A 56,334-nucleotide genomic window follows, 5' to 3' on the forward strand; every position below is an offset into this window, starting at 1 on the left:
ACCCCCTACGACTTCACCCGCCGCCACGGCCGCGGCCCGCTGCCGGAACCGAACGACGCCCTGGCCGCCAACCGCTGGATCTTCGCGGCGGCGTCGAGAAACGCGGCGGGACCGGTCCCGGCACCGCGAACGGCCCGACGGGAAGGGGGCGCGGGCTGACACCGGGTGTTCCAGGGGAGATCCCGTGTCGTCATTCCGCCTCGGCCGCCAGGCGGGCCTCCGCCGCCGCCAGGATCTCCGTCACCCGCAGGCCGAAGGCCGCGTCGCAGGGGTGGCGGCGGCCGGTCTCGACGCAGGTCAGCAGGGCGTCGATGGCCTGGCCGAGGGCGTTGTCGTCGGAGGCGGCTGGCATGGCGGTGACACCGGACTCGCCGCGCAGCTCGAATTCGACCCCGGCGGCCTCCTGCGGGGCCGTCAGGCTGAGGGTGACGGTGCTGGAGGCTCCGGCCGCGTGGTCGAGGACCAGGTGCACGGTGTCCCCCGGACCGCGGGCCGCCACCACACGGGTGACATCGCCGAGGATCGGCAGCAGCACGGACAGCGCGTGCGGGCCCACGTCCCACAGTGCCCCCTTCTCCTGGCGCCACGGAGAGGTCGCATAGGGGCTGTCGGTGGTGAACACCGCCCCCAGCCACTGCGCCCGCGCCGTGAACCAGCCCTTCACCGCGGCCTGTTCCTCGATCCAGTTCCGCGGTTCCTTCTGGAAGCGTGGGGTGAAGAAGACGACCGACGCCACCTGGGCCCGCTCCGCCGCCTCGGCCACGGCACGCGCGTCCTCGACCGACAGCGCGAGCGGCTTGTCCAGGAGCAGATGCCGCCCGGCCCGCGCCGCCCGCACCGCCAGCGGTGCCTGTACGGACGGCGGCAGGGCGATGGCGACCGCGTCCACGTCGGCCAGCAGCGCGTCCACGTCGGCGTACGGCCTGCTGTCGTACCGCTGCGCGAGCGCGGCGGCCGCCTCGGGGCGGCGGCCCCACACCCCGGCGAACTCCACACCGGGGTGCCCGGCGAGAGCGGGGGCGTACACCGCCCGCGCCCAGGGGCCCGTACCCAGCAGTCCGATGCGCATATGACGTTCCTCTCGTCGAACCGGTCCCCGCGTCCTCAACGGGCCGCGCCCGGAGCGGCATCGGCACAGCCGTCCTCCGAGAGCCCGTCCCCCGCGAGCCACTGCGCGATGGTGGCGGCGATCGGCTGCCCGGTGTCCATCTCCACAAAACCGAACTGACCGGACTGATTGCACTCCAGGAACCACCAGACGCCGTCCGCGTCCTCCGCGAAGTCGAAGGCACCGTACGCCAGTCCGGCGCCCCGGAGGTAGCGCAGGACCCCCTCGGCGGCCCATGCGGGCACCGCGACGGGCCGCCACGGTGACACGGACGGGGCGAACCGGACGTCCACGTCGTCGGGATGGGCGTCCGGATCGACCGGTTTGCGGGCCGCCAGCAGGGTGCCGCCGACGGCGGTGAGCCGGATGTCGGCCTGCTTCGGCACGCGTTGCTGGAGCAGCGTCGGCCCGTAGGCGACCGCCGTGAAGTCCGCGTCCGGCGCGACCCTGCTGGTCGGTACCGCCCGCGGCGGCTCCTGCGGATGCGCTCCGGAGACCGGCTTGACCACCAGGTCCGGGTGGCGTCCGGCGAACTCCCGCGCCGCTTGCGGGAACGTGGTGATCAGCGTGGCCGGCACGGTGAGGCCGCTGCGCTGGGCGTGCCGCAACTGCCAGGGCTTGTACCGGGCGCGGCGGGCCGCGTCCGGATGGTTCATCCAGCGTGCGTCGGTGCAGCGGAGCATGCCGTACAGCGCCTGCGCGGACTCCTCGGTCAGCCAGGCGGAGGGCTGGGCGGCGCGCGCGGCCGCCGCGCCGGGCCTGCGCACCCAGACGGAGCGCAGCCCGTCCAGGTCCACCAGGCGCCCGCCGACGGACAGTTGCCCGTGGCAGGCGCCGTGTGCGTACTCGCCCGACAGCGCGACCCCGTCGGTCAGATCGGCGGGGTCGAACCGGACGACGGGCACCTGGGCCTCGCGGAGGCGGAGGACCACCATGTCCGCCGTCACGTCTTCATCACTGGTCAGGATGAGCACGGTCATCGTCTGCGGATCCGTGGCTCAGTCGTCGAAGTGCGTCTTGGAACCGGCGGTCGAGGTCGTGGTTCCCAGCGCGCGCAGGGTCGCGTGGTCCGTCGCGGCGATCCGCCCGTCCGGGAGGACGTTCAACTGCAGTCCGGAGTCGTACGCGTACGGAACGGTTACTTCCAACTGCACAGCCGGGCGCGCGTAGTTGAGCGTGAACGGTTGCATGGTCTCTCCCTGGTTCGGCTTTCACGTCCTTATACGAATCGAACGGGTGATTGGTTTCCTTACGCTGCGTGACCACGGCGCGGAGGGGGGCGTTCCACCGCGCCGCCGGGCGCCGCGCTCACACAGCGAGTGCCCCGCGCGCCACGGACAGTGCCTGCTCCGCGTAGCCGCGTCCGAACAGCACCGCGTGCACGAGCAGCGGAAAGAGCTGGTGCACGCCGACGCGCCCGCGCCAGCCGTCGGCGAGCGGCGCCGACTCCTCGTACCCCGCGAGGACGCGTTCGAGATGGGGGCAGCCGAACAGCTGAAGCATCGCCAGATCGGTCTCCCGGTGCCCGCCGTGCGCGGCCGGGTCGATGAGCCGCACCTCACCGTCGGCACCCCAGAGCACATTGCCGCTCCACAGGTCGCCGTGCAGCCGCGCGGGCGGCTCCGCGGGCCCCGCCAGCTCCGGCAGCCGCGCGCAGACCCGCTCGAACACCGCCGCCTCGCCCGGCCGCAGCACCCCGCGCTCCACTGCCCCGCGCACATACGGCAGCACCCGGTGCTCGGCGTACCAGCCGGACCACTTGGCGCCCTCGGCGTTGCGCATGGGCGCCAGGCCGATGTACGCGTCCTGCGGCCCGCCGGGCGGCGCCGAACCGAACCGGGGCGCGCCGGACGCGTGCAGGGCGGCCAGGGCCTGACCGAAACGGAACGCCGCCTTCGCGTCGGGGTGCCCGGCCGCCACCCGCTCGGTGACCAGCCAGTGCTCGTCGTGCCCGAGCACCGCCGGCACCCGTACGGCGCCCGCCGCGGCCAGCCAGCGCAGCCCCGCCACCTCGGCGCGCACCGCACCGGGGCCGTCGCCGCGCTTGACCATCACCGGTGTGCCGTCGTCCAGCAGTACCTCCGCGGGCGAGCCGGACGCCCCCCGCGCCGCACCGGCCGGGCGCCCGGTGAGCCGGGACGCCGCCTGCCCAGGATCCTCGTCTCGCGTGACCACGGCTTCAGAGTACGGCGCACGACATCTGGTCAGGAGGGGTTACTTCGAGCGTTGCTACGACGCTTTTCGGCCGTTCGGCGGGGCCTCGCGCGCGGGCCGGCACCGCGCGGGCGGCGGGAGTGCGCGAAGGGGCCACACGAGGCGCCTGCCGTACCGTCAGCCGCCGTACCGTCAGCCGCCGACCGGGATCGCCCGCGCGGGCAGGCCCACCGGATTGCCGGGCGGCAGGAGATCCGAGTCCCGCACCGCGCGGGCCAGCGGATCCAGCAGGGCGGCGAGGCGGGCGGTGCGCTCCGGGCCGAGGGCCCGCCAGGGGCTCTCGGCCGCCGCGTCGGTCAGTGCCTCCACCTCCGCGCGCACCGCCGCCCCGGCCGGGGTGAGCGAGCCGTCCTCGGCGAGCAGCCCGCGCTGCGTCAGCCGGCCACCGGCCGCCGTCCAGTCGCCCTGCTCCCACTGGCGGGTCTCGCGCAGGAACCCGGCGTCCGACTCGCCGGCCGCCGCCTTGAGCACCATCGCCTCGACCGGCCCGAGCCCCTGGCCCACCAGCACCGCGACATGCCCGTCGCCCCGGTGCTCGCGCAGGGTGGTCAGCGCCTGCCACAGCCGGGCCGTGGCCCGCCGCGGGCGCTCCAGCGCCTGATTTGCGGCGGCCAGCACCCGGCCCGCGGTGTCCGCGGCAGCCGCGGCCTCCCAGGCGAGGTCGGCGGCCTCGGTGAAGTCGGCCGAGCCGGTGACCTCCGGTCCGTACAGCGCGGTCATCGCCGCGTCCATGGCGTCCTCGCGGGCCGCGAGGACCCGCTCGGGTGCCGCGTACCCCCAGGCGTCCGGCAGCGCCCTGGCGACACGGGCGGGGTGGAAGACGTAGAAGCAGCTCGTCACGACGGCGGGGGAGACCGCGCCGAGCGGGGCGGCGCGCAGCGCGAAGTAGCCCATCCAGTAGCCGCGCAGGCCGAGCGCCCGCGCCGCGTCGTGCGCCTGCGGCGCGAAGTACACCAGGTCGTGCACCGGTTCGTAGCGCTCCCACAGGGCCCGCGCCATCCCGTCCGCCACTGCTGCCTCCCACCGCCTCGGCCGCCGTCGGCCGTGTGCTGTCGTACCGTCCGGCACCAGACTGCGCTATGACGACTGTCATAACAAGGGTGGGTGACGAACCTTTCCCGGCCGTACCCATTGACCCGGACGAGGGGTCCGGGGCGGGGCGCACTGGGGCAGACGGGTGGGCCGGTGACACGGCTGGGCGGCCCGGATGGTGGGATCCGGGGGCCTCACTGACGGTGGTTCATGTCGGGACCGGGTCCATCCAGCTGATGAGGCGTCCGCTGCCCGGTCACGGCGGAAGGACAACACGATGCGTTCTGCCCGTACCCTCCTGGCCACGGCAGCCGCCGCGGCCGCCCTGGCCTTCGCCACGCCCGGCGCCGCGTTCGCGGTCCCGGCCGGGCACGACTCGGGCCGTGGGGACTCCTCGCACAGCAGTGACTCCGGCGGTGACCACGACAAGGGTTCCGACCGGGACCAAGACAACGGCAGCGGAGGCGACAACGACCGCGGACACGACCGGCCCCGCGGCGGAATGCACACGGGTGGCGGAGCGCTCGCCACCGTGCTGCGCACCGACAGCGGCGGTGACGTCCGGTTCGACCCCGAGACGTACAAGGACGACGGCGGCGGCAAGGGCGGCAGCGACGAGGGCGGTGGCGGCGGCCGGGGCAAGGGCGGGGACGACTACAGCGGCGGCGGTGGTCGCGGCAAGGGCGGTGACGACGAGGGCGGTGGCGGCGGCCGGAGCAAGGGCGGCGACGACGACAGTGGTGGCGGCGGTCGCGGCAAGGGCGGCGACGACAGCGGCAGCGACTGGGGCGGCGGCTCGGACGGCGGCGGCAAGCCGCGCGGCGGTATGCACACCGGTGGCGGCGCGCTCGCCGGCCCCGGTGTCACCGCGGGCGGCCTCGCGGTCCTCGGCGTCGGCGCGGCGGGCATGTACGCCCTGCGCCGCAAGAAGGCCGCGCAGCCGGCTGCCTGACCCGGCTGCGGACGCCGCCGGCGCACCGACGGCGCCGGCGGCGTGTGCCCCTCACGGGGCGGGCGGAACCACCGCCGTCACGACCGATCCCCGTACCGCCGTGTCCCAGTGAGGTGATGTCCGATGGCAGCGGATCCGTCCTCCGCGCAGCCCCCCGAACCGGAGCCGGACGCGCCAGGTGCCGCTCGCGGCGGGCGGCTGATGCTCTGGGGGGTGGCGCTCCTCTTCCTCGCCGTCAGCATGTTCGGCGGGCACCACGGGTCGCTCCCGGCGCCGCGGGCGACCCCGGCCTCCGGGGCCAGCTCCACCGGGCGGCCGTCGGAAACTGCCGGGCTGCCCCCGGCGGCCGTCGGGCTGCCCCGGTCGGAGCCGACCCGGCTGGTCATCCCGAAGATCGGCGTCGACGCCCCCTTCACCCAGCTGACGCTCGCCCCCACGGGGCAGCTGGAGCCGCCGCCCGCGGCGGACACCAATCTCGTCGGCTGGTACGCCAAGGGCGCCGCGCCCGGCGAGAAGGGCACCGCCATCATCGCCGGGCACGTGGACACGAAGGTCTCCGCGGCCGTCTTCGTCAACCTCGACCAGCTGGACACCGGTGACCGCTTCTCCGTGGAGCGGGCCGACGGACGGACCGCGAACTTCGTGGTGGACAGCGCCGAGACCTTCGCCAAGGACGACTTCCCGAGCGACCGCGTCTACGCCGACACACCGCGCCCCGAGGCCCGCCTCATCACGTGCGCGGGCGACTACGACCACACGGCGAAGGACTACACCGACAACCTGGTGGTCTTCGCCCACCTCGTCCCGTAGCCCTGCGCGGGCGACGGTGCCCCGCGCCCGACGGTGGGGCGGTTCCCCTGCGGGACACGGGGGACCGCCCCACCGGCCGCGAGGCACCGTCGGCCCGTCATTCCCCGCCCGCGAACGCACCCCCCGCGCCGAAGGCCAGCCCAGCGAACCGCTCACCGATCCTGCGGTGCGCCGCGGTGTCCGGGTGGAGCCCGTCCGGCAGCGGCAGCTCGGCGAAGTCCGCCTCGCCGTACAGCTCGCGCCCGTCGAGGTGGAACAGCCGGTCGTCCTCGGCCGACCGCTCCCGCACGATGCGCGCCAGCTCCGCCCGGATCACCCCGAGCGTGAGCTTGCCGGCCGCCGTCTCCGCCGGGTCCCCGGCCGCCCGGAAGGCGAGCCGGCCCTCGCCGAGCGCGGCGAGATCCCAGGCGGTCGGCCCCGGCGTGTCCTCGTGCATCGGGCACAGCACCGGCGAGACGACGAGCAGCGGGGTGTCCGGGTGCCCCTCCCGGATCGTGTCCAGGAACCCGTGCACCGCGGGCCCGAAGGCACGCAGCCGCATCAGGTCGCTGTTGACGACGTTGATGCCGAGCTTGACGCTGATCAGGTCGGCCGGCGTGTCCCGCAGCGCGCGTGCGGTGAACGGGTCGAGCAGCGCGCTGCCCCCGAGGCCGAGGTTGACCAGCTCGACCCCGCCCAGCGCGGCGGCCAGCGCCGGCCAGGTGGTCGTGGGGCTCGCGGCGTCGGAACCGTGGCTGATCGAACTGCCGTGGTGCAGCCACACCCTGCGGCCCCGGTCCGGCACGGCCGTCACCGGGGCGTCGGTGCGCAGCGCCACCAGCTCGGTCCGCTCGTTGTGCGGCAGCCAGATCTCCACGTCCTTCGGCGTGTCCGGCAGCCCGGTGAACCGTACGGTCGCGACCGGGCCCGGCGTGTGCTCCGTGCTCCCGGTGGCCATGTCGATGGTGAGGGTGTCGCCCCCGGCCGCGGTGGCGCTGCCCGCCGGACGCCCGTCCAGCAGCAGGTCGTACACCCCGTCGGGGCGCGGGGGAGCGCCGAGGTAGACCCGTTTGGTCGGCAGGGTGTCCAGCTCGACGGTGGTGGCGCGGGTGCGGAACACCAGCCGTACGCCCGCGGGCTGGGACTCGGCCAGGGCGAGCTGGGGGTCGGCGCACTGGGCGCGGGCCCGCGCGGGCAGCCGGTGCGGCAGCAGTCCCCGCTCGGTGCGCTCCAGGTCGAGGGCGCCGCGTATGAGGTCGGAGGTGAGGGCGGTGGTGTACGTCATGTCGGCCTGTGTTTCGTAGGAGGAAGTCGGCTCAGCGGGCGGGCCAGTTGCGCAGCAGGGAGTCCAGGGCGTCCACGATCCGCGTCCAGGACTCCTGGGAGCCGGGGGCGCTGTGCGCGAAACCGCCGGCCGTCTCCAGGCTGACGTAGCCGTGGAACACGCTGCCCAGCAGGCGCACCGCGTGGGTCTGCTCGGGCTCGGGCAGGTCGTAGCCGCGCAGGATCGCGCGGGTCAGCTGGGCGTGCCGGGGGCCCGCGCTCGCGGCGGCGGTCTCGGGGTCCAGCGGGTACCGGGCCGCGGTGTAGCGGCCGGGGTGGGCGAGGGCGTAGTCGCGGTAGACGTCCGCGAAGGCGCCGAGCGCGTCCTTGCCGGACCGTCCGGCGAGCGCCTCGGCGGCGCGGTCGGCCAGCTCCGCGAGGGCGAGCAGCGCGATCCGGGTCTTGAGGTCCCGCGAACTCTCCAGGTGTGAGTACAGGCTCGCCGCCTTGACGTCGAACCGCCGGGCCAGTGCCGACACGGTCACCTGCTCGAAGCCCACCTCGTCGGCGAGCTCCGCGCCCGCTCGGACCAGCCGCTCCGTGGTCAGTCCCGCACGCACCATCAGCTTCCTTCCTCTTGCCGATGATGATTATGCAGTTTCCTATAGGTCATAGGCAAATCCTTGGACCGCGAAGGCATCCTGAGGAGGGGTACACGAACGGCCGCCGACCGGAGGACTCCGGTCGGCGGCCGCGGAGGCGCCGGGCGCCAGACGTCGGGCGCCAGAAGCTGGGGCTGGTGCGGTCAGACCGCCGTCGCCGGGTACGTCGGGTACTCCACGCCCGACACGTACTGCACGACCCGGACGACCTGGCAGGAGTAGCCGAACTCGTTGTCGTACCAGAGGTAGAGGATCGCGTTGTCGCCGTCGACCTTCAGCGCGCCGGCGTCCACGATCGAGGCGTGGCGCGAGCCGATGAAGTCGCTGGAGACCGCGTCGGGCGCCGTGGTGAAGTCGATCTGGCGCTTGAGCGGGGAGGTCAGCGAGACGTCGCGCAGGTAGTCGTGGACCTCCTCGCGGCTGGTCGCGCGGGCCAGCTGGAGGTTGAGGATCGCGATCGAGACGTCCGGCACCGGGACGCGGATCGAGCTGCCGGAGATCGGCGCCTTGAGGTCGGGCAGCGCCTTCGCCACCGCGGAGGCGGCACCGGTCTCGGTGATCACCATGTTCAGCGGCGCGGAGCGGCCGCGGCGCTCGGCCTTGTGGTAATTGTCCAGCAGGTTCTGGTCGTTGGTGAACGAGTGGACCGTCTCCACGTGGCCGCGCAGCACGCCGTACTCGTCGTCCATGGCCTTCAGCGGCGGGACGATCGCGTTGGTGGTGCAGGAGGCGCAGGACAGGATCTGCTCGTCCGGCTTGATGGTGTCGTGGTTGACGCCGTGCACGATGTTCGGGACGTCGCCCTTGCCGGGCGCGGTCAGCACGACCTTGTCGATGCCGGGGCGCAGGTGCTTGGACAGGCCCTCGCGGTCACGCCACTTGCCGGTGTTGTCGATGAGGATGGCGTCGCGGATGCCGTACTCGGTGTAGTCCACGTGCGACGGGTCGTCGGCGTAGATCACCTTGATGGCGTTGCCGTTGGCGACGATCGTGCTGTTGTCCTCGTCCACCGTGATGGTGCCCTGGAACTGGCCGTGGATCGAGTCGCGCCGCAGCAGCGAGGCGCGCTTGACGATGTCCTGGGCGCCGCCGCCGCGCACCACGATGGCCCGCAGGCGCAGCCCGTTGCCGGAGCCGGCCTTCTCGATCAGCAGCCGGGCCACGAGCCGGCCGATGCGGCCGAAGCCGTACAGCACCACATCGCGCGGCTCGCGCCGCTCGATCTTGTTGGCGCCGGTGGCACCGGCGACCGCCTCGGCGGTGAACTCCTCGACGCTGAGGCCGCGTTCGTCGGCCTGGTGGAGGGTGGCGAGCATGCCCAGGTCGATCTGGGAGGGGCCGAGGTCCAGGGCGGTCAGGGCCTTCAGGAAGGGCATCGTCTCGGTGACGGACAGCTCCTGGCCGGCGATCTGCCGGGCGAAACGGTGCGTCTTGAGGATGCTGACCACCGACTTGTTCACCAGGGAGCGGCTGTGCAGCAGGACGGTCACGTCCCGCTCGCGGTGCAGCTTCCCGATGAGCGGGATCATCGACTCCGCGATCTCCTCGCGGTTCTTCCAGTTGGTGAACGAGTCGTCGTTGACAGTCACAGGTCCGATCCATCTTTCGAGCTAGGCAGCGCTCATATGATAACCACACCCTACGGGGCCTTTTTGGGGGCCCGTACGGGGGTCCCCGAAGACGAGTTCGAGCCGCCGCGGAAGGGACTGTAAGGGAATTACACCCATTCCTTGACCAATTCCTGATTCAGGGTGGAAGTACGTAAGAAACCCGAGTCGTGGTTTGCACGTCTTACCCGGCGTGCCCAAGGTCAAAAGCGTGAGCACCTCCTCCGTTCCCCGGCCCGAACCGGCCGCCCCGTCCCGCCCCGCAGGCCGCTTCGACCTGCCCCGGATCGCCCGCCGCGGCATCCCCGAAGGGGCGGTCCCGGCCCTCGTGTTGTTCGCCTGCGTCCGGCTCGCCGGGATCCTCGCGGTGATCCTCACCAACGCCCTGCGCGGGCACCCGCTGGTCAGGACCCTCGCCCACTCCTGGGACTCCCGCTGGTACCTGCACATCGCCGCCCAGGGCTACGGCCACAAGATGTGGATCACCCCGCAGGGCGCCGTCCAGACCGACTGGGCGTTCTTCCCGCTCTACCCGGCGCTTATCCGAGCGCTCACCACCGTGCTGCCGCTCACTCCGGGCCAGGCCGCGCTGCTCATCTCCTGGCTCGCCGCGGGCGTGGCCGCCTACGGCGTCTACGTCATCGGGCATCTGCTCCACGGCCGGGGCGTGGCCACCGCGCTGGTCGGCCTGTGGGCGGTCATGCCGCACGCCGTCGAGCTGACCATCGCCTACACCGAGTCGCTGTTCGCCGCCCTCGCCATCTGGTCCCTGTACTGCGTGCTCAAGCGCCGCTGGCTCTGGGCCGGGGCGCTGGCCGCGCTCGCGGGCCTCGCCCGGCCCAGCGGCTTCGCGGTGGCCGGCGCGGTCGCCCTCGCCGCGGTGTACGAGGTGTGGCGCGCCCGCGGCCGGGTCTCCTGGCGGGTATGGGCCGGTGCCGCCCTCGCCCCGCTGGGCTTCCTCGGCTATGTGCTGTGGGTCGGCACCCAGGTCGGCAATCTGTTCGGCGGCTACTTCAAGGTGCAGAGCGCCTGGGACTCCCGCTTCGACTTCGGCGTCGGCGCGGCCCGCTTCGTCAAGGCCCTGCTGCTGCACGGCGGCGGTGTCGTCTACACCGTCGCGCTGCTGGTCGTGGCCGCCGGAGTGCTGCTGTTCGCGCTGCTGTGCCTGGAGCGCGCCCCGCTGGTCCTGGTCGTCTTCGCCGGGGTGCTGATCCTGCTCGTGCTCGGCGGCTCGGGGTCCTTCTCCTCCAAGCCCCGCTTCCTGCTCCCGGCCTTCCCGCTGCTCATCCCCATGGCCCGCGCCCTCGCCCGGTCCTGGCGGGCGCGACCGGTCCAGGCGGCCCTCGTCTACGGCGCGCTCACCCTGGTGTCCCTGTTCTTCGGCGCCTACGTCACGGCGGTGGCCCACTCCCCGCTGTGAGCGCCCGGACCCGGTGAGGAGTCCGTAAGAAGCCGATCACCCTTCCCGGCCGTGCGAAGGCCGGGAAACGGGGTAGTCGAGGGGACGCCCGAGGAAAGGACCGTCATGACGACCTACCTGATCAGCGTCCCCGGCACCTTCACCACCGGGGTCGGCGCGGACACCCGGACCCAACTGACCCGAGCGCTGCGCCCCGTGGACCCGCACGGCACCCGGATGGGCAGCAGCGAGGACCTGGACGTGCTCAACGTCAACGACGACAACACCTTCACCCTCCGTCTGACCGTCGAGGCCGACACCGGTCCGCACGCCGAGGAGGAGGCCCGGCGGCTCGCGGACTCCGCGCTGCGCGACGCGGGCCTGGACGAACGCAGCGCGCCGCTGGGGCCCGCGGTGATCACCGGAATCGACTCCGACGCCCACTGAGCGGTCTGCCCGCCGTGCCTGTGCGGCCTGCCCACTGGCCTGAGGGGTCCGCCCACCGGGCCTGTGGGGTCCGCCCACCGGGCCGCGCCGAGTTGGGGCAATCCAGGTAAAATCGAGGCGTTTGCCAATAGTCCGGGCAGCCGTGGTTCGGGCAGCCGTCCTCCCCGGGGGCGGCCGTCCGGGTGGGCACCCTCCGCCGGAAGTGAGCCGATGCCCCGCAAGCGTTCCACCGACGACGGCGACGCACTGCTGGCCAGACTCGGTTCGCTCACCGCCCAGGCGCGCGAGCGGGCGGAACTCCAGCGCACCCAGGTCGAGCTGGCCATCGCCTTGCAGCGCGGCATGCTGCCGCGGGACCTGCCCGGCGCCCCCGGACTGCACCTGGCGGTCCGCTACGCGCCCGCCTGCTACGGCCTCAACGTGGGCGGCGACTGGTACGACGCCTTTCCGCTGCCCGACGGCCGGATCGGGCTGGCCATCGGGGACGTGCAGGGGCACAACATCGAGGCCGCCGCGTTCATGGGCCAGGTCCGGGCCGGGCTGCGCGCCCTCGCCTTCGCCACCGGCGAGCCCGGCGAACTGCTCGCCCGCACCAACGACCTGCTGCTCTCCCTCGGCAGCGAGCTCTTCGCCACCTGCACCTTCATGCGGCTCGACCCGGCCAGCGGCGCGATGGAGAGCGCCCGCGCCGGCCACATCCCCTTCGTGTGGGCCACCGCGGACGGCAGATCCGGGGTCGCCGACGACGAGTGCGGGCCGCCGCTCGGCATCCAGCGAGGCGTCGAATACCCGGTGACCCGGCACCGGCTGACCACCGGCGGGCTGTTCGTGCTGCTCACCGACGGCGTGGTGGAGGGCCCCTCGCTCGACGTCGAGGACGGCCTGGAGCAGGTGACCCGGCTGGCGGGCATAGCCGCCGTCGCGGGCCTGGAGAGCCATGCGCTGGCCGCCGCCGTGATCAAGGGCGCCGAGAGCGTCGGACACGAGGACGACGCCGCCGTACTCGTCGTCGGACTCGACGGGCCCTTGCGGCCGTAGCGGCCCTCATGTCAGCCAGAGGGCCGGACCCGGGCGCTCTCGCCTCGCCGGGTCGCGCCGGGCGGTGTGAGATGGCTGCTGTGGTGGGTATCGCGGAACTGCGCCGGCCGGGCGGCTATGCCGTCCAGGTGCTCGCCGTCGCGGCCCTCTACTACGGCTCCGCCCGCCTCGGTCTGCTGCGCGAGCTGACCGTGGGGAGCGCCGTCTTCACCCCGATCTACCCGCCGACCGGCGTCGCCGTCGCCGCCCTGCTGATCCTCGGCATCGGCTGCTGGCCCGGCATCACCCTCGGCGCCCTCGCCCTCATCCTGACCATCTCGCCGCCCGGCCCCGATCTGGTCGGCATCCTCTTCGGCAACACCGCCGCCCCCGTGTGCGCGGCGATCCTGCTGCACCTGGCGCGCTTCCGCCCCGACCTCAGCCGGTTCCGGGACGGCCTCGCCCTGGTGTTCCTCGGCGCGCTCGCCGCCATGACGGTCAGCGCGACCGTCGGCGTGGGCATGCTCGTGCTCGCCGACAAGCTGGCCGCGGGCGCCTTCTGGCCGGTGTGGCTCGCCTGGTGGGTCGGCGACGCGATGGGCGTCCTGCTGGTCACCCCGCTGCTGCTGATGCTGCGCGGGCTGCGCCGGCCGCTGTCCCTGGGCCGGTGGCGGGAGGCGACCGCGCTCGCCGTCATCACCTGTGTACTCGTCCCGGTGGCCGCCTACAGCTCGATCAGCCTGCTCTTCCTGGTCTACCCGCTGATCATCTGGGCCGCCCTGCGCTTCCAGCTCGCGGGCGCCGTGCTGTGCGCGCTGTTCACGTCCGTGATCGCCACCATCGCCGCCACGGACGCGAGCGGCGCGTTCCGGGGGCTGACCCCGGTCGAGAACATGGCCAAGCTCCAGGCGTTCAACGGGACGATGGCGCTCACCGCGCTGCTGATGGCCGCGCTGATCACCGAACAGCGCAACACGCGCCGCTCGGTGGAGCAGGCGTGCCAGGAACTGGTGCAGGTCCTCGAACACCTGACCGCTGGCGACCTGCCGCTGCCCCGGCCGCAGACGGACGCCGATGGTGCGGAAGGCGGGGACGGCGGCGACGGCTCCTGAGGCGGGCCCTCGTCGAACCGGTGAAGGCACGCCACGCAGGCATGCCACCCGGGTGCGTCAGCCGGTCAGTGCGGCTTCCGCTCGCCGCCCCGCTCTTCGGAGCCCCTGCTCCTGGAGCTGCGTTCGGCGATGTCGCGGGGTGTGGGCGTCGGCGTCGGCGAGTTACCGGCCGACTCGGCGGCACGTCGGCGCTCCGTCTCGTTGCGGCGGTTCGCGGCCCGCTGTTCCTGTCGGCCCTGAGGCTGGTCATCACGTGCGTTCATACGGCGCCGGGTACCCCTGCCCCGGCCACCGCAACGTGCCCCCGGCGTGTCGGACGGTCGCGCCGGGGCACTGGGAGACGATGGACGGACCCCGCCAGGGGCGGCGCGGGCCGGACCGTTGCAGGGGAAGGGCGGCAAGGGCGGCATGGAACAGCGGGTGACCCCGCCGTCGGCGGGCACGGGCGGCGATCCGGCCGGCTCGGGACAGGGGGCGGGCGTGGCCGAGGGGACGACGGACAGGGTTGGTACGGCTGGTACGTCCGACACGGCCGGTACGACGCCCCCTGCCGCCCGGCACCCCGGCCCCCGGAGCCCCGGCGACCGCACCCCCGACCCCCGCCGCCGTATCCCCCGTACCGACGCCCTGCTGCGCGACCCCCGGCTGGCCGAGGCCGTGGACCGGCTCGGGGCCGGGGCCGTCAAGGACGCCGTACGGCAGGCGCAGCAGCGGGCCAGGGACGGGGAGGTGGCACCCGAGCAGGTGCCGGAGACGGTCCTGGGCCTGCTCCCCGACGCCGCGAGCGGACTGCGCCCGGTGCTCAACGCCACCGGCGTGCTGCTCCACACCAACCTCGGCCGCGCCCCCCTGTCGGACGCCGCCCGGCGGGCCGTGACCGAGGCCGCGGGGCCCACCGATGTGGAGCTGGACCTGGTGACCGGGGCTCGGGCCCGCCGGGGCCGCTCCGCCCTCGCCGCGCTGCGCGCGCGGGTGCCCGCCGCCGGGGGCGTCCATGTCGTCAACAACGGCGCCGCCGCCCTGGTCCTCGCCGCCACCGCGCTCGCGACGGGCAAGGAGATCGTCGTCAGCCGGGGCGAGATGGTGGAGATCGGCGACGGCTTCCGGCTGCCCGACCTGCTCGTCTCCACCGGCGCGCGGCTGCGCGAGGTGGGCACGACGAACCGGACCACCGCCGCCGACTACGCCGAGGTGATCGGACCGGAGACCGGGTTCGTGCTGAAGGTGCACCCGTCCAACTTCCGCGTCACCGGCTTCACCCGTGCGGCCCAGGCCGGGGAACTCGCCGCGCTGGGCGTCCCGCTCGTCGTGGACATCGGCTCCGGACTGCTCGCCCCGCGGCCGGGCCTGCCCGAGGAGCCCGACGCCGACACCCAGCTGCGCGCGGGCGCCGCCCTCGTCACCGCGAGCGGCGACAAGCTGCTCGGCGGACCCCAGTGCGGGCTGCTGCTCGGCGACCGCGACCTGGTGCGCGCCCTCGCCCGGCATCCGCTGGCCCGCGCACTGCGCGTGGACAAGCTGACCCTGGCCGCCCTGGAGGCCACCCTCACCGGACCGCCCACGCCCACCGCCCGTGCCCTGACCGCCGACCCCGCCGCCCTCAGGGTTCGCGCCGACCGGCTCGCCGCCGAGCTGGGCGCCCACGGGATCGACGCCCGCGCCGTCGAGAGCACCGCCACGGTCGGCGGGGGAGGGGCGCCCGGCGTCGGGCTGCCCAGTGCGGCGCTGTCCCTGCCCGAGCCGTACGCAGCCGCGCTGCGCACCGGCCGCACCCCGGTGGTCGGACGCCTGGAGGCCGGACGCTGCCTGCTGGACCTGCGCGCCGTGCCTCCGGAGGACGATGAACGGCTCGCGGCGGCCGTGCGCGCGGTGCGCACGAGCGACGGTCCGGGCACCGGGAAGGGGCGGCCCTGATGCGGGTCCTCGCCACCGCCGGGCATGTCGACCACGGAAAGTCCGCCCTGGTCAGGGCGCTCACCGGGATGGAACCCGACCGGTACGAGGAGGAGCGCCGCCGGGGCCTCACCCTCGACCTGGGCTTCGTCTGGACGCGGCTCGACGCGCTCGGCGACGATCTCGCCTTCGTGGACGTGCCCGGCCACGAGCGCTTCGTGCCGACCATGCTCGCGGGGGTCGGGCCGGTGCCCGCCGTGCTGTTCGTGGTCGCCGCCGACCAGGGCTGGCAGCCCCAGTCCCAGGAGCACCTCGCCGTCCTCGACGCGCTCGGCGTCCGGCACGCCGTCCTCGCGGTGACCCGCAGCGACCTCGCGGACCCCGGACCGGTGCGCGCCGACGCCGTGCAGCGGCTCGCACGGACCTCCCTCGGCAAGGTCGCCTCGGTCGCGGTGAGCGCCGTCACCGGCACGGGACTTGACGCACTGCGCACCGAACTCGCCGCGCTGGCAGGCGAGTTGCCCGATCCCGATCCGGACGCCGACGTACGGCTGTGGCTGGACCGGGCGTTCACCGTGCGCGGGCACGGCACCGTGGTGACCGGCACGCTCGGCGCGGGCACCCTGCGCGTCGGCGACCGGCTGGAGACCGGGGACGGCTCGGCGGTGCTGCGGGTGCGCGGCCTCCAGAGCCTGCACGAGGACCGGACGGCCGTCGCCGGGGTGGCCCGCGTCGCGGTCAATGTGCACGGGCAGGGGGACGCGGATCTGCGCCGGGGCCAGGTGCTGCTGACCCCCGGCCGCTGGCGGACCACCGGGGTGATCGACGTCCGGGTGACCGGCGAGCCGGTGGCCGAGCTGCCCCGCCAGGTCACCCTGCACATCGGGACCGCCGCCGTGCCGGTGACCGCCCGCCCGCTCGGCCCCGACACCGCCCGGCTCACCCTCGCCCGCCCCCTGCCCCTGCGCGTCGGGGACCGCGCCGCGCTGCGCGAACCGGGCGGCGGCCGCCCGCCCCAGGGGGTCACGGTCCTCGACGTACGACCGCCCCGGCTGACCCGGCGCGGCGCCGGCCGGGCCCGCGCGGCCGAGCTCGCCGCCCTCACCGGCCGCCCCGACGGCGCCGCCGAACTGCGCCGCCGGGGGCTGATCCGCCGCGCCGACCTCACCGCCATGGGCGTCCCGGCCCCCGCCGACCCCGTCGCGGGCGACTGGCTGGCCGACCCCGCGTACTGGACCGCACTGGGGGACCGGCTCGCCGCCGAGGTGGAACGGCACGCCCGCGCCCACCCGCTGGACCCCGGCCTGCCCACCGAGGCCGCCCGCCGGCTGCTCGGGCTGCCCGACCGCGCCCTCGTCGACGCGCTGGCCGAGGCGGCGCCCCGACTCCGCGCGGAACAAGGCAAGTTGTACGCCGCCGACGCCTCACGGCCTGCCCTGCCCCCGGCCGTGGACGCCGTACACCGGGACCTGGCCCGGGCGCCGTTCCGCGCGCCCGAGGCGGGCCGGCTCGCCGAACTCGGCCTCGACCGCAGGGCACTGGCCGCCGCCGTGAGCGCCGGGGCCCTGCTGCGGATCGCCGACGGGATCGTGCTGCTGCCCGGCGCCGACGCCGAGGCCGCCGCCGTACTGCGCACCCTGCCCCAGCCCTTCACCCTCAGCGAGGCCCGCCGCGCCCTGGACACCACCCGCCGGGTCGCCGTACCGCTGCTGGAGTTCCTGGACACCCGCGGCCACACGGAACGCGTCGACGACCAGCACCGGCGCTGCCGCACGGAGCCGGAAGGCGGTGGCGAGGACGGACGGCGGCCGGACGACCCGGCACGGCGGCCGAGGGGGACACGCTTGGCCGGCGTTCGGCCGGGGGGCCCGTCGGCAGGGGGAGGGAACGGAGGCGGACGGGAATCGAACCCGCCTGCCCGAGATCCTCGGGCACCTCGGTTTTGAAGACCGGGAGGGCCACCAGGCACCCACACGCCTCCACCGCTCGTCAGGCTAGTGCCCCAGGAGACCAGGATGACACCGACCCGCCAAGCGACCGTCCGACTCACGCAGTTCGCCCACGGCGGCGGCTGCGCCTGCAAGATCCCGCCCGGTGAGCTGGAGGAGGTGGTCAGCGGGCTGACCGTGCCCCCGCTCGCCGGGGGCGACACCCCCCTGCTGGTCGGCCTCGCCACCGGCGACGACGCGGCCGTCGTCACCCTGCCCGGACAGTCCGGCACGGCCATGGTGTGCACGGCCGACTTCTTCACCCCGGTGGTGGACGACGCCTACGACTGGGGGCGCATCGCCGCCGCCAACGCGCTGTCCGACGTGTACGCGATGGGCGGCCGGCCGGTGCTCGCCGTCAACCTGCTGGCCTGGCCGCGCGACCGGCTCCCCTTCGAACTGGCCCGCGAGGTGCTGCGGGGCGGCCTCGACATCGCCACCGAGGCCGGTTGCCACGTCGGCGGCGGGCACAGCGTGGACGACCCGGAGCCCAAGTACGGCATGGCCGTCACCGGCGTCGCCGACCCCGAGCGGCTGCTGCGCAACGACACCGGCCGCCCCGGACTGCCGCTGTCCCTGACCAAGCCGCTCGGCCTCGGGGTGCTCAACAACCGGCACAAGGTCACCGGCGAACGCTTCGAACAGGCCGTCGCCACCATGACCGCGCTCAACCGCGAGGCGTCCGAGGCCGCGCTCGCCGCCGGGGCCACCTGCGCCACCGATGTCACCGGGTTCGGGCTCCTCGGCCATCTGCACAAGCTGGCCAAGGCGTCCGGGGTGACCGCCGTGCTCGACACCGCCGCCGTGCCCTACCTGGACGGCGCCCGCGAGGCCGTACGCGACGGCTACGTCAGCGGCGGCACCCGGCGCAACCTCGAATGGGCCGCCCCCTTCACCGGGTTCGGCACCACCGACGCCGACACCCGGCTGCTGCTGGCCGACGCCCAGACCTCCGGGGGACTGCTGATCGCGGGCGAGGTGCCGGGCGCGCCGGTGGTGGGGGAGCTGGTCCCGTACGACGGCTCCCACACCGTCGTCCTCGAATAGCCGCTCGGCACCAGGGACTTACGGCTCCGTTCCGGTGTGCGCGTCGATGCCGGCCCGCGCCCGGTAGGCCCGCACCAGCTCCGTGGCCGCCGGGCCGCGCGGCCTGCGCCCCGGCCGGATGTCCACCGCGAACGCCTTGGCCTCCTGGATGTGCGTGTTGGGGTCGAGGGACAGGTGCAGCAGTTCGTTGGCCGCGTCGCCGGTGGTGTAGCCGTTGGGGCCCCAGTGGTAGGGCAGGCCCACCTGGTGCAGCCGGCGGCCGTGCACGGTCAGCGGGGCCATCCGGTCGGTGACCAGCACCCGTGCCTCGATCACCCCGCGGGCGCTGACGATCGTCGCCCAGCCGGTGTGCTCCAGATCCCGCTCGGTGGCCAGCTCCGGGGAGACCTCGCAGAAGAACTCCGGTTGGAGCTCGGCCAGATAGGGCTGCCAGCGGGACATGCCGCCCGCCGTGTGGTGCTCGGTGAGCCGGTAGGTCGTCGCCACGTACGGGTAGACCTGCGCGCCGCGCTCGTCCCCGCTCGGCTGGTAGCGGTTGTCGGGCACGGCGGGGATCAAGTGCCGTACGGGGTTGCGCTGCTGGTCGTAGAGCAGGTTCGGGAACGGCGAGTCCTGCGGCTCGTAGTGCGTGGGCAGCGGCCCGTCCGTGAGCCCGGACGGCACGTACAGCCATCCCTTGCCGTCGGCCTGCATGATGAACGGGTCCCGGCCGGTCAGTGCCGCGGGCCCGGTCGCGTCCTCGTCCGGCTCGTAGTCCGGTGCCTTGTCCTTCTTGAAGTCGGGGACGTCGTGCCCGGCCCACTCGCCCTTGTCCGCGTCCCACCACACCAGCGCCTTGCGCTCGCTCCAGGGCCTGCCATCGGGGTCGGCGGAGGCGCGGTTGTACAGCACCCGGCGGTTGGCGGGCCACGCCCACGCCCACTCGGCCGCCACCCAGTCCTGCTCCCGGCCGGGCTTGCGGCGCGCGGCCTGGTTGACGCCGTCGGCGCGCACCCCGCAGTAGATCCAGCAGCCGCAGGAGGTGGAGCCGTCGGGCTTGAGCTGTTCGTACGAGGAGAGCGGATTGCCGTCGGCGTCATGGCCGTTGATCTCGGCGAGCACCGCCTCCGCGTCCGGCTCGGCCAGCGGGCCCTTCGTCGGGTAGTCCCAGGCGAGGTCCAGCACCGGCCGGTCCATCTCGTCGGCCGACCCGGCGAGCCTCTCCCGGATGATCCGCCCCAGGTGGAAGGTGAACCACAGGTCGCTGCGCGCCTCGCCGGGCGGCTCGACGGCCTGGTGGTGCCACTGGAGCAGCCGCTGGGTGTTGGTGAAACTGCCGTCCTTCTCGGTGTGCGCGGCGGCCGGCAGGAAGAACACCTCGGTGCCGATGTCCTCGGTGCGCAGCTCCCCGGTCTCGATCTCCGGGCCGTCCTTCCACCAGGTCGCCGACTCGATCAGGGAGAAGTCGCGTACCACCAGCCAGTCGAGGTTCGCCATGCCGAGCCGCATCAGCTTGGCGTTGGCATTGCCCACCGCGGGGTTCTCGCCCATCAGGAAGTAGCCCTTGCAGGTACCCTCCAGCTGGGCCATCGTCGTCTCGTACGTCGAGTGCGAACCGGTGAGCCGGGGCAGGTAGTCGAAGCAGAAGTCGTTCTCCTCCGTCGCCGCGTCGCCCCAGTACGCCTTGAGCAGGCTCACCAGGTAGGAGCGCATGTTGCCCCAGTAGCCCTTGTGCGCCGCCTCCGCCTCGACGAACGCGGCCAGGTCCTGGTTCTGGTGCGCGTGCGGCATCGGGATGTAGCCCGGCAGCAGGTTGAACAGCGTCGGGATGTCCGTGGAGCCCTGGATGGAGGCGTGCCCGCGCAGCGCGAGGATGCCGCCGCCCGGCCGGCCGATGTTGCCGAGGAGCAACTGGAGGATGCAGGCCGTGCGGATGTACTGCACGCCCACCGTGTGCTGGGTCCAGCCCACCGCGTAGGCGAAGGCCGTCGTCCGCTCCCGCCCGGAGTTCTCCGTGACCAGCTCGCACACCTGCCGGAACAGGTCCCGCGGCACCCCGCACACCTGCTCCACCATCTCCGGGGTGTAGCGGGCGAAGTGCCGCTTGAGCACCTGGAAGACACAGCGCGGATGCGTCAGCGTCTCGTCCCGCTCCGGCTCGCCCTCGCCGATCACCGCACCGCCGGAGCCGTGCGCCTCGCCGCGCGCCGCCTCGGTCACCGAACTGCCGCCGCGGGTGCGCTCGTCGTACTCCTGGTCGCGTTCGCCGGAGGCCGCCTGCACCTGTGAACCCTCGTACTGCCAGCTGGTGTTGTCGTACGAGCGGGTCTCGCTGTCCAGGCCGGAGAAGACGCCGGCGAGGTCCTCGGTGTCACAGAAGTCCTCGCGCAGGATCATCGGCGCGTTGGTGTACGCCACGATGTAGTCGCGGAAGTACTTCTCCTGCTCCAGCACGTAGTTGACGATCGCGCCGAGGAAGGCGATGTCCGAGCCCGCGCGCAGCGGCACGTGCAGATCGGCGAGCGCGCTGGTGCGGGTGAACCGCGGGTCGACATGGATCACCTTCGCGCCCCGTGCCTTGGCCTCCATCACCCACTGGAACCCGACCGGATGGCACTCGGCCATGTTCGAGCCCTCGATGACGATGCAGTCAGCGTTCTGGAGGTCCTGCTGGAAGGTGGTCGCGCCGCCGCGTCCGAACGAGGTTCCCAGACTGGGAACGGTGGAGGAGTGTCAAACGCGCGCCTGGTTCTCGATCTGGATCGCGCCGAGCGCCGTGAACAACTTCTTGATCAGGTAGTTCTCTTCGTTGTCCAGCGTGGCCCCGCCGAGGCTCGCGAAGCCCACGGTGCGCCGGGTGCGGGTCTGGTCGACCTCCCACTCCCAGCCCGCCCGGCGGGCCGCGATCACCCGGTCCGCGATCATGTTCATCGCGGTGTCGAGGTCCAGGTGCTCCCACTCGGTGCCGTGCGGGCGCCGGTAGAGCACCTGGTGCTCGCGGGCGTCGCCGGTCGTCAGCTGGAGGCTCGCCGAGCCCTTGGGGCACAGCCGGCCGCGGGAGACGGGGGAGTCGGGGTCGCCCTCGATCTGGGTGACCTTCTCGTCCTGGACGTACACGCTCTGGCCGCAGCCCACCGCGCAGTACGGGCACACGGACTTGACCACCCGGTCGGCCGAGGCCACCCGCGGTGTCAGCCGCTCGCTGGTGCCGCTTTTCGCGGCGGCACCCCGGCCCAGCGGGTCCGTCCCGGTCAGCTGGCGGTAGACCGGCCAGGAGTCGATCCAGGTGCGTACGCCCACGGCCACTCCTCCCACTCGTCGTCCCGATTGTCCCGCGCCGCCGCCGCGGCGGCATCTCGTGCGGCGCCGGGGTACCCCTGCCGGCTGGAGGCAAACGGCGCCGGGAGGTGTGAGATCGCCGAGCCGGGGGACCCCGCCGCTGCGGTGTGTCGGCCCACGGACCGTGACAGGCGCCCGTAAGGTCCGGGTTGTCATGGCCCTGGGCGGGCAGGCGGGTTCGATTCCCGACCGTCCCGCACGGCCCCGGACGGATACGACGGCGGGAGTGAGCGCATGGCGGGCGGGAGCCCCGGCAGGAGGGGGACGGCTCGATGAAGCAGCGGCAGGTCTTCGGAACCGTGTTCAGCCTGGAGTCGGCCATCGCCGGACTCGTCTTCCTCGTCGTCCTCGGCCTGCTGGCCTGGGTCGTGCTCAAACGGCGCACGCACGCGTCCGACCGGACCGAGCGGCCCCGCGTCGAGGCCTTCTACGTCGCCGCCCTCGCCTCCTTCGCCGTCTTCCTGGTCGCCTGGACCGCCTGGCAGAACTCCCGCGAACAGCACACGGCCGCCGTCCGGCCGCTGCGCGTGGACGTCACCGGATTCCAGTGGTGCTGGACCTTCGCCTACCCGCAGTCCCCGGCCCACCGCCAGGTCACCAGCGACTGCCACGGACAGCCGCTGCCCACCCTGGTCGTGCCGACCGGCCGCCCCGTGCAGCTGCGGCTCACCTCCAAGGACGTCATCCACTCCCTGTGGGTGCCGGACCTGCGCTACAAGATGGACGCCTTCCCGCGCCATGTGAACACCTTCACCCTCACCCTCGACCGCACCGGCCGCTGGCGCGGGCGGTGCGCGGAGTTCTGCGGGCAGCGGCACTACGCCATGGACTTCTGGATCAAGGCCGTACCGCCCGAGCAGTACGACCGCTGGGCGCACGGCGCGGCGGCCGCCGTATGACCGTCGCGCCTCCGGCACCACAGCGCGACGACGCGGGTCGGCCGGTGCCGCCGGGCAGTTGGCTCGGCTGGGTGTCCAGCACCGACCACAAGCGCATCGGCCTGCTGACCGTCGGCACCGCCCTGTTCCTGCTGCTGGTCTTCGGCGTGTTCGCGTTGCTGATGCGCAGCCAACTCGCCCGACCCGACGAGATGTTCCTCGCCGCCCAGGCATACGACCAGCTGTTCACGTTGCACGGCTCGGGCATGATCTACATGGTCATGACGCCGTTCGCGCTCGGCATGGGCGTCTACCTGGTGCCCTTGCAGATCGGCGCCCCCGGCATCGCGCTGCCCCGCCTCACGCTGCTCGGCTACTGGCTCTACGCGCTCGGCGCGCTCACCATGCTCGCCGGGCTCGCCACCCCGGCCGGGGCGCACGCCGGCGGCTGGTTCTCCTACCCGCCGCTCTCGGACAGCGCCTACTCGCCGGGCGCCGGCACCGACCTGTGGATCGCGGGCGTCTTCGTCGCGGTCACCGGCACCCTGCTGATGGGCTGGGCGGTGCTCTGGACGGTGCTGCGCTGGCGCACCCGCCAGATGACCATGCTGCGGCTGCCCGTCTTCTGCTGGTCGATGATCGCCACCTGCCTGATGGTGATCGGCGCCTTCCCCGCGCTGCTCGCCGCGCTCACCCTGCTCGCCGTGGGCCGCGCCGACGACTCGGTGTTCCTGCACAACACCTGGAACATCGGCTACCAGCACATCTTCTGGTTCTACGGCCATCCGGTCGTGTACGTGATGTTCTTCCCCTACCTCGCCGCCGTCGCCGAGGTGCTGGCGGTGTTCTCCGGGCGCCGCTTCTTCGGCTACCGGGGGACCGCGCTGTCCCTGCTGGTGTTCGCGGCGCTGTCGATGAGCGTGTGGGGCCACCACATGTTCGCCACCGGCCAAGTCGCCAACGACTACTACTCGTTGACGTCCATCGCGCTGCTCGTGCCCGCGGGCGTGGAGTACTTCGGGATGCTCGGCACACTGCTGGGCGGACGGCTGCGGTTCACCACCCCGATGCTGTTCGCGCTCGCCTTCGTCCCGCAGTTCCTGATCGGAGGGCTCACCGGGATCATGGTCGGCACCCCGGTCATCGACTACCACGTCACCGACAGCTACTTCGTCGTGGCCCATCTGCACTACGTACTCTTCGCGGGCAGCGCGTTCGGGCTGTTCGCGGCCGTCTACTTCTGGTTCCCCAAGGTCACCGGAACACTGCTCGACGAACGGCTGGGCCGCTGGCACTTCTGGCTCCTCGTGATCGGCACCAATCTGACCTTCCTGCCGATGTTCGCCCTCGGCTACCTCGGCATGCCGCGCCGCGTCTCCACCTACGCCTCCTTCGACGGCTTCGCCACGCTGAACCTGCTCGCCACCATCGGTGCCGGCTTCCTCGCGGCCGGGATGACCGTCTTCGTCGTCAACCTCCTGAGCACCCTGCGCCGTCGCCATCTCGGGCGGGCGCGCCCCGCCGGGGACGATCCCTGGCAGGCGCACACCCTGGAGTGGGCCACCACCTCCCCGCCGCCGTGCCTCAACTTCCCCGCGGACCGGCCCCTGCCGCCCGTCACCAGCTTCGCGCCGCTGCTGGACCTGCGGCGCCGGGAGAGGAGCGAGGCGTGAAACGGCACCTGTCCGCCGCCGTGGTCGCGGGCTGGGGACTGCTCAACGGCCTGCTGCTCGCCGTCCTCGCGGTCTACGGCGAGAGCGCGATGGTCTACTGGCTGTGGGGCTCGGTCGTGCTGCTCCTCCAACTGGCCGCCCTCGCCGTCCTGTTGTCCTCCCGCAACGGCCCCGACCAGCATGTGCGCTACCGGGTCCAGGACCGGGGCGCGGGCGCCGTCCTGCCCACCGCGATCGGCCTGCTCCTGGTCGCCCTCTGCTTCGTCTACGGCCGCTGGCTGCTGGTCGTCGCCGTCCCCCTGCTGGCCGTCGCCGCGGTGATGCTGGCGCGGGGCACGACGGCACGGGAGCGGTGAGGGCGATGGGGCACATGGCGGCCATGTCCGTGACCGGCATGGCCTGGTCCGCGCTCCTGGTGGCCGCCGTCGTCCCGGCCGCCGTGCACGCGCTGCGCCGTTCCCCGCTGTGGCACCGGATCAGCCTCCCCGCGCCGCTCGCCCTGCCCCTGCTGGTCCTCGCCCACGCCTGGAGCGTCCTCGGCGACCTCGCGGGAGCGCGCCCGCCCGGCGGCGCCCTCGTCACCGAACCCCTGCTGCTGAGCACCGCCGTACTCTTCTGGCTCCCGGTGCTGGCACACACCCGGCACCGCCTGGACGACGCCGCCCGCTGCCTGTACCTCTTCCTCGCCGCGCCCTTCCTGGACCTGCCCGCCGTCGCCGTCATCGCCGCGGGCCACTCCGCGGCCGGACTCGCCATGATCGTCGGCATGCTGCCCCTCGGCATCATGGCGGCGGCGCTCACCTGGTCCTGGGTCGACCGCGAGGAACGCGAGGCGCGCCGCGCCGCCCTGCCCGCACCCGGAGGTGACCCTTTTGCCCGCTGACCTCCGCGTCGTGGTGTTCGACGTCAACGAGACGCTCACCGACATGAGCCCCCTCGCCGACCGCTTCACCGCCGCGGGCCTGCCCGCCCACCTCCTGCCGCTCTGGTTCGCTCAGGTGCTGCGCGACGGCGTGGCCCTCGCACTCGCCGGCGGCCACGCCACCTTCGCCGCCGTCGGCCGGGACGTACTGCGGACCATGGCTGCCGACGCGGGCCTGCCCGATCCGGAACGGGCCGCGGACCACATCCTCGCCGGGCTGGCGGAGCTGCCGCCGCACCCGGACGTCGCCGAGGGCGTCCGCGCCCTGCGCGCAGCCGGGCTGCGCCTGCTCACCCTGACCAACGGCACCGCCGCCACCACCCGCGCCGTCCTGGACCGGGCCGGCCTGACCGACCTGTTCGAAGCTCACCTGGACGTGAACACCCCGGCCCACTGGAAACCGGCCCGCGCCGCCTACGCGCACGCGCTGCGCACCGCGGACGTGCCCGCCGACGCGGCCTCCTCGTCTCGGTCCACCCCTGGGACGTCGACGGCGCGGCCCGCGCGGGGCTGGCCACCGCCTTGCTGCGCCGCACCCACACGCCCTACCCCTCGACCCGGCGCCCTCCCGGTGTCACCGCCGCCTCGCTGCCGGAGCTGGCGGACCGGCTCAACTCGCTCTCCCGGTGAGCCTCTCCCGCTGCGGTACGACCGTGTAGCGCGGGTCCTCGGCGGAGGCCACGCCCGCGTGGAAGACGCCGAAGCGCAGGGCCGCAGAGCCGGTGAGCAGGGCGGCACCGGCGGCCAGCGCCAGACGGCGGTCGCGCAGCCGGCCGGAGAGCAGGGCCAGACCGACACCGGCGACGGTCAGGGCCTCGGAGGCGCGCAGCAGGATATGGGGCCTGCCCTTGTCGAAGGGCTCGGCGGTGATCCCCATCCGGCGCTTCATCAGCTGGAAGGCGCCGAGTTCCAGGCCGGCGCCGAGCAGCGCCAGCCGGCGGGCCGGTTCCGCCTGCGCGACCGGTGCCGTGGCCAGCGCCAGACCGGAGGCGGCGGTCGCCGCGGACCCGGCGAAGACGAAGGGGAGTTGACGGTAGCCCTCGTGCCAGGAGGGGACCGCCGTGTCCGCGATCAGGACGGCGGTGTACGTGGCCACGGCGGGGCCGAGCACCGCCGCGGCGGCGGTGGCGGCCGAGCCCACCACCCGGTAACGGGAGGCGAGGTGGGCGGCCGTGGAGCCCAGCAGCCGGTAACGGCCCGCCACTTCGGTGGCCGCGGCGGCCATGGTCAGCGGCGCGTACCCCACGAGCAGCCAGGAGCCCACGCTCATCGGCGAGGTCGGCTTGAACACCCGCAGCATGTTCAGGAACCGCAGCGGGCGGCCCAGATCGTGCACCAGCGCGGCCAGGGACAGCGAGATCGCCCCGGCCGCCCCCAGTTTCGCCGGTGCCGCGAGCCCCGGTCGGCCCGTCAGCTCGCCCCCCGCCGCCAGCAGCGAGGAGGCCCCGGCCAGACCGCCGAGGTACAGGTAGCCCGCGATGTCCAGCGCCTTCCACGTCGGCTTGTTCAGCACGGGTTTGCCGTAGTACGACGAGAAGGACGCGTCGGGCACCATCGGCTGCTCGCCCCGCCCGCGCCGCCGCCGGCGCCGCCCCGCGTACGCCCCGGTCGGTGCCTGCCGGCCAGGACGCCCGCCCCCGGCACCGCCCCGGCCCGCGTCCGTGCCGCTCATCGCGCCCTCCCCGGACCGCCCGCATGCTGCCACGTGCTCATCGCGTCCTCCTCGACCGGCCGGCGAAGCCGCCCACCGCGAGCCCCACCAGCGTCACCGCCGCCAGCGCCGCGTGCCGCCACATGTCGGGCAGGTCCCGCGTGGTGACCACCGGGTCCGGGGGCAGCCCGTAGACCTCGGGCTCGTCCAGCAGCAGGAAGAACGCCCCGTCACCGCCGACCCCGTCCGCCGGGTCCTCCCCGTACAGCCGGGCGTCCGTCACCCCGGCCGCGTGCAGCTGCGCCACCCGGCCCGCCGCCCGCTCCCGCAGCTCGTCCAGCGGCCCGAACTGGATGGAGTCCGTCGGACACGCCTTGGCGCAGGCGGGCTCCATGCCCACGCCCAGCCGGTCGTAGCAGAGCGTGCACTTCCACACCCGGCCGTCGCCCTCGCGCTGGTCGATGACGCCGTAGGGGCAGGCGGGCACGCAGTAGCCGCAGCCGTTGCAGACGTCCTCCTGGACCACGACCGTGCCGAACTCGGTGCGGAACAGCGCCCCGGTGGGGCACACGTCCAGACAGGCCGCGTGCGTGCAGTGCTTGCACACGTCCGAGGACATCAGCCAGCGCAGCTCGGTGCGGCCGTCGGGGGCGAGCGGGGAGATCTCCCCGGCGGCAGCGCCCTCGGGGGCCCGGCCGGGTGGGGGAGCAGTGGCGCCGGGCCCCGGCGAGGCGGGGCCGGTGCCCAGCCGCGCGGCCGCCGCGAAGACGTCGGTGTCCTCGTGGCCGACACCGGGTTCCTGCCCGCCGAACGGCTTGCGCTGCTCGATGAAGGCCACATGCCGCCAGGTGTCGGCGCCCAGGCCCTGTGTGTTGTCGTAGGACATCCCGGTCAGCTCCAGACCGTCCTCCGGGACCGCGTTCCACTCCTTGCAGGCCACCTCGCAGGCCTTGCAGCCGATGCACACCGAGGTGTCCGTGAAGAACCCCATCCGCGGCGGCGCGTCCGGATAGCCGGCCGCGCCGGCCACGTCCGGCTGGGGGCCGTACCACTGGTTCCCGTGGACCTCAGGGCCGTCGCTCATGGCATGCCTCCTCGCTCACGACTCCTCCTCGGGTACCTCGCCGGGCGCGGCCCGCACCGCGGCCACCCGGCGCCGCTCCCAGGGCGTGGCCGGCATCTGCACGCTCCGCGCGAAGTACCAGCGGCTCAGCGCGTTGCGTAGCCGGTGCCGGCGGAACCAGCGCCAGACCTCGGTGCCCTCGGCGCGCGGCCGGGGCACCTCGCGCACGAGGATGCGGTACGCCTCTTCGCGTGGCAGCAGGGTGTGCGCCTCCTCGTACCCGCCGCCCGCCGTGCGCCGCACCTCCCCGGTCGCCGCGCCGTCCAGCAACCGGCGCCGGTCGGCGGCCTGGAGACCCAGACACGCCCGTTTGACGGCGTGGTAGGTCAGGAACGGCACGACGAACAGCAGGGTCCGCAACCAGCGGGTCACGTAGTCCATCGGCAGCCCGAACCGGTACGCCAGCACGTCCTGGCCGCCCGCGAGCAGCAGCACCGCGTACGCCGAGACGGCCGCCGCGCCCAGCGCGGTGCGGGTCGGCTGGTTGCGCGGCCGGTCGCACAGATGCTGCTCCGGGAGGGGACCGGTGAGCCAGCGTTCGAAGAACGGATAGCCGTACAGGATGACGAAGAGGAGCGCGGGCAGCAGCACACCCGGCAGCAGCACGTCCCAGACGACGGTGTGCCCGGCGACATCCGTCTCCGAGCCCGGCATCAGCCGCAGCGCGCCCTCCAGGTAACCCACGTACCAGTCGGGCTGCGAGTCCACCGAGACATGGTCGGCGCGGTACGGTCCGAACGACCAGATCGGGTTGATCTGGAACAGGGCGCCCATCAGCGTCAGCACACCCGCGAGGATGAAGAACAGGCCCGCCGACTTGGCCGTGTACTGGGGGAAGAGGGGCTTGCCGATCACGTTCCGGTTGGTGTGGCCGGGCCGCGCCCACTGGGTGTGCTTGTGCACCACCACGTACGTCAGGTGCACGCCGAGCAGCGCCAGCAGCAGGCCCGGCACCAGCAGGATGTGCGTCACGTACAGCCGGGGGATGATCGCGTGGCCGGGGAACTGGCCGCCGAAGACGAAGAACGACAGGTACGTGCCGACCACCGGGATCGACAGGACGATGCCCTGCGCGGTGCGCAGCCCGGTGCCGGAGAGCAGGTCGTCGGGGAGTGAGTAGCCGCAGAAGCCCTCCAGCAGCGAGAACAGGAACAGCGTCACGCCCACCGTCCAGTTGACCTCGCGCGGGCGCCGGAACGCCCCGGTGAAGAAGATCCGCAGCAGATGCACCCCGATCGCGCCGACGAACACCAGCGCCGCCCAGTGGTGCGTCTGCCGCAGCAGCAGCCCGCCGCGCACATCGAAGCTGATCCGCAGCACCGACGCGTACGCCTCGGTCGTCAGCACGCCGTGCAACGGCAGATAGGAGCCGGTGTACGGCCGTTCGGTCATGTCCGGCCGGAAGAAGAAGGTCAGCCAGACCCCGGTGAGCACCAGCACCATCAGGCTGTACAGGGCCAACTCGCCCAGCAGGAACGACCAGTGGTCCGGGAACGCCTTGCGCAGGAACTCCCGGCCCGCGGCGGAGACCGGGAGCCGCTCGTCGAGCGCCCGCACCAGACGCTCGCCGCGGCCCGCACGCCGGGACGCCCGCCGTTCCTCCGAGACCGCCACTGCGTGCTCGCCCTCCGCCGGTGTGCCGGGTCGTTCACTCTCGGTGCCCCCTTCCGAGCCTGGCACGGGTGCCCGCACTCCGCGCGTCCGAAACGGCGCCGTCCGCCATCCGTGCGCCGTTTGCGCAGGTGGGCGCGGGGCTACCCGGTGGCCCGGACGAGTGCGCCGAGCGCGAGGAGGACGTTGTGGGGAACATGGCCGAGGTCGTCGCCGCCCGGCTGCGGGGCGCGGGCGTGGACCGGGTGTACGGCGTACCGTGCCTGGCGCTCGACCCGCTGGTCCGGGAGCTGGCAAACCCCCGGTCCGCGCGGGCCGTGGCCCCCTGGTTCGTGCAGGCGCGCGGCGAGGAGTCCGCCGCCCTCATGGCCTGCGCCCACGCCAAGCTCACCTGCCGCCTCGGCTGCTGCCTCGCCCCACCCGGCGCGGGCGCCCTGCGACTGCTGGCCGGCCTGTACGACGCGGCGGCCGACCGGGCGCCGGTGCTCGTGCTGGCCGGCGGGGACGACGGCGGCCTGGCCGTACGCCATCTGGCGGAGGTGTCCGTGTTCTGCGAACCGGTCTCCCGGCCGGCACAGCTGCCCGACGCCCTGCACCGGGCCGTGCGGGCCGCGCTCACCGAGCGGGGCGTCGCCAGTGTCGTCGTAGGGCGCGAGGTGCTGACGGCGACGGCGCCGGGCGAACCGGCCGACGACGACAGCCCGCGCCCCGCGCCGGTACGACCGCCCGACGAGAGCCTGCTCCGCCGCGCCGCCGCCGTCCTGGACGCGGCCCGGCGCCCCGCCGTGCTCGTGGGCAACGCGGGGCGCGCGGCGTCGGCGCAGGCGGCGGGGGTGGCCGCGCTGCTCGGCGCCGGGGCGGCCGTGACCGCGCTCGCGCGGGACGCGCTGCCCGACGACCTGCCGTACCAGACCGGCGTCGCGGGGCCGCTCGGCAGCACCGCCGCCGCGACGCTGCTTCAGGAGTGCGACACGCTGCTGCTCGTGGGCGCGGAGGACCTGGACCCCGCCGTGCTGCCCGACCGCGCCCGGTGCCGGATCGTGGCGGTGGAGCCCGCGGAACCCCCGCGCGCGGTGGCCGTCGCGGCGTCCGGTGACGTCTCGTCGGCGGCCGAGGTGCGTGTGAGGTGCGACCCCCCGGCGTTCCTTGAGGCGCTGATCCCGCTCCTGCGCCGGAACACCGACCGCGCCTGGCGCACCCATGTGGAGGACACGGTGCGCGGCTGGCGGGCCGAGGGGCGGACCAGGGCCGGCCGGTACTTCGGCACCTCCGTGAACCCCCGCGCGGTCGTCGCCGAACTCTCCGAGCGGCTGCCGGACCGGGCCGTGGTGGTCACCGACTCCGGGACCGCGCTCGACTGGTGGACCCGCCACCTCAGGCTGCGCAACGGCATGCGCTCCCTGCTCTCGGGCCGCCTGGGGCTGCCCGGCGCCGCCGTCCCGTACGCCGTCGCCGCGAAGTTCGCGGCCCCCGAGCGGCCCGTGATCGCGCTCGTGGGGGACGGGGCCTTCCAGAGCGGCGGGCTGAACGAACTCATCACCGTCCGGCGCCATTCGGGCCTGCTCGGCGAGTTGCCGCCGCTCGTGTTCTGCGTGCTGAACAACGGCGACCTCAACCGGCTCACCTGGCAGCGCCGGGCCGCCGCCGGGGATCCGCTGATCCCGCTCTCGGCCGAGGTCCCCGCGATGCCGTACGCCGAGTGGGCCCGCCTCGCCGGAGTGCCGGCCGTGCGCTGCGACCGCCCCCGGCATGTCGCCTCCGTCTGGGCCGACGTGCTCACCCGTCCGGGTCCCGTCCTGCTGGAGTTCGTGGTGGACGGCGAGACCCCACCGGACTGGGCGACGGCCGACGCTTCGGCAGCCGTGGTGTGAGGGAGGGGTGGCGCGCTTGGTACGAGGCGGGTCCGGTCGTCCGTGCCGGGAAATCGACCCGCGCCGGCGTGGATCGGCAGACACCGTCTTGAACTCGCCCTCCTGCGGCGGGAGTTCTACGGCCCGTGCGGCGGGTCAGCCGTCGTCGCGTGCGCCGGTGCCCTCGGCCACGAGCGGGACCGTCGCGGTGACCCGCTTGCCGCCCTCGGGCAGCACCGTCACCTCCAGGTCGCGCGAGAGCATCGTCACCAGATGCAGACCGTGGCCGCCGACCCGTCCGGGGTCGGGCGAGCGCGGGCTCGGCGGCTCGGCGGAGGTGTCCGTCACGCAGATGCGCAGCGCGTGGGCGCCGGGCCCCAGCTCCAGGCTGAGGGCGCACGGGCCGGGCGCGTGCTTCTGCGCATTGGTCACCAGTTCGCTCACCACGAGCTGCGCGTCCTGCACCGAACGCCGCACCGGCGCCGGGCGCGCCGCGGCGAGCAGGGCGGCGACGGCGTCACGCGCCTCGGCGCTGCTGCACGTGCCGGTGTCCCAGGTGCGGCTGTAGCCCCGATCCTGCGTCCTCGGGTGCGTCCTCAGCGAGATGTCCATACCTCGTCGCCCTTTTCCCTCCGGGGTTCGGGGTCCGTTCCTGCGAGCGTGTGAAGAAACGTGCCGTCCTCAGCTCGGCTACCCGCTGGTCCGTCGATCAAGGGGACGTGCACCGGGATTCCTCCGGTTGCACACGAATCCCTGCCCGCCGCCGCTCCCGGACGCGACAGCGGGCCCCGGTAATCCGCTGGGGTGGATTCCCGGGACCCGCTGGATTCGCTCGTCCGGGTCAGCGCCATGGCCGACGGCGGGCCTCAGTGTTTGAAGGTGTCCTTGGCCTTCTCCTTGGCCTGCCGGGCGTCGCCCTTGGCACCTTCCATCCGGCCCTCGGCTTCCATGCTCTCGTTGCCGACGGCGCGGCCCATGGCCTCCTTGGCCTTGCCCTTGGCCTGCTCCGCCTTGCCCTTCGCCTTCTGGTTGCCTGCCATCGGAGTCTCACATCCCAACGTGTCGTGATGTCCGTACGCCCTTCGGTTTGCCCCTGGGACGCGCCCCAAACCGATTACTCGCCCTTGATTGTACAGCCCAGGCTGATAAACCTATTGTTACTAATCATGGATGTGGCAACAGACGACGTGGTGGCACCGGCCGCCGACCCGGCCTCCGGCGCCGGGACCAGCGCGCTCGCGGGCGCGCTCAGGCTCGCCATGGGCCGGATCGTGCGCAGACTGCGCCAGGCGCACGCGGTGGGCGACCTCACCCTCTCCGGCGCCTCGGTACTGGCCCGGCTCTCCGGCAGCGGACCGGACTCGCCGGGCGCGCTCGCCGAGCTGGAGCGAGTGCGGCCACAGGCGATGGCCGGCACCCTCGCCGGTCTGGAGCAGCGGGGCCTGGTGAGCCGGGCGCCCGACCCCGCCGACCGGCGCCGGGCCATCATCGCGATCACCGAGGAGGGCCGCGCCGTGCTGGAGCGGCGCCGCTCCGAGTCCGCCGACCGCCTCGCCCGCGCCCTGGACGGGTTCACCCCGAGCGAGCGGCAGGCACTGGCCGACGCGCTGCCCCTGCTGGACCGACTGGCGGAACAGCTGTGAACGCCGCCGTGCCCGAAGGCGGCATACGCGCCCGGCTCCTCGCCCGCTCGGCCCGGCAGCGGACCACACCGCCCGGCCCCGGCTACAAGTGGGTCGCCCTGTCCAACACCACGCTCGGCGTCCTGATCGCCACGATGGACGCCTCCATCGTGATCATCTCGCTGCCGGCCATCTTCCGCGGCATCGGCCTGGACCCGCTGGCCGCGGGCAACATCGGCTATCTGCTGTGGATGATCCTCGGCTACCTGCTGGTGTCGGCCGTGCTGGTGGTGGTGCTCGGCCGGCTCGGCGACATGTTCGGCCGGGTGCGGATCTACAACCTGGGCTTCCTGGTCTTCGCCATCGCCTCCATCGCGCTGTCCCTGGACCCGTTCCGGGCCGGGGCGGGCGCGCTGTGGCTGATCCTGTGGCGGATCGTGCAGGCCTTCGGCGGCTCCATGCTCACCGCCAACTCGGCCGCGATCCTCACCGACGCCTTCCCCTCCCGGCAGCGCGGCATGGCGCTCGGCATCAACCAGATCACCGCGCTCGCCGGGCAGTTCCTCGGCCTGCTGGCCGGCGGTCTGCTGGCCGCCGTGGACTGGCGGGCCGTGTTCTGGGTGAGCGTCCCGATCAGCGTCACCGGCACCGTGTGGTCGTACCTGAGCCTGCGCGAGACCGCGGCCGGCGGGCGTGGCCGGGTCGACTGGCTCGGCAACCTCACCTTCGCCTCGGGCGCCGGCATCCTGCTCGCGGGCATCACCTACGGCATCCAGCCCTACGGCGGCCACCCCACCGGCTGGACCAACCCGCTCGTCCTCGCCGGGCTGATCGGCGGCGCCTGCCTGCTGCTCGTCTTCTGCGTGGTGGAGACCAGGGTCGCCGAGCCGATGTTCCGCCTCTCGCTGTTCAAGGTGCGGGCCTTCGCGGCGGGCAACCTCGCCGCGCTGCTGACCGCGGTCGCCCGCGGCGGGCTCCAGTTCATGCTGATCATCTGGCTCCAGGGCATCTGGCTGCCGCTGCACGGCTACGACTTCGAGGACACCCCGCTGTGGGCGGGCATCTTCATGCTGCCGCTCACCCTGGGCTTCCTGCTCGCCGGTCCCGTCTCCGGCTACCTCTCCGACCGGTTCGGCGCCCGGATCTTCTCCACCGCCGGGCTGCTGGTCGTCGCCGGCTCCTTCCTCGGGCTGCTGGCCCTGCCGGTGGACTTCGACTACGGCCCGTTCGCCGCGCTGCTGCTGCTCAACGGTCTGGGCCAGGGCATGTTCTCCTCGCCCAACACCTCCTCGATCATGGGCAGCGTGCCGGCGAGGTACCGGGGCGTGGCCTCCGGGATGCGCTCCACCTTCCAGAACTCGGGCACCGCCCTGTCCATCGGGGTGTTCTTCTCGCTGATGGTCTCCGGCCTCGCCGCGACCCTGCCGAAGACGCTGAGCAGCGGCCTGACGGCCCACGGCGTGCCCGCCGCGACCGCGCACCAGGTGGCCTCGCTGCCGCCGGTGAGCACCCTGTTCGCGACGTTCCTCGGCAACAACCCCATCGGCCATCTGCTGGCGGGCGGCACCCTGGACCACCTGACCGCCGCCCAGCGCGCCACCCTGACCGGCCACACGTTCTTCCCCGAACTGGTCTCCGGCCCCTTCCACCACGGCCTGACCATCGTCTTCAGCGTGGCCGCGGGCATGGCCCTGGTCTCCGCCGTGGCCTCCGCGTTGCGCGGCGGCCATGAGCGTGCCGGCGAGGCGCCGGGAGGCGGCGGAAGAGGGACCGCGCCCAAGGAGCCGACGCGCGGGGCGGCGCGTTCCTCCTGACCGGCTCAGCGCTCGTGGCGCCGCCGTACGACATGGCGGGCCACGAGCGCGAGCACCAGGACCGCGAGGGCCACCAGGACGTAGATCTCGTAGCGCTTGATCTGCTCGTAGACCGCGTCGATATGGCTGCCCGCCAGATAGGCCAGGGTGGTCCACAGGCCCACCCACAGGGCGGCGCCGAGGGCGTTGAAGGCGAGGAAGCGGCGCCAGTGCATGCCCGAGGTGCCCGCGACGATGCCGTTGGCCTGGCGCAGGCCCTCGATGAACCGGGCCACGGTGACGATCGCGCCGCCGTGCCGGGTGAAGAACTCCTCGGCGGCCGCGAACCGCTTCGGGGTCAGCAGGACGTACTTGCCCCAGCGGTGCACGAAGGCGCGCCCGCCGTAATGGCCGATCAGATAGCCGATGTTGTCCCCGATGACGGCCGCGGCGAACGCGATGAGCGCCACCTTCACGATGTCCAGCTCACCCGCGCCCGCGTACACCCCGGCGGCGAGCAGGATCGTCTCGCCGGGTGCCGGGATGCCGAAGTCCTCCACGAGGATCACGGCCCCCACGGCCCAGTAGCCGTAGTGGCCGAGCAGCGGCGCCAGATGGGCCAGTGGTCCGGGAAGCGGAGGGGCGGCCATGCCTCAACGGTACGGGTCCGCCGCCGACCGGGCCCCCGGGGCTACCGGGGGCCCGCCTGGCAGGCGGGGCACAGCTCGTGCTCGCCGTCGCGGCTGACGACGGTCCCCCAGCCGAGGCAGCGTTCGCAGTCGCGAGCGCGGCTCAGGTCCGGACGGGGCGGCGGGACGTGGCTGGGACGGGCTGCGTGCACCATGCGGCGAGCGGCTCCTTGCGGTGTGAGGGAGTCGTACGGATGTCCGAGTTGCCAGATTAAGTCCTATTTATCCCTCATTTTTGTGAGCTGTGTCACATTGAGGGGAGTCAATCCAGATTTCCCAGCCGGGCCTCGCGCCACAGATCCACACCGCCGTCGGTGGCGTACGTGTCGATCTCGGCCAGTTCCTCGTCGGTGAAGTCGAGGTTCTCCAGCGCGGCCACGTTCTGCTCCAGCTGCTCGGTGCGCGAGGCGCCGATGACCAGGGAGGTCACCCGCCGGTCACGCAGCGCCCAGGCGAGCGCGAGCTGGGCCAGGGTCTGCCCGCGCCGCGCGGCGATGCCGTTCAGGGCGCGCAGCCGGCGCAGCACGTCCTCGGTCAGCCAGGAGCGGTCGAACGACGCGCCGCGCGCGGCCCGCGAGTCCGCCGGCACGCCGTCCAGGTAGCGGCCGGTCAGCAGGCCCTGGGCGAGCGCCGTGAAGCCGATGACCCCGAACCCCTCCTCCTGCGCCACGTCCAGCAGGCCCTCGGTCTCGATCCAGCGGTTGAACATGTTGTACGACGGCTGGTGGATCAGCAGCGGGGTGCCGAGCTCGCGCAGGATCGCGGTGGCCTGCCGGGTGCGCTCGGCGTCGTAGGAGGAGATGCCGACGTAGAGCGCCTTGCCCTGGCGCACGGCCGTGTCGAGGGCGCCCATCGTCTCCTCCAGCGGCGTGCTCGCGTCCAGCCGGTGGGAGTAGAAGATGTCCACGTAGTCCACGCCCATCCGGCGCAGCGACTGGTCCAGCGAGGCCAGCAGGTACTTGCGGGAGCCGCCGCCCTGCCCGTAGGGGCCCGGCCACATGTCCCAGCCCGCCTTGGTGGAGATCACCAGCTCGTCGCGGTACGGCGCGAGGTCCCGCCGCATCAGCCGGCCGAAGTTGGCCTCCGCCGAGCCGTAGGGCGGGCCGTAGTTGTTCGCGAGATCGTGGTGGGTGATCCCCAGGTCGAAGGCGCGCAGGGCGATCTCGCGCTGGGTCTCGAAGGCGCGGTCGTCGCCGAAGTTGTGCCAGTAGCCCAGGGACAGGACCGGCAGGTCGAGGCCCGAGCGGCCGGTGCGCCGGTACTGCATGGTGCCGTCGTAGCGAGCGGGGTCCGCGACGTAGGTCATCGGGTGATCTCCGGGTGGTGCGGTACGGGTGCCCCCCGAGGTGCGAGGGGGTCCGTCCACCCTGCGCCGAGGTGATCCATAAGTCCAATCGCGCAGCCGGATCGAATTGAGCGGTCCCGCTTCTGAATGCGGGACTGTCCGATCCTACGAATTTCACACGGGCCGGGTTACCGGCCGCTCCCAGCTCTGATAGGAAACTTTCCTACCAGTACAGCAGCGCTCCTTCGTACTGGCCCAACTCGCCACCCCCCACCCCTCTTTGGAGCCCCAGTGGTGCACGCACACCGCGAATCAGCGGCCCCCGCCCGACTCTCCCGCCGTACCCTCGTCGCCGCGCTCGGCGCCGTGGCCGCCGGTGCCGCGCTCGGCATCCCGCGCGCCACCGCGGCACAGGCCGTCACCGCCGCCGGCCTCGACGATCCCGCGGAGAAGGAGATCGCGATGAAGCTGGTGTCGAGCGCGGAGAACTCCTCGCTCGACTGGAAGGCCCAGTACAAGTACATCGAGGACATCGGCGACGGCCGCGGCTACACCGCCGGCATCATCGGCTTCTGCTCCGGCACCGGCGACATGCTCGACCTCGTCCAGCTCTACGCCGACCGCAAGCCAGGCAACGTCCTCGCGAAGTACCTGCCCGCGCTGCGCAAGGTGAACGGCAGCGACTCGCACTCCGGACTCGACCCCGACTTCCCCAAGGACTGGCGCAAGGCCGCGCAGGACGCGGTGTTCCAGAAGTGCCAGGACGACGAACGCGACCGCGTCTACTTCGACCCCGCCGTCGCCCAGGGCAAGGCCGACAAACTGCGCGCCCTCGGCCAGTTCTGCTACTACGACGCCATCGTGATGCACGGCGACGGCGACGACCCCACGAGCTTCCGCAACATCCGGGGGCGCGCCCTGCGCACCGCCAAGCCCCCGGCGCAGGGCGGCGACGAGACGGCGTACCTGAACGCCTTCCTCGACGCCCGTGTCTGGGCCATGAAGCAGGAGGAGGCCCACAGCGACACCACCCGCGTCGACACCGAGCAGCGGGTCTTCCTGCGCAAGGGCAACCTCGACCTGAAGACGCCGCTCGACTGGAAGGTGTACGGCGACAGTTACCACATCGGCTGACGGGGCGTCGCGTGTCGCGCCGCGCGGCCGGCGGAGCCCGCGGCGCGGCGCGCGGCCGTACCGCGCGCGGCGAACGTGGCGCGGTCACGCCGCCCCGGTCCGCGCGGACTCGCGTGGCAGCGCCCTGACGAGGAAAGATGGACGTCAGCGAGTGACCGAAACCGATGCGGAGGAACGCACTCATGGCGCACGAGCGAGCCGGCCGGCCGGCCGGCCCCGAGGATCTTGTCGATGTGGCGAGGCTGGTCACGGCGTACTACGCGCTGCACCCGGACCCGGCCGACCCGGCCCAGCGGGTGGCTTTCGGCACCTCGGGGCACCGGGGCTCCTCCCTGGCGAGCGCCTTCAACGAGGACCACATCGCCGCCACCAGCCAGGCCATCTGCGAGTACCGCGCCGGGCAGGGCATCGACGGTCCGCTGTTCCTGGGCGCCGACACTCACGCCCTGTCGGAGCCCGCGCGGGTCACCGCGCTGGAGGTGTTCGCGGCCAACGGCGTGACCGTGCTCATCGACAGCGCGGACGGCTACACGCCCACCCCCGCCGTCTCGCACGCCATCCTCACCCACAACCGGGGCCGCACCACGGGGCTCGCCGACGGCGTGGTCGTGACCCCCTCGCACAACCCGCCCGCCGACGGCGGCTTCAAGTACAACCCGCCGAGCGGCGGCCCGGCCGCCTCCGACGCCACCTCCTGGATCCAGGACCGCGCCAACGAGATCATCACCGGCGGCCTGAAGGACGTACGACGGCTGCCGTACACCCGCGCCCTCGCCGCGGACACCACCGGCCGCTACGACTTCCTCGGCACCTACGTCGACGACCTGCCGAGCGTCCTCGACCTGGACGCGGTCCGCGCGTCCGGGGTGCGTATCGGCGCCGACCCGCTCGGCGGCGCCTCCGTCGCCTACTGGGGCCGGATCGCCGAGCGGCACCGCATCGACCTCACGGTGGTCAATCCGCACACCGACCCCACCTGGCGGTTCATGACGCTGGACTGGGACGGCCGGATCCGCATGGACTGCTCCTCGCCCTACGCGATGGCCTCGCTGATCGAGCAGCGCGCCGCCTACCGCATCGCCACCGGCAACGACGCCGACGCCGACCGGCACGGCATCGTCACCCCGGACGCGGGCCTGATGAACCCCAACCACTACCTCGCGGTCGCCATCGACTACCTCTACCGGCACCGCGAGCAGTGGTCCGCGGACGCGGGCGTCGGCAAGACCCTGGTGTCCTCCACCATGATCGACCGGGTCGCCGCCGACCTCGGCCGTCGCCTGGTCGAAGTGCCCGTCGGCTTCAAGTGGTTCGTGGACGGCCTGATCGGCGGCGACCTCGGCTTCGGCGGCGAGGAGTCGGCCGGCGCCTCCTTCCTGCGCCGGGACGGCTCGGTGTGGACCACCGACAAGGACGGCATCATCCTCGCCCTGCTCGCCTCCGAGATCACCGCCGTCACGGACAAGACCCCGTCCGAGCACTACGCGGCCCTGACCGCCCGCTTCGGCGAGCCCGCGTACGCCCGCATCGACGCCCCCGCCACCCGCGAACAGAAGGCGCTGCTCGGCACGTTGTCGCCCGCCCAGGTCACCGCGGACACCCTCGCCGGGGAGCCGGTCACCGCCGTGCTCACCGAGGCGCCCGGCAACGGCGCGGCCATCGGCGGCATCAAGGTCACCACCGAGAACGCCTGGTTCGCGGCCCGCCCCTCGGGCACCGAGGACGTCTACAAGGTCTACGCCGAGTCCTTCCTCGGCGTAGACCACCTGGCGCGGGTGCAGGAGGAGGCGCAGGGCGTGGTGCGCGGCGCCCTGGGCGGCTGAGCGACGGCCCCTTCCCGGACGCGGGTCGCGGCGGCCCCCGGCGGTGCGCGGAGGCCGCCGCGGCGGGGCTCAGCGGTGTCCGGAGCCGCCCGCCAGCCGGTGCAGGACCGCCCCCGCCATGGCCTGCTCGCCCAGCGCGTTGGGGTGCGCGGGGGCCGCGGGCGCGGCCGGCTGGAGCGGCTCGATCCAGCGGTCCGCGGGCGCCTTGCACATGTCGTGGCCGACCGTCGGACCGTAGGTGTCCACGTAGGCGGCGCGGTTGTGCGCGGCCACCGTCCGCAGCATCGCGTTCAGCCGTTTCTCGGTGTCCCGCAGATAGGCGAAGTCGCCCTGCGCGAAAGGTACTTGAGGGAAGCAGCCCACACCGTCGTCGGGCAGCAGATCGGGATAGCCGACGAGCAGGACCCTGGCGTGCGGCGCCCGCGCGCGCACGGCCCGCAGCACCTTGGTGATCTTCGGCGCGGTCTGCCGCACCGCCAGGGCCGACGCGTCCTGCCCGGACGCCCCGTAGGAGCGCTGGCACGGGTTGCCCGCCGGATCCTTCGCGCCGAGCCGGGCGCAGGTGGCGATGATGGTGCCGAACCCGACGTCATTGCCGCCGATCTGGAGCGACACCAGGTCGGTATGCCGTGACACGGCGTCCAGCTGCGGCGGGTTGGTGCCCTGTGCCTGCCACATCTGCGCGGTCGTCGCGCCCGAGCAACTGGCGTCGGTGAACGCGGCCGCCCCCGCCCGGCGCGCCACCAGCGAGGGGTAATTCCGGTTGGAGCGGGCGCAGTTGGCGTCCACCTGGGTGGGTATGCCGGGGCCCGAGGTGTAGGAGTCGCCCAGCGCCACGTATGCGAGGCGGTGGGCGTGGCCCGCCGGGTGCGCGGCGGCCGGTGTCGCGGCGGCCACCAGGGCACAGCCGGCCGCCGCCGACGCCAGCACCGCGGGCCGCCGCCGGGCTCTCGTCCCGTCCGCCGGGCGTCTGTCGTCGGTCATCGTCCCCCCTGGAACCGGTACTCAGCGCGGACGGCGGCGCCTTCGAGCGGCCCTCACGCGATTGACCGGTTCTGTATACCGCCCGGTAGGTCCCGCCGACCAGAAGCGGGAGCCCGCGACTTCGGGGGAGTGCGGCGGGGGGAGCCGCCGACTGGGGGACGGTGCGGCGCCGACGCGCCCAACTCCCGCCTCGGTCTCAGGCGACGGCCGGGGCCGGACCCTGGAGCAGGGAGTCGTCCTCCGGGCGGGCCCCGGACAGCCGGTGACGTGCCGCGACCAGCGCCATGTCGACATCCCGCGTCCCGGTGGCCACGCACAGCGTGTAGGAGACGTCCGCGAGCCGCTGCCGCGCCCCCGGAGTGCTCTCCTCCGCGCCGAGCAGCGTGAGGGTCTCGTACTGGGCGATGAGGTCCTTCAGTACAGCGGGGTGTGCCATCAGCATGGGGTCGGCCTCCTGGTAAGTCGCCGCCGGTGCACGACGTTCGCAAGCGCGACTACCCGCGCCGCCGCCCGGCATGCCACCCCCGTACTCCCCGGCCCCTCGCGCGCCCCCCGCACCGTCCGTTACCGGACAGGGAACCGGATGTGTCACCCGCACGGGTGCTCTCCGGCCGGTATGCGCCGGTCGCGCACCCGCCGCCGTACTCCTTCGCTGATCATGCCCCTGTGAGTCTGCACACCCGAAATGCCGTACCGCGCCGGGTCGTTCCGGCCGTGCTCGGCACCCTCAGCGTCCTGTCCCTGCTGTCCGCCCTGCCCGCCGCCGCGCAGCCCGCGCGCCCGGCGGCCCGGCCCGCCGCGCCGCCGTCCCGGCAGGCCACGGCCGCCGAGGCGCGCACCGACGCCTACCTCCGCTCGGTCAAGGACCGGCCCGCGGCCCTGCGGGCGTTCTTCCGGCAGCTCCCCAAGGGCGGAGACCTGCACAACCACCTCTCCGGAGCGGTGAACACCGACTACCTCGTCGAGCTGGCCGCCGAGGACGGCCTGTGCGTCGACGCGACGATGACCGCCGTCGCCCCGCCCTGCGGCCCCGGCACCCGCCCCGCCGCCGACGCCCGCACCGACCGTGCCTTCCACGAGGCGATCGTGCGCGCCTGGTCCATGCAGGACTTCCCGCCCGGCGAGAACGGGCACGACCACTTCTTCGACACCTTCGGCAAGTTCGGCGAGGTCACCTGGCGGCACCGGGGCAAGCTGCTCGCGCAGGTCGCCGACACGGTCGTGGCCAACAACCAGTCGTACCTGGAGACGATGGTCACCCCCGCCTCCGACGGCGCCAAGCAACTCGCCGACCAGGTCGGCTGGGACGCCGACCTCGCCGCCCTGCACCGCAAGCTGGCCGCGGGCGGCAAGCTGGACAAGCTCGTCGCGAACGCCCGCAAGGAGGCCGATGACGGTGACGCCGAGTTCCGCGCCACCGAGCACTGCGGCACCTCGCGGGCCCGGCCGGCCTGCGGGCTCACCGTCCGCTGGATCTCCCAGGCGTCCCGCGGCAGTTCACCGGTGCGGGTCTTCACCCAGCTGGACCTCGGCATGCGACTGGCCGAGGCGGACCCGCGGTTCGTCGCCGTCAACCTGGTGCAGCCCGAGGACTGGGACAGCTCGCTGGCGAACTACAGCCTCCAGATGCGCATGGTCGGCTATCTGCGCACCGTGTACCCGAAGGCCCATGTCACCCTGCACGCGGGCGAGTTGTGGCCCGGGCTGGTCAAGCCCGAGGCGCTGAAGTTCCATATCGCCCAGGCCGTCGACGTCGCGCACACCGAGCGCGTCGGACACGGTGTCGACCTGGTCCACGAGGACGACTGGCAGCGCACCGCCCGCACCATGGCGGACCGGCAGATCGCCGTCGAGGTGCCCTTCTCCAGCAACGCGCAGATCCTCGGCGTCAAGGGCGCCGAGCACCCCTTCACCACGTACCGCCGCTACGGCGTCCCGGTCGTCCTCGCCACCGACGACCCCGGCGTCTCGCGCATCGACATCAGCCACGAGTACCAGTACGCCGCCGCCACCTACGGCCTCGGCTACCCGGAGCTGAAGGACCTGGCCCGCGCCTCCCTCCAGTACGCCTTCCTGCCCGGCGCCAGCCTGTGGCAGGGCAACCCCACCGCGCGGGGCTACCACCCGGTCGCGGCCTGCCGCGCCGAGACCCCCGGACAGCCCGTGCGCGGCGCGGCCTGCCGGCGGCTCCTCGCCGGCAGCGCCAGGGCGCGCCTGGAATGGCGCCAGGAGGCCGCCTTCGCGGCGTTCGAGCGGGCACACGCCCGCGGGTGACGCGGGTACGGCCGCGCCGGTCCTCGAGCAGGGGACCGGCGCGGCCGGAATTCACCGATTGGCCGGGAAGTGCGCCCGCACATGACCGGATGACCTGGTTCCGCGCGCGAGCCCAGGGCGGGTCCTCGCCATTACCCCGGCTTTGCGCCGACGTTTCCGGCCACACCACGCACCTCCGCCGTCACCGCCTGTACCGTGCGGGGATGCTCCCTCCGGAAGGTCGTCACATGGTCATCACATTGCCTTCACTTGGCGACCGCTTTCGGCCGATCGCGCTCCGGGAGCCCATGACGGGGCAGACGCCGCGCGCGCCCCGCGCCTAGCCTCCCGGCCCATGCGATCACCTCTGCTGAGACGCCTCGGTCTCACCGCCGTCCTCGCCGTCGTCCTCGCCGTCTTCGGCTTCAGCTCCCTGGCCAGCGCCGACCCGAACCCCGCGGCCCTCACCTTCAGCGCCGACAACGCCACCACCACCCCCGGCGGTTCGGTCAAGCTCTCGATGACGCTGACCAACAACAAGACGTACGACGTCCTGTTCGTGTACCAGACGATCGACCCGACCTGGCTGACCACCCAGCGTCCGGACCTCAAGTACAGCTTCGCCGGCTGCACCCTGGCCGCCGCCGACGGCACCAGCACCCCCTGCTCCGGCACCGGCCCGACCAACCTCGGCACCAACTACGGCGCCACCATCCCGCCCGGCCAGAGCCGTACCGTCACCCTGACCCTCCAGGTCGCCGCCGACTCCGGTTGCAACGGCAACATCGGCTTCTACTCGTACTTCTACGCCGAGTTCAGCGACGGCACCAACTACAGCGGCGGCCCCGTCTACACGCCCGAGACGCGCGTGCTCTGTTCCTGACGGCCCGCCGCGCACCCCGCGGCGGCCGGCGCCCGGCCCGGCGGACCCGACGGTCCGCCGGGTGAGACCGGGCATGACGGGAAAAAGCTCAATCGGGTTGTGTCACAAGGCAGTTGGATACCCGCCATTTTCCGTCAGGTTTCGTGACCCGACCACAAAAGCTACACACATCCATCACTATGTGACGCGACGGATGCACGCCGACCGGCTTCTGAGGGGGACGCCGGCGGCGTGCGAGGGGGTGCGTCCGCTCCATGCGAGCCGTGCTCACCCCTGTCCGGGGAGGGGAACTTCACCGCATGAAGCGGACCATCGGCACCACCGCGCTCACGGTGGGCGCGCTCATCACCGCACTCGGCCTCCAGGCCGGACCGGCCCAGGCCGACAGCGGCACACCACGCATCGACCTCAGAGTCCTGGTGGTGAGCGACGGCGGGCCGGCCACCGACGCCATCGCCGCCGAACTCACTTCGGAAGGAACGCCGTTCACCGAGGTCGACCTGACCAGCGCGGGCCGGCCCACCATCGACGCCGGCTTCCTCGCCGACACCGTGGGCGGCCGGCCCCGCGCCAAGTACCAGGCCGTCGTCCTGCCCAACGACAACCCGTTCGCCTCCGGCAGTGCCGAGATGAGCGCACTCGCCGCCTACGAGCAGACGTACGGCATCCCGCAGGTGGACGCCTACACCTACGCCCGCCCCCAGGCCGGGCTCCAGGTCCCGACCTCCGGCGGCTACTCCGGCAGCGTCGACGGCGTCCAGGCCCAGGTCACCGACGCGGGCAAGGCGGGTCCCTTCGACTACCTCAAGGGCGCCGTGCCCTTCGAGGACAACTCGCCCACCGTGGGCGAGAGTTACGCCTACCTGTCGACGCCCGCGCCCGGCGCCGACTTCACCCCGTACGTCCAGGCGACCATCCCCGGCACCACCACCCAGGGCTCCCTCGTCGGCGAGTACCGGCACGACGGGCGGCGCGAGCTGGTCATCACCTTCGTCTACAACCAGTACCAGCAGCAGTTCCGGCTGCTGGCGCGCGGCATCGTGGACTGGATGACCGGCGGGGTGCACCTCGGCGCCTCCCGCAACTACTTCGCCGTGCACGTGGACGACGTGTTCGCGGCCGACGACCGCTGGGACACCCAGCTCAACTGCACGCCCGGCGACGTCGACTGCACCAACAGCTCCGGCACGCCCAACCCGATCCGGATGACCCCGGCGGACGTCGACTACGCCGTCGCCTGGGAGCAGAGCCACGGCTTCACCCTCGACCTCGCCTTCAACGGCTCCGGCAGCGTCGACCAGCGCGAGGACAACAACGGCGTCGACCAGCTCGCCGACAAACTCATCGCCGACCGCAACCAGTTCCGCTGGATCAACCACACCTACACGCACGCCTTCCTCGGCTGCGAGCAGGACACCACCGTGGTCCCGTGGAAGTGCGAGACCAACCCCGACGGCAGCACCCAGTGGGTCAGTCGGCAGACCATCGACGACGAGATCGCCAACAACCGCGCCTGGGGCGAGGTCAACGGACTCCCCCTCGACAACAGCGAATTGGTGACCGGTGAACACTCCGGCCTGCTGATCCTGCCGCAACAGCCCCAGGACAACCCCAACCTGGCACCCGCGCTCACCGACAGCGGCGTCAAATGGCTCGGCGCGGACGCCTCCCGCGACCCCGCCCAGCGCCAGGTCGGCCCCGCCGCCACCGTCGCCCGCTACCCGATGAACGTCTTCTACAACGCGGGCCATGCCTCCGAAGAGGTCGACGAGTACAACTGGCTCTACACCAGCCGCGCCCAGGGCGGCAGCGGCCTGTGCGAGGACAACCCCGCGACCACCACCTGCATGCCCGCCCCGCTGGACACCGGCACCGGCTACCAGGACTACATCGTGCCGCTGGAGACCCGCATCGACCTCGGCCATGTGCTCTCCAACGACCCCAAGCCGCACTTCATCCACCAGTCCAACCTCGCCGAGGACCGCATCGCCTACCCGGTACTCGACGGCGTCCTCGACGGCTACAACAGCCTCTTCGCCGCCAACACCCCGCTGGTGAACCTGCGGATGAAGGACATCGGCACCGAACTCCAGCGCCGCACCGCCTGGACCGCTGCCCTGAACGCCGGCCAGGTCACCGCCTACCGCATCGGCAACACGGTCACCGTGCAGGCCCCCAGCGGTACGTACACCAACGCCACCCTGCCCACCGGCAGCAGGCTGGGCACCGGCGCTTTCGGCAGCGCGTACGCAGGTGAGCTGTCCGGCTGGACCGCCGCCACCGGCACCCCGCTCACCTTCACCCTGCCTGCCACCGGGGCCGCCGCCACACCGGGCACCCACGGCCACACCCACCAGGCGGCCACTGCGCCGGCCCCGCGCACCAAGCTCCCCAAGGGCGTCACCCACCAGATCCCGTACACCCCGCGGCACCAGGGCGGCCACTCCCCGAAGCACTGAACGCGCACCGACCCAAGGGCCCGTCCGACACCCTCGGGCGGGCCCCGGATCCCGGCCGCCACGACGCGGCCGGGATGCGCACGACCACCCCACAACTGAGGCCGTGGAGCCCGATCGATGCACGTTCACCACGGTGCGCGCCGCCCCGCCGCGGCGCACGTCACCCTGCTCACCGAAGGCACCTACCCGCACAGCCACGGCGGCGTCAGCGTGTGGTGCGACCAGCTCGTCCAGGGCATGCCCGACCTGGACTTCGACGTCATCGCCGTCACCGGCACCGGGCGCGAACCCGTCGTCTGGGACCTGCCCGCCCAGGTCCGGCAGGTCCTCTCCGTCCCCATGTGGGGCGAGCCGCCCGCGGGCCGCCCGCCCCGCGGCCGCGTCCTGGCCCGGCTCGCCGCCGCCTACGAACGCTTCCTCACCGCGCTCCTCGACCCCCGCGCCGAGGACCAGTTCCCGCCCGCCCTGTACCTGCTGGCGCGGGCCGCCGCCGACGGGACGCTGAGCCCGTTCCTGCGCGGCGACCGGGCCGTCGCCCTGCTCGCCGCCGTGTGGAACCGGCCGGGGCTCGCCGTGCGCGAGGCGCGCCCCACCCTGCACGACGCGGTCACCGCCACCGCCCTGCTGGAACACGCCCTGCGCCCGCTCGCCGCGCCCGCGCCCCGGCACGGCGTGGCCCACGCGGTCAGCGGGGGAGTGGCCGTACTGCCCGGACTCGCCGCCCTCGACCGGCACGGGGTGCCGCTGCTGCTCACCGAGCACGGCGTCTACCTGCGCGAACGCTACCTCGGCTACCGCACCGCCCCCTACCGCTGGCCGGTGAAGGCCCTCGTCCTCGGCTTCTTCCGGCTGCTCGCCGGGGAGAGCTACCGCAAAGCCGCCCTGATCACCCCCGGCAACCGCTACAACCGGCTCTGGGAGGAGCAGGGCGGCGCCGACCCGAAGGCCATCCGCACCGTCTACAACGGCGTGGACCCGGCCGCCTTCCCGCCCGCCGGACCCGAACCCGGCACCCCCACCCTCAGCTGGGCCGGCCGGGTCGATCCCATCAAGGACCTGGAGACCCTCATACGCGCGTTCGCCCTCGTCAGGGCCCGGATACCCGAGGCCCGGCTGCGGCTGTTCGGCGGCACGCCTCGCGGCGGCGAGGCCTACCGGGAGCGCTGTGCCGCGCTGGCGGCCGAGCTGGGCCATGCCGACGCCGTCGCCTTCGAGGGCCGCGTCGAGGACATCAAGGACGCCTACGCGGCCGGGAACGTCGTGATGCTCTCCAGCATCAGCGAGGGCTTCCCGTTCACCCTCATCGAGGCCATGTCCTGCGGCCGGGCCACCGTCTCCACCGATGTCGGCGGGGTGCGCGAGGCGGTGGGCGACACCGGTCTCGTCGTACCACCGCGCGACCCCGGACGGATGGCCGCGGCCGCCCTGGAACTGCTCGGCGACGGCGACCGGCGCCGGGCGATGGGGGAGGCCGCGCGAATACGGGTGATCGAACAGTTCACCCTGCGGCAGACCATCGACACCTTCCGCTCCATATACCTCGAACTCCCCTACGAGACACGTGAGTTCACTATCCCGTCCGCACCGGCGCGCGAGCCCGGACGCCGGACCGCCGCGGGGAGCCTGGCCGGATGAGCGGACCCATGGCCCTGGAACCCGGCGGCGCCGAACAGGACACCCTCGCCCTGCGGCTCGCCCGCCCCGACGACCGCACCCTGTCCCTGCGGCTGCCCGGCCACGGCACCGACGAGGCGGCCGTCAGCCTGCTGGCCGCCGAACTCGCCGACCGCGTCGGCCCGGCCGTCCACCCCTACGAGGTCGCCGCCCTGCTGGAGGCCGAGGGCCTCACCGCCGAGACGATCAAGGACCGGTACGGCCACCCGAACCTGTTCTCGCTCGCCACCGCCCTCTACGAGCAGGTGCCCCGCACCTTCCCCGAGCCCGCGCCGGCCGCCGACCCCTGGCGTCCCGACCACGTCCGCTGCCTGCTGCGCGGGCTGCTCTTCGCCCTGCCGGGCCTCGCCTACCCGCTCACCGCACCCCTGTGGCACCCCGGCCGGCACGCCGCCGCGCTGATCCTCGCGGGCCTGGTCTCCTGGGCCTGGGGCCAGGGACTCGGCCACCGCGCCCACGTGCGCAAGGCCACTGGACCGCGCGAGGCCGCCCGCACCCTGGCGGCCGGCGCGCCCCTGGGCGCCGTACTCGCCACCGCCCTCGCCGTGCCGCTCACCGGCGGCGGCCAAGTCCTGTTCGCCGTCGCCGCCCAGTCGCTCTACCTCGCCGCCGCGGGCGTCCTGCTGGTCCTGGCGCGGGAGAGGACACTGCTCGCCGCACTGAGCCCGCTGCTCGCGGGCGCCGCCTGCCTGCTGCGCTGGCACCCCGGCGGCGCGCTCCGCCTCGGCCTGCCCCTGCTGGCGCTGCTCGCCACCCTCGCCGTCACCGCGGACGCCCTGCGCCGCCTGCTCAAGGAGCCCGGCGCCGACGGCGGCCGGCGGCCTCCGATGCGCTGGTCGCTGCCGTACGGCCTGTTCGGGCTGGCCGCCGGGCTGCTGGTGCTGCTCGAAGGGCGCCGGGAGCCGTACGCGGTGATCGTGCTGACCCTCAGCATGGGCCCCGCCGAATGGCTGCTCTACCGCTACCGGGGCCTGTCCGTCGCCGCCCTGCGCGCCACCGCCACCCCCGCCGGCTTCCTGCTGCGCTCCACCGGCGTCCTCGCCCTGTGCCTGCTCGGCTACCTGCTGCCGCTGTTGCCCGCCGCGTACCTCACCGGCGCCCCGCCGGCCCCCCTGCTGCTGCTCGCGGCCACCCTGTGGACCGCGCTGCTCCTCCAGGCGTTCGGAACCGCCTGGCCGCCCGCCGCGATCTGCCTGGCCGCCGCGGGCGCGGCCGGCGCGGTCACCGCGCTGCGCCTGCCACCCGGCCCTGCCGCCCTGCCGCTCGCCTGCGCGGCCGCCGTGCCGTGTCTCCTGGCGTGCGCGCTGCGGCTGCTCGGCCGCCCGGCCCGGCACGCCTGAACCAGAACCTCCTTTCTTCCTCGACTCACTGGAAGGACCAACCAGTTGACCTCCCAACCGCTCGCGGCCGTCACCGGCGCCGAGGGCTTCATCGGCTCCCACCTCACCGAGGCCCTGGTCGCCTCCGGGCACCGGGTGCGGGCCATGGCCCAGTACAACTCCTTCTCCTCCTACGGCTGGCTGGAGACCCTCGCCCCGGATGTCCTGGACCACGTGGAGATCGTCCTCGGCGACGTCCGCGACCCCGGCTCCGTGCGCGGCCTGCTCGAAGGGGCGGACGTGGCCTACCACTTGGCCGCACTGATCGCGATCCCGTACTCCTACCAGGCGCCCCACAGCTATGTGGAGACCAACGTCACCGGCACCCTCAACGTGCTCGAAGCGGTCCGCGCCCTCGGCACCCCCCGACTGGTGCACACCTCAACCAGCGAGACCTACGGCACCGCGCAGACCGTGCCGATCACCGAGGACCACCCCATCAACACCCAGTCCCCGTACGCCGCTTCGAAGGCCGGCGGGGACCGGCTCGCCGACAGCTACCACGCGAGCTTCGGCACCCCGGTGGTCACCCTGCGGCCGTTCAACACCTTCGGACCGCGCCAGTCGATGCGCGCCGTCATCCCCACCGTCATCGGGCAGGTCGCGGCGGGGGAGCGCACCATCACCCTCGGCGATCTGCGGCCCACCCGCGACTTCCTGTTCGTCAAGGACACCGCGCGGGCCTTCCTCGCCGTCGGCGGCGCCCCCGCCGGGCAGGTCGTCGGGCGCACCTTCAACGCCGGTACCGGCGCCGAGATCTCGGTCGGCGACCTCGTCGCGCTGATCGGCAAGGTCATGGACACCCCGCTCGACGTCCGCGCCGACCCCGCGCGCATCCGGCCCGCGAACTCCGAGGTGATGCGGCTCGTCGCCGACGCGACCCGGCTCACCGCCGCCACCGGCTGGAGCCCCGCGCACACCCTGGAACAAGGTCTCGCGCACACCGTGGAGTTCTTCCGCGACCCGGCCAACCTGGCCCGCTACAAGACCGGCATCTACAACATCTGATCCGTCCGGCACGTCACGACGTCTTCGAAGGAGGCACCCCATGCACGCAGTGATCCTGGCGGGAGGCAAGGGCGTCCGGCTGCGGCCCTACACCACCGCGCTGCCCAAACCGCTCGTGCCCATCGGCGACCAGCACGCCATCCTGGAGATCGTGCTGCGCCAGCTGTCCGCGGCCGGCTTCACCCGCTGCACCCTCGCCATAGGCCACCTCGGCGAGATCATCCGCGCCTACGTCGGCGACGGCTCCCAGTGGGGCATGCGCGTCGACTACGCCACCGAGGAGAGCCCGCTCGGCACCATGGGCCCCCTGCTCAACCTGAAGGACCGGCTGCCCGAGGACTTCCTCGTGATGAACGGCGACGTCCTCACCGACCTCGACTACGCGGACGTCCTGCGCCGCCACCGCGCCTGCGGCGCCCCGCTCACCATCGCCACCTACGCCCGCAAGGTGCACATCGACTTCGGCGTGCTCACCACCGACCACAGCAAGGTCGTCGCGTTCACCGAGAAACCCAGCATGGACTACCGGGTCTCCATGGGCGTCTACGGCCTCTCCCGCGCCACCCTCGACGGCTACACCCCCGGTCTGCCGCTCGGCTTCGACGAACTCGTCCTCGACCTGCTCAGAGCCCAGAACCCGCCGCACGCCTACGAGTTCGGCGGCTACTGGCTGGACATCGGCCGCCCCGACGACTACGACCGGGCCAACGCCGAGTTCACCAGCCGCAAGTCCCTGCTGCTCAAGGGAGCCTGAGTCCCGCATGCGCATTCTCGTCCTGGGCGGCACCGGATATCTGGGCCGCCGGGTGACCGAGCGGGTGCGCGCCCTCCCCGGCGCGCACCTGCTCACCGGGGGCCGCACCGGCGCCGGGTACACCGTCGACCTCGCCGCCGACCCGCCCGAACGGCTGGCCAAGACCCTGGCGGCGGCCGCGCCCGACGCCGTGGTCAACTGCGCGGGAGCCACCGGCGGCGACCCGGTGACGCTCGCCGAGGTCAACGCGCGGGGGCCCGCCGCGCTCTGCGCCGCGCTGCGCGCGGCGGCCCCCGCCGCCCGCCTGGTCCACCTCGGCTCCGCCGCCGAGTACGGCCCCGGCACCCCCTGTGCGGCGGTCACCGAGTCGGCGCCCGCCTGTCCCGTCACCCCCTACGGCGCCACCAAGCTCGCCGGCACCCTCACGGTGACCTCGGCGGGGCTGGACGCGGTGGTGCTGCGGATCGGCAACCCGGTGGGGCCGGGGGCGCCCGCGGCGAGCCTGCCCGGCCGGATGGCCGGGCTGCTGCGCACGGCCGGCCCCGATCCCCGTGCCGTGCTGCGGTTCGGGGACCTGTCGGCCTACCGTGACTTCGTGGACGTCCGCGATGTCGCCGAAGCCGTCGCCCGCGCCGTGACCACGCCCGGACCCCTGCCGCCCGTGCTCAACATCGGCGGCGGCGGGGCCGTACCGGTGCGCGACCTGGTGCACGGGCTGGCTCGACTGGCCGGATTCCGGGGGCAGTTGACAGAGGACGGGGGCGGCTCGGCGCGCTCCGCGGAGGTGTCCTGGCAGTGCTCGGACATCGGCGCCGCCGAACGAGCCCTGGGCTGGCGCCCGGTGCACGGCCTGGACGACGCCCTCGCCGCGCTGTGGGCGGCGTCGCCGTGAGCCTGCTGGTCCCGCTGTATGTGCACCCGGCGCAGGAGCCGGGCGCCTGGCACCGGTTGATCACGGCGGCCGCCCGCACCCGCGCGGTCGTCCTCAACCCCGCGAGCGGGCCCGGCGCCGCGCCCGACCCCGCCTACACGGCGGCGGCCCGGGCGCTGCGCGCGGCGGGCGCCCGGCTGCTCGGTTACGTCGACACCGACTACGGCACGCGGGACCGGGCCGCGATCGCCGAGGACGTGCGCCGGCACCGGCTGTGGTACCGGACCGACGGCTGCTTCCTCGACCGGGTCACCGCGACGCCCGAGGGCCTGCCCGGCTGCCGCCGCCTGGTCCGGGAGCTGCGGCGGCTCGGTACCGGGACCGTGGTGCTCAACCCCGGCGTCCATCCGGCGCCGGGGTACGCCCGGCTCGCCGATCTCACCGTCACGTTCGAGGGACACTGGTCGACCTACGTCTCCGCGTTCACCCGGCCCGCCTGGACCGCGCGGCACCCGGCCGACCGGATCTGCCACCTGGTGTACGGCGTCCCCGCCGCCCTGGTCCCGCTCGCGGTGCGCACCGCGCGGGAGCGGGGCGCCGGGGTCTGGGGTCCGGTGACCGGTGAAGGACCCAATCCCTGGGCGGCGTTGAGCCCTGCGCTGGACTTCACGAACGGTGTGCGAGGCTGAGGGCGTTCCGCACGCTCACCACCGGGAGACCGCACCGCCATGGCCGTCATCCACCACACGACTCTCACCCCGTCCAAGGTCGAACTGCTCGCCGGGTGGCTGCCCACCCGCCCCTGGTACCGCGGCGGCCCCGGCACCCCGGTCCTGGAGAAGACCGGCGGCTTCCGGCTGGACGACCCCGAGGGCGAGGTCGGCATCGAGATCATGATCGCCACCGACACCACCAGCCCCGAACGGACCGCGTACCTGGTGCCGTTGAGCTACCGGGGCGCGCCGCTGGAGGGCGCCGAGCACGCCCTCGTCGGCACGATGGAGCACGGCGTCCTGGGCAGGCGCTGGGCGTACGACGGCCTGTGCGACCCGGTGCTGGTGACCGAGCTGTTGCGGCTCGTGGAGGGCCGGACGCAGGCGATGGCGCAGAGCATCACCGACTTCCCGGACCACGAGGTGACCCACGCCTACACGGGCGCCCCGCTCACCCCGGCCGCCTTCACCCCGGCCCCGGCCGACGACGCGGACGGCACCCGCCTGCCCACCCCGCACGGCACGGTGTTGCACCTGCACCGCGTGCTCACCCCGGGCGACGCCAACCCGCCGGTCCCCGCGGTGCCCGCCCTCGGTCACGTCGCCACCGGCTGGCCCGCCCCCTCGGGCGACCGGCTGCGCGCGGTGCTCCTGACGGTGCGCACGGCCTGACCCGGCCTCACCGCCCGGACACCGCCCGCCGTGCGGCGGGGCGCCGACGCGCGTCCCGAGGCGGTCGGTGGCCGCGGTGGCCGGTGGCCGCGGTGGCCGGGCCCCTGTCCCGCCGGACCGGCGAAGCCGGTTGACGCCATCTGGCATGAACGGGTCAAGTCTGGCACTCTTTCGGCAGTCGCCGCCCCGGCCCCACCGGGAGGCGACCCGCTCCACCGGTTCCTCAGCACAGCGCTCGCGCAAGCCCCGTACGCGGCCGCCCCGGCGCAACCCCGCCGGCCGGCCGTCGAGCAGGCCGGGACCCCGGCCGCCGCAAAAGGAGTAGCGTGTGAGACCGACCCCCCACAAGGCCGCAGGCGTTGCCGCGCTGACCGCCGCCGCACTGGCCGCCTTCTTCCTCCCCGCCGTCCCCGCCGCCGCGCACACCGCGTCCCCGGCCGCCCCCGCCGACTGCACCCCCGCCCAGGTGGTCACCGACGGCGGCTTCGAGAACGGCAGCCCGGCGTGGACCGCGTCCGCGTCCACCCTGATCACCAGCCGTACCGGGCAGAGCCCGCACGGCGGAAGCTCGTACGCCTGGCTGGACGGCACCGGAAGGAGCCGTACCGACAGCCTCGGTCAGAGCGTGACCATCCCCGGCGGCTGCGGCACCGCCACCCTCAGCTTCTACCTGCACGTCGACACCGCCGAGACGACCACGAGCACCGCCTACGACAAGCTGACCGCCAAGATCGGCGACACCACGCTGGGCACCTGGTCCAATCTCGACAAGAACACCGGCTACGTGCGGAAGACGTTCGACGTGTCGTCCTTCGCCGGGCAGACGGTGAACCTGTCCTTCACCGGCACCGAGGACTCCAGCCTCCAGACCAGCTTCGTCCTGGACGACATCGCCCTCGACACCTCCGGCGGCACCGCGCCCCCGGCCACCGACACCACCCGCACCCCCGCCGCGCCCGGCTACACGGTGAACCTCAGCAGCGACAGCACCGGCACCTCCTGGACCGGGCACGAGAGCGTGACCTTCACCAACGCCTCCGCCACCGCGCTCGGCGAGGTCTACCTGCGGCTGTGGGACAACTACCACGGCACCTGCTCCGCGATGCCGATCAAGGTCGGCAACGTCACCGGCGGCACCGCGGGCGACCTCTCCGTGGCCTGCACCGCGCTGAAGATCACCCTGCCCGCCCCGCTCGCCCAGGGACAGAGCGCCACCATCGGCTTCGACCTCGGCATCACCGTGCCCAGCGGCGCCGACCGCTTCGGTCACGACGGCGCGTACAGCTTCATCGGCAACGCCCTGCCCGTCCTCGCGATCCGCGACGGCGCGGGCTGGCACCTGGACCCGTACACCGACAACGGCGAGGCCTTCTACTCCCTCGCCGCCGACTTCAAGGTCTCCCTCGACCACCCGAGCACCCTGCTGGTCCCGGCCACCGGCACCTCCACCGACATCCCCGGCACGAGCGGTCGTACCGTCACCACGGCCACCGCCTCCAAGGTCCGTGACTTCGCCTGGGCCGCCGGGCCCTTCAGCAAGATATCCGGCACCTCACCGGCCGGCGTCGCCGTGAACGTCTACTCGGTGTCCGGCATCAGCTCCGCCAGCGCCCAGTCGATGCTCAGCACCGCCAAGTCCGCCGTCGACACCCACGCCGGCCGCTTCGGCGCTTACCCGTACGGCGAACTCGACGCGGTCCTCGACAACAACTACTGGTTCGGCGGAATGGAGTACCCCGGATTCGTCCTCGACCTGGTCAGCAGCACCGCGCTCACCCATGAGATCGCCCACCAGTGGTGGTACGGCATCGTCGGCGACGACGAGTACAACAACCCCTGGCTGGACGAGGCGTTCGCGGACTACTCGACCGACCTCGCGCAGGGCATCACCGGGTCCAACTGCTGGAACAGCGTCTCCTGGGCCTCCAGCGCGGAGAAGATCACCAACTCGATGGCGTACTGGGACGCGCACTCCTCCCGCTACTCCACCGTGGTCTACGGCTACGGCAAGTGCGCCCTGCACGACCTCCAGCGCGTCCTCGGCGACACCGCCATGGCCAAGCTGCTGAAGGACTACGCGAGCGCGCACTGGTACGGCGTGTCCACCACGGCCGAGTTCAAGGCCGCGGCCCAGGCCGCCACCAGCACGGACCTGACCTCCTTCTGGACCCAGCACCGCATCGACGGCTGACGGACCCCGGCCGGTCGCGGTCCCCCCGGCGGGGTGCCCACGACCGGCCGGGCGGCCACCCGGATGGCCCAAACCCGCGCGCATCCGCCTTCGTTGGGCGGAACCCGGAGTGCGGTGCGGCCCGATGCCGGGTCAGATGGAAGCCGTGCGAACCTCGAGAGCCCTTTCCCGCGGCCGCTCACGCCTGACCGTCACCGGCGTGCTGACCGGCCTCCTCCTCACCCTGTCCGTCCCGGCGGCCGTGCCCGACAGCCGCGCCGCGGCCCCCGAGCGGGGCAGCGCCTACATGGGCATGGGCGTCCTCGCCCACGACGGTGTCGTCACCAGCCCCACGGCCGACTCGCTCTCCGATTCCCGCACCGGTCTGACCGAGGGCGTGGACGTCTCCAGCTACCAGCGCAACGTCGCCTGGTCCACCCTGTACGGCAGCGGGGTGCGCTGGGCGTACACCAAGGCCACGGAAGGAACCTCCTACAAGAACGCCTACTTCACCCAGCAGTACAACGGTTCCTACGACGTCGGCATCGTGCGCGGCGCCTACCACTTCGCCACCCCGGACAGCACCGGCGGCGCCGCACAGGCGGACTACTT

50 protein-coding genes, 1 tRNA gene and 2 pseudogenes (2 of these 53 cut by a window edge) are annotated in these 56,334 nt (G+C 73.4%); 32 read left to right on the top strand and 21 right to left on the bottom strand.

Annotation, left to right across the window (positions count from 1 at the left end; genetic code table 11):
- Positions 1-159, top strand: the end of a protein-coding gene (locus tag ACE4Q9_RS30890; protein ID WP_397987810.1) for an SAM-dependent methyltransferase. It extends 792 nt beyond the left edge of the window; 159 of the gene's 951 nt are visible here — the last part of the coding sequence; its start codon lies beyond the left edge, outside the window; its stop codon occupies positions 157-159.
- Positions 160-190: 31 nt separating this feature from the next.
- On the opposite strand, the gene ACE4Q9_RS30895 is transcribed toward ACE4Q9_RS30890, so the two are convergent.
- From ACE4Q9_RS30895 to ACE4Q9_RS30915, 5 genes are all read right to left on the bottom strand, one after another.
- Entirely contained in the window at positions 191-1,069 is an 879-nt protein-coding gene (locus ACE4Q9_RS30895; protein WP_397987811.1) for a Gfo/Idh/MocA family protein, read from the bottom strand.
- A gap of 35 nt (positions 1,070-1,104) precedes the next feature.
- The gene (gene tgmB, locus ACE4Q9_RS30900; protein ID WP_397987812.1) at positions 1,105-2,088 is read right to left on the bottom strand and encodes an ATP-grasp ribosomal peptide maturase; all 984 of its coding nucleotides are present in this window, start codon (positions 2,086-2,088) and stop codon (positions 1,105-1,107) included.
- Positions 2,089-2,106: 18 nt separating this feature from the next.
- Complete coding sequence (gene tgmA / locus ACE4Q9_RS30905) at positions 2,107-2,298, bottom strand: putative ATP-grasp-modified RiPP (protein WP_046416733.1); 192 nt, start codon at positions 2,296-2,298, stop codon at positions 2,107-2,109.
- Between the two features lie 118 nt (positions 2,299-2,416).
- The gene (locus ACE4Q9_RS30910; RefSeq protein ID WP_397987813.1) at positions 2,417-3,283 is read right to left on the bottom strand and encodes a fructosamine kinase family protein; all 867 of its coding nucleotides are present in this window, start codon (positions 3,281-3,283) and stop codon (positions 2,417-2,419) included.
- Positions 3,284-3,454: 171 nt separating this feature from the next.
- Positions 3,455-4,333 carry a hypothetical protein gene (locus tag ACE4Q9_RS30915; RefSeq protein WP_397987814.1) on the bottom strand — a complete coding sequence of 293 codons (879 nt, stop codon included), beginning with the start codon at positions 4,331-4,333 and terminating at the stop codon, positions 3,455-3,457.
- Between the two features lie 298 nt (positions 4,334-4,631).
- Here ACE4Q9_RS30915 and ACE4Q9_RS30920 point away from each other — a divergent pair, with 298 nt between their 5' ends.
- Positions 4,632-5,306 carry a hypothetical protein gene (locus ACE4Q9_RS30920; protein WP_397987815.1) on the top strand — a complete coding sequence of 225 codons (675 nt, stop codon included), beginning with the start codon at positions 4,632-4,634 and terminating at the stop codon, positions 5,304-5,306.
- A gap of 123 nt (positions 5,307-5,429) precedes the next feature.
- Positions 5,430-6,116, top strand: coding sequence for a class F sortase (locus tag ACE4Q9_RS30925; RefSeq protein ID WP_397987816.1), 687 nt, complete (start codon positions 5,430-5,432; stop codon positions 6,114-6,116).
- A gap of 97 nt (positions 6,117-6,213) precedes the next feature.
- Here ACE4Q9_RS30925 and ACE4Q9_RS30930 read toward each other — a convergent pair whose 3' ends face one another.
- The 3 genes from ACE4Q9_RS30930 to ACE4Q9_RS30940 form a co-directional block, all read right to left on the bottom strand.
- Positions 6,214-7,380, bottom strand: coding sequence for a GDSL-type esterase/lipase family protein (locus ACE4Q9_RS30930; protein ID WP_397987817.1), 1,167 nt, complete (start codon positions 7,378-7,380; stop codon positions 6,214-6,216).
- 31 nt (positions 7,381-7,411) lie between these two features.
- Positions 7,412-7,981 carry a TetR/AcrR family transcriptional regulator gene (locus ACE4Q9_RS30935; protein ID WP_397987818.1) on the bottom strand — a complete coding sequence of 190 codons (570 nt, stop codon included), beginning with the start codon at positions 7,979-7,981 and terminating at the stop codon, positions 7,412-7,414.
- Positions 7,982-8,163: 182 nt separating this feature from the next.
- A complete protein-coding gene (locus tag ACE4Q9_RS30940; RefSeq protein WP_397987819.1) occupies positions 8,164-9,609 on the bottom strand; it encodes a glyceraldehyde-3-phosphate dehydrogenase in 1,446 nt (481 codons plus the stop codon).
- Positions 9,610-9,838: 229 nt separating this feature from the next.
- Between ACE4Q9_RS30940 and ACE4Q9_RS30945 the strand changes: the two genes are divergently transcribed.
- The 4 genes from ACE4Q9_RS30945 (at position 9,839) to ACE4Q9_RS30960 (ending at position 13,602) form a co-directional block, all read left to right on the top strand.
- The gene (locus ACE4Q9_RS30945; RefSeq protein ID WP_397987820.1) at positions 9,839-11,047 is read left to right on the top strand and encodes a hypothetical protein; all 1,209 of its coding nucleotides are present in this window, start codon (positions 9,839-9,841) and stop codon (positions 11,045-11,047) included.
- Between the two features lie 105 nt (positions 11,048-11,152).
- The gene (locus tag ACE4Q9_RS30950; protein WP_397987821.1) at positions 11,153-11,473 is read left to right on the top strand and encodes a hypothetical protein; all 321 of its coding nucleotides are present in this window, start codon (positions 11,153-11,155) and stop codon (positions 11,471-11,473) included.
- 210 nt (positions 11,474-11,683) lie between these two features.
- Positions 11,684-12,511 (top strand): PP2C family protein-serine/threonine phosphatase, encoded by an 828-nt coding sequence (locus ACE4Q9_RS30955; RefSeq protein ID WP_397987822.1) that lies wholly within the window; start codon positions 11,684-11,686, stop codon positions 12,509-12,511.
- A gap of 71 nt (positions 12,512-12,582) precedes the next feature.
- The gene (locus ACE4Q9_RS30960; RefSeq protein WP_397987823.1) at positions 12,583-13,602 is read left to right on the top strand and encodes an MASE1 domain-containing protein; all 1,020 of its coding nucleotides are present in this window, start codon (positions 12,583-12,585) and stop codon (positions 13,600-13,602) included.
- 65 nt (positions 13,603-13,667) lie between these two features.
- On the opposite strand, the gene ACE4Q9_RS30965 is transcribed toward ACE4Q9_RS30960, so the two are convergent.
- Positions 13,668-13,865 carry a hypothetical protein gene (locus ACE4Q9_RS30965; RefSeq protein ID WP_397987824.1) on the bottom strand — a complete coding sequence of 66 codons (198 nt, stop codon included), beginning with the start codon at positions 13,863-13,865 and terminating at the stop codon, positions 13,668-13,670.
- A gap of 145 nt (positions 13,866-14,010) precedes the next feature.
- Here ACE4Q9_RS30965 and selA point away from each other — a divergent pair, with 145 nt between their 5' ends.
- Together selA and ACE4Q9_RS30975 are read left to right on the top strand one after the other, a co-directional pair.
- Positions 14,011-15,516, top strand: a complete 1,506-nt coding sequence (gene selA, locus ACE4Q9_RS30970) for an L-seryl-tRNA(Sec) selenium transferase (RefSeq protein ID WP_397987825.1) — start codon at positions 14,011-14,013, stop codon at positions 15,514-15,516.
- Positions 15,516-17,273: pseudogene (locus ACE4Q9_RS30975) on the top strand (SelB C-terminal domain-containing protein); the annotation flags it as partial. The gene selA and the pseudogene ACE4Q9_RS30975, both read left to right, overlap by 1 nt.
- A gap of 110 nt (positions 17,274-17,383) precedes the next feature.
- On the opposite strand, the gene ACE4Q9_RS30980 reads toward ACE4Q9_RS30975, so the two are convergent.
- Positions 17,384-17,476, bottom strand: a tRNA-Sec gene (locus ACE4Q9_RS30980).
- A gap of 34 nt (positions 17,477-17,510) precedes the next feature.
- Here ACE4Q9_RS30980 and selD point away from each other — a divergent pair.
- A complete protein-coding gene (selD, locus tag ACE4Q9_RS30985) occupies positions 17,511-18,530 on the top strand; it encodes a selenide, water dikinase SelD (protein WP_397987826.1) in 1,020 nt (339 codons plus the stop codon).
- A gap of 18 nt (positions 18,531-18,548) precedes the next feature.
- On the opposite strand, the gene fdh is transcribed toward selD, so the two are convergent.
- Positions 18,549-21,809, bottom strand: a complete 3,261-nt coding sequence (gene fdh / locus ACE4Q9_RS30990) for a formate dehydrogenase (RefSeq protein WP_397987827.1) — start codon at positions 21,807-21,809, stop codon at positions 18,549-18,551.
- 311 nt (positions 21,810-22,120) lie between these two features.
- Here fdh and ACE4Q9_RS30995 point away from each other — a divergent pair, with 311 nt between their 5' ends.
- The 5 genes and pseudogenes from ACE4Q9_RS30995 to ACE4Q9_RS31015 all read left to right on the top strand — a co-directional run.
- Complete coding sequence (locus ACE4Q9_RS30995) at positions 22,121-22,747, top strand: cytochrome c oxidase subunit II (RefSeq protein ID WP_397987828.1); 627 nt, start codon at positions 22,121-22,123, stop codon at positions 22,745-22,747.
- Positions 22,744-24,399, top strand: coding sequence for a cbb3-type cytochrome c oxidase subunit I (locus tag ACE4Q9_RS31000; protein WP_397987829.1), 1,656 nt, complete (start codon positions 22,744-22,746; stop codon positions 24,397-24,399). Before ACE4Q9_RS30995 ends, ACE4Q9_RS31000 begins: the two co-directional genes overlap by 4 nt.
- Positions 24,396-24,755 carry a hypothetical protein gene (locus ACE4Q9_RS31005; RefSeq protein WP_397987830.1) on the top strand — a complete coding sequence of 120 codons (360 nt, stop codon included), beginning with the start codon at positions 24,396-24,398 and terminating at the stop codon, positions 24,753-24,755. The genes ACE4Q9_RS31000 and ACE4Q9_RS31005 overlap by 4 nt, the downstream gene beginning before the upstream one ends.
- Before the next feature lie 14 nt (positions 24,756-24,769).
- Positions 24,770-25,282 carry a hypothetical protein gene (locus tag ACE4Q9_RS31010; protein WP_397987831.1) on the top strand — a complete coding sequence of 171 codons (513 nt, stop codon included), beginning with the start codon at positions 24,770-24,772 and terminating at the stop codon, positions 25,280-25,282.
- Between the two features lie 43 nt (positions 25,283-25,325).
- A pseudogene (locus ACE4Q9_RS31015) lies at positions 25,326-25,721 on the top strand (HAD family hydrolase); the annotation flags it as partial.
- 210 nt (positions 25,722-25,931) lie between these two features.
- Here the strand turns inward: ACE4Q9_RS31015 and nrfD are convergent.
- From nrfD to ACE4Q9_RS31030, 3 genes are read right to left on the bottom strand one after another with little or no spacing between them, the layout of a single operon-like run.
- Positions 25,932-26,993, bottom strand: coding sequence for an NrfD/PsrC family molybdoenzyme membrane anchor subunit (gene nrfD, locus ACE4Q9_RS31020; RefSeq protein ID WP_397987832.1), 1,062 nt, complete (start codon positions 26,991-26,993; stop codon positions 25,932-25,934).
- A 37-nt stretch (positions 26,994-27,030) separates the two neighbouring features.
- Positions 27,031-28,056, bottom strand: a complete 1,026-nt coding sequence (locus ACE4Q9_RS31025; protein WP_397987833.1) for a 4Fe-4S dicluster domain-containing protein — start codon at positions 28,054-28,056, stop codon at positions 27,031-27,033.
- A 15-nt stretch (positions 28,057-28,071) separates the two neighbouring features.
- A complete protein-coding gene (locus ACE4Q9_RS31030; protein ID WP_397987834.1) occupies positions 28,072-29,709 on the bottom strand; it encodes a cytochrome bc complex cytochrome b subunit in 1,638 nt (545 codons plus the stop codon).
- 194 nt (positions 29,710-29,903) lie between these two features.
- Between ACE4Q9_RS31030 and ACE4Q9_RS31035 the strand changes: the two genes are divergently transcribed.
- Positions 29,904-31,577, top strand: coding sequence for a thiamine pyrophosphate-dependent enzyme (locus tag ACE4Q9_RS31035; protein ID WP_397988278.1), 1,674 nt, complete (start codon positions 29,904-29,906; stop codon positions 31,575-31,577).
- Positions 31,578-31,712: 135 nt separating this feature from the next.
- On the opposite strand, the gene ACE4Q9_RS31040 is transcribed toward ACE4Q9_RS31035, so the two are convergent.
- Positions 31,713-32,168 (bottom strand): ATP-binding protein, encoded by a 456-nt coding sequence (locus ACE4Q9_RS31040; protein WP_397987835.1) that lies wholly within the window; start codon positions 32,166-32,168, stop codon positions 31,713-31,715.
- Between the two features lie 254 nt (positions 32,169-32,422).
- Positions 32,423-32,596, bottom strand: coding sequence for a CsbD family protein (locus ACE4Q9_RS31045; protein ID WP_361683081.1), 174 nt, complete (start codon positions 32,594-32,596; stop codon positions 32,423-32,425).
- Positions 32,597-32,722: 126 nt separating this feature from the next.
- On the opposite strand from ACE4Q9_RS31045, the gene ACE4Q9_RS31050 reads away from it, so the two are divergent.
- Complete coding sequence (locus tag ACE4Q9_RS31050) at positions 32,723-33,199, top strand: MarR family winged helix-turn-helix transcriptional regulator (RefSeq protein ID WP_397987836.1); 477 nt, start codon at positions 32,723-32,725, stop codon at positions 33,197-33,199.
- 134 nt (positions 33,200-33,333) lie between these two features.
- Positions 33,334-34,992, top strand: a complete 1,659-nt coding sequence (locus ACE4Q9_RS31055; RefSeq protein ID WP_397988279.1) for an MFS transporter — start codon at positions 33,334-33,336, stop codon at positions 34,990-34,992.
- A gap of 5 nt (positions 34,993-34,997) precedes the next feature.
- On the opposite strand, the gene ACE4Q9_RS31060 is transcribed toward ACE4Q9_RS31055, so the two are convergent.
- The 3 genes from ACE4Q9_RS31060 to mgrA all read right to left on the bottom strand — a co-directional run bounded on the left by ACE4Q9_RS31060 (position 34,998) and on the right by mgrA (position 36,966).
- On the bottom strand, positions 34,998-35,621 hold the full coding sequence (locus tag ACE4Q9_RS31060) for a DedA family protein (protein WP_397987837.1): 624 nt from the start codon (positions 35,619-35,621) through the stop codon (positions 34,998-35,000).
- A 41-nt stretch (positions 35,622-35,662) separates the two neighbouring features.
- Positions 35,663-35,815 carry a hypothetical protein gene (locus ACE4Q9_RS31065; protein ID WP_397987838.1) on the bottom strand — a complete coding sequence of 51 codons (153 nt, stop codon included), beginning with the start codon at positions 35,813-35,815 and terminating at the stop codon, positions 35,663-35,665.
- Between the two features lie 107 nt (positions 35,816-35,922).
- Positions 35,923-36,966, bottom strand: a complete 1,044-nt coding sequence (mgrA, locus tag ACE4Q9_RS31070; RefSeq protein ID WP_397987839.1) for an L-glyceraldehyde 3-phosphate reductase — start codon at positions 36,964-36,966, stop codon at positions 35,923-35,925.
- A gap of 270 nt (positions 36,967-37,236) precedes the next feature.
- On the opposite strand from mgrA, the gene ACE4Q9_RS31075 reads away from it, so the two are divergent.
- Both ACE4Q9_RS31075 and pgm read left to right on the top strand, forming a co-directional pair.
- Positions 37,237-38,079, top strand: a complete 843-nt coding sequence (locus ACE4Q9_RS31075; RefSeq protein ID WP_397987840.1) for a chitosanase — start codon at positions 37,237-37,239, stop codon at positions 38,077-38,079.
- A 182-nt stretch (positions 38,080-38,261) separates the two neighbouring features.
- Positions 38,262-39,902: a phosphoglucomutase (alpha-D-glucose-1,6-bisphosphate-dependent) gene (gene pgm / locus ACE4Q9_RS31080; protein WP_397987841.1), complete on the top strand. Its 1,641-nt coding sequence runs from the start codon at positions 38,262-38,264 to the stop codon at positions 39,900-39,902.
- A 69-nt stretch (positions 39,903-39,971) separates the two neighbouring features.
- Here the strand turns inward: pgm and ACE4Q9_RS31085 are convergent, their stop codons facing one another.
- Complete coding sequence (locus ACE4Q9_RS31085; protein WP_397987842.1) at positions 39,972-40,886, bottom strand: SGNH/GDSL hydrolase family protein; 915 nt, start codon at positions 40,884-40,886, stop codon at positions 39,972-39,974.
- A 196-nt stretch (positions 40,887-41,082) separates the two neighbouring features.
- Positions 41,083-41,328, bottom strand: coding sequence for a DUF5133 domain-containing protein (locus tag ACE4Q9_RS31090; RefSeq protein WP_397987843.1), 246 nt, complete (start codon positions 41,326-41,328; stop codon positions 41,083-41,085).
- Between the two features lie 224 nt (positions 41,329-41,552).
- Between ACE4Q9_RS31090 and ACE4Q9_RS31095 the strand changes: the two genes are divergently transcribed.
- From ACE4Q9_RS31095 to ACE4Q9_RS31150, 12 genes are all read left to right on the top strand, one after another.
- Complete coding sequence (locus ACE4Q9_RS31095) at positions 41,553-43,160, top strand: adenosine deaminase (protein ID WP_397987844.1); 1,608 nt, start codon at positions 41,553-41,555, stop codon at positions 43,158-43,160.
- A gap of 334 nt (positions 43,161-43,494) precedes the next feature.
- Positions 43,495-44,022, top strand: a complete 528-nt coding sequence (locus ACE4Q9_RS31100) for a hypothetical protein (RefSeq protein ID WP_397987845.1) — start codon at positions 43,495-43,497, stop codon at positions 44,020-44,022.
- A gap of 299 nt (positions 44,023-44,321) precedes the next feature.
- Positions 44,322-46,481, top strand: coding sequence for a hypothetical protein (locus ACE4Q9_RS31105; protein WP_397987846.1), 2,160 nt, complete (start codon positions 44,322-44,324; stop codon positions 46,479-46,481).
- 117 nt (positions 46,482-46,598) lie between these two features.
- Positions 46,599-48,116, top strand: a complete 1,518-nt coding sequence (gene pelF, locus ACE4Q9_RS31110) for a GT4 family glycosyltransferase PelF (protein WP_397987847.1) — start codon at positions 46,599-46,601, stop codon at positions 48,114-48,116.
- A complete protein-coding gene (locus tag ACE4Q9_RS31115) occupies positions 48,113-49,495 on the top strand; it encodes a hypothetical protein (RefSeq protein WP_397987848.1) in 1,383 nt (460 codons plus the stop codon). The genes pelF and ACE4Q9_RS31115 overlap by 4 nt, the downstream gene beginning before the upstream one ends.
- 45 nt (positions 49,496-49,540) lie before the next feature.
- Positions 49,541-50,542, top strand: a complete 1,002-nt coding sequence (locus ACE4Q9_RS31120) for a GDP-mannose 4,6-dehydratase (protein WP_397987849.1) — start codon at positions 49,541-49,543, stop codon at positions 50,540-50,542.
- A gap of 40 nt (positions 50,543-50,582) precedes the next feature.
- Positions 50,583-51,296 carry an NDP-sugar synthase gene (locus ACE4Q9_RS31125; protein WP_397987850.1) on the top strand — a complete coding sequence of 238 codons (714 nt, stop codon included), beginning with the start codon at positions 50,583-50,585 and terminating at the stop codon, positions 51,294-51,296.
- Positions 51,297-51,303: 7 nt separating this feature from the next.
- Positions 51,304-52,188 carry an NAD-dependent epimerase/dehydratase family protein gene (locus ACE4Q9_RS31130; protein WP_397987851.1) on the top strand — a complete coding sequence of 295 codons (885 nt, stop codon included), beginning with the start codon at positions 51,304-51,306 and terminating at the stop codon, positions 52,186-52,188.
- Positions 52,185-52,856, top strand: a complete 672-nt coding sequence (locus tag ACE4Q9_RS31135) for a spherulation-specific family 4 protein (RefSeq protein ID WP_397987852.1) — start codon at positions 52,185-52,187, stop codon at positions 52,854-52,856. The genes ACE4Q9_RS31130 and ACE4Q9_RS31135 overlap by 4 nt, the downstream gene beginning before the upstream one ends.
- A 39-nt stretch (positions 52,857-52,895) precedes the next feature.
- Positions 52,896-53,552 carry a 1,4-alpha-glucan branching protein gene (locus tag ACE4Q9_RS31140; protein WP_397987853.1) on the top strand — a complete coding sequence of 219 codons (657 nt, stop codon included), beginning with the start codon at positions 52,896-52,898 and terminating at the stop codon, positions 53,550-53,552.
- A 328-nt stretch (positions 53,553-53,880) separates the two neighbouring features.
- Positions 53,881-55,743 (top strand): M1 family aminopeptidase, encoded by a 1,863-nt coding sequence (locus ACE4Q9_RS31145; protein WP_397987854.1) that lies wholly within the window; start codon positions 53,881-53,883, stop codon positions 55,741-55,743.
- A 136-nt stretch (positions 55,744-55,879) separates the two neighbouring features.
- Positions 55,880-56,334: the 5' portion of a lysozyme gene (locus ACE4Q9_RS31150; protein ID WP_397987855.1), read on the top strand. Its footprint extends 397 nt past the window's final position; the window shows 455 of its 852 coding nt (coding positions 1-455); the start codon lies at positions 55,880-55,882; the stop codon falls past the right edge of the window.

It is taken from the genome of Streptomyces sp. AM6-12, assembly GCF_044327085.1.
In the GTDB taxonomy this organism is placed as follows: Bacteria; Actinomycetota; Actinomycetes; order Streptomycetales; family Streptomycetaceae; genus Streptomyces.

What these genes read in the sequence shown, in the direction of transcription:
- ACE4Q9_RS30895 (WP_397987811.1), bottom strand. Translation starts at nt 1,069, where the DNA reads ATGCGCATCGGACTGCTGGGTACGGGCCCCTGGGCGCGGGCGGTGTAC.
- tgmB (WP_397987812.1), bottom strand. Translation starts at nt 2,088, where the DNA reads ATGACCGTGCTCATCCTGACCAGTGATGAAGACGTGACGGCGGACATG.
- tgmA (WP_046416733.1), bottom strand. Translation starts at nt 2,298, where the DNA reads ATGCAACCGTTCACGCTCAACTACGCGCGCCCGGCTGTGCAGTTGGAA.
- ACE4Q9_RS30920 (WP_397987815.1), top strand. Translation starts at nt 4,632, where the DNA reads ATGCGTTCTGCCCGTACCCTCCTGGCCACGGCAGCCGCCGCGGCCGCC.
- ACE4Q9_RS30925 (WP_397987816.1), top strand. Translation starts at nt 5,430, where the DNA reads ATGGCAGCGGATCCGTCCTCCGCGCAGCCCCCCGAACCGGAGCCGGAC.
- ACE4Q9_RS30930 (WP_397987817.1), bottom strand. Translation starts at nt 7,380, where the DNA reads ATGACGTACACCACCGCCCTCACCTCCGACCTCATACGCGGCGCCCTC.
- ACE4Q9_RS30935 (WP_397987818.1), bottom strand. Translation starts at nt 7,981, where the DNA reads ATGGTGCGTGCGGGACTGACCACGGAGCGGCTGGTCCGAGCGGGCGCG.
- ACE4Q9_RS30950 (WP_397987821.1), top strand. Translation starts at nt 11,153, where the DNA reads ATGACGACCTACCTGATCAGCGTCCCCGGCACCTTCACCACCGGGGTC.
- ACE4Q9_RS30955 (WP_397987822.1), top strand. Translation starts at nt 11,684, where the DNA reads ATGCCCCGCAAGCGTTCCACCGACGACGGCGACGCACTGCTGGCCAGA.
- ACE4Q9_RS30960 (WP_397987823.1), top strand. Translation starts at nt 12,583, where the DNA reads ATGGCTGCTGTGGTGGGTATCGCGGAACTGCGCCGGCCGGGCGGCTAT.
- ACE4Q9_RS30965 (WP_397987824.1), bottom strand. Translation starts at nt 13,865, where the DNA reads ATGAACGCACGTGATGACCAGCCTCAGGGCCGACAGGAACAGCGGGCC.
- selA (WP_397987825.1), top strand. Translation starts at nt 14,011, where the DNA reads ATGGAACAGCGGGTGACCCCGCCGTCGGCGGGCACGGGCGGCGATCCG.
- selD (WP_397987826.1), top strand. Translation starts at nt 17,511, where the DNA reads ATGACACCGACCCGCCAAGCGACCGTCCGACTCACGCAGTTCGCCCAC.
- ACE4Q9_RS30995 (WP_397987828.1), top strand. Translation starts at nt 22,121, where the DNA reads ATGAAGCAGCGGCAGGTCTTCGGAACCGTGTTCAGCCTGGAGTCGGCC.
- ACE4Q9_RS31000 (WP_397987829.1), top strand. Translation starts at nt 22,744, where the DNA reads ATGACCGTCGCGCCTCCGGCACCACAGCGCGACGACGCGGGTCGGCCG.
- ACE4Q9_RS31010 (WP_397987831.1), top strand. Translation starts at nt 24,770, where the DNA reads ATGGCGGCCATGTCCGTGACCGGCATGGCCTGGTCCGCGCTCCTGGTG.
- nrfD (WP_397987832.1), bottom strand. Translation starts at nt 26,993, where the DNA reads ATGAGCGGCACGGACGCGGGCCGGGGCGGTGCCGGGGGCGGGCGTCCT.
- ACE4Q9_RS31025 (WP_397987833.1), bottom strand. Translation starts at nt 28,056, where the DNA reads ATGAGCGACGGCCCTGAGGTCCACGGGAACCAGTGGTACGGCCCCCAG.
- ACE4Q9_RS31035 (WP_397988278.1), top strand. Translation starts at nt 29,904, where the DNA reads ATGGCCGAGGTCGTCGCCGCCCGGCTGCGGGGCGCGGGCGTGGACCGG.
- ACE4Q9_RS31040 (WP_397987835.1), bottom strand. Translation starts at nt 32,168, where the DNA reads ATGGACATCTCGCTGAGGACGCACCCGAGGACGCAGGATCGGGGCTAC.
- ACE4Q9_RS31045 (WP_361683081.1), bottom strand. Translation starts at nt 32,596, where the DNA reads ATGGCAGGCAACCAGAAGGCGAAGGGCAAGGCGGAGCAGGCCAAGGGC.
- ACE4Q9_RS31050 (WP_397987836.1), top strand. Translation starts at nt 32,723, where the DNA reads ATGGATGTGGCAACAGACGACGTGGTGGCACCGGCCGCCGACCCGGCC.
- ACE4Q9_RS31055 (WP_397988279.1), top strand. Translation starts at nt 33,334, where the DNA reads ATGGACGCCTCCATCGTGATCATCTCGCTGCCGGCCATCTTCCGCGGC.
- ACE4Q9_RS31060 (WP_397987837.1), bottom strand. Translation starts at nt 35,621, where the DNA reads ATGGCCGCCCCTCCGCTTCCCGGACCACTGGCCCATCTGGCGCCGCTG.
- ACE4Q9_RS31065 (WP_397987838.1), bottom strand. Translation starts at nt 35,815, where the DNA reads ATGGTGCACGCAGCCCGTCCCAGCCACGTCCCGCCGCCCCGTCCGGAC.
- mgrA (WP_397987839.1), bottom strand. Translation starts at nt 36,966, where the DNA reads ATGACCTACGTCGCGGACCCCGCTCGCTACGACGGCACCATGCAGTAC.
- pgm (WP_397987841.1), top strand. Translation starts at nt 38,262, where the DNA reads ATGGCGCACGAGCGAGCCGGCCGGCCGGCCGGCCCCGAGGATCTTGTC.
- ACE4Q9_RS31085 (WP_397987842.1), bottom strand. Translation starts at nt 40,886, where the DNA reads ATGACCGACGACAGACGCCCGGCGGACGGGACGAGAGCCCGGCGGCGG.
- ACE4Q9_RS31090 (WP_397987843.1), bottom strand. Translation starts at nt 41,328, where the DNA reads ATGCTGATGGCACACCCCGCTGTACTGAAGGACCTCATCGCCCAGTAC.
- ACE4Q9_RS31100 (WP_397987845.1), top strand. Translation starts at nt 43,495, where the DNA reads ATGCGATCACCTCTGCTGAGACGCCTCGGTCTCACCGCCGTCCTCGCC.
- ACE4Q9_RS31105 (WP_397987846.1), top strand. Translation starts at nt 44,322, where the DNA reads ATGAAGCGGACCATCGGCACCACCGCGCTCACGGTGGGCGCGCTCATC.
- pelF (WP_397987847.1), top strand. Translation starts at nt 46,599, where the DNA reads ATGCACGTTCACCACGGTGCGCGCCGCCCCGCCGCGGCGCACGTCACC.
- ACE4Q9_RS31115 (WP_397987848.1), top strand. Translation starts at nt 48,113, where the DNA reads ATGAGCGGACCCATGGCCCTGGAACCCGGCGGCGCCGAACAGGACACC.
- ACE4Q9_RS31125 (WP_397987850.1), top strand. Translation starts at nt 50,583, where the DNA reads ATGCACGCAGTGATCCTGGCGGGAGGCAAGGGCGTCCGGCTGCGGCCC.
- ACE4Q9_RS31130 (WP_397987851.1), top strand. Translation starts at nt 51,304, where the DNA reads ATGCGCATTCTCGTCCTGGGCGGCACCGGATATCTGGGCCGCCGGGTG.
- ACE4Q9_RS31140 (WP_397987853.1), top strand. Translation starts at nt 52,896, where the DNA reads ATGGCCGTCATCCACCACACGACTCTCACCCCGTCCAAGGTCGAACTG.